The following is a 51,564-nucleotide window of genomic DNA, read 5'->3' as shown; positions in this document are numbered from 1 at the left end:
TGGGGCTCAGTCGTGCGGATGCGTATTTATCAAAGCATTGCAAAGCAAAGATTTTTCGGAAATCCTACTGATCTGCGTCAATTTTTTAGTCATAGTTCACGGATCAAGTGATTTCTCAGGCAAAATTGATATTTTATTTTCCGGACATAAGAAATATTATGGGCAAATTTCCATCCTTGGTATGGGAAGTCTTAGTATATAATATGAGAAAATTATATAAAATTGATAGGAAATAGGCAAATTTTATTGACATATAAACGAATAAAATATAAGCTTAACGGAAGAAAACATTGTGATAATGTCTAAGCGCTTAAGAGGACAGAAACGAAAGGTACGAGACAATATGGCGAAAAATCAGAATGCGTATTACAAAGAGATCATGGAAAGTATCGCAAAATACAGAAAGCAGGGCTTTGGCATTGACCAGCTGGAGGAGATCAGACAGGGACTGGAGCATGAGGTCAAGGCATCTGTCTATGCGGATAAAGATTACGTCGCTGTACAGATGCGTCAGATACGTTTTGGATTAGAGGAAGGACTGGATGTCACATTATATAACGATAAACGGTATGACTGGTTTCAAATGGAGGAGATACGTCTTGGCCTGAAGGACGGGGTGGATGCATCGATCTATGCGAAACCTCAATTTTCGTATGAGGTTATGCGTGAGCTTAGAAAGGCTCTGGAGGACCGGATACATCTTGAGAAATATGCCGGTGTCGGTGCTGAGATGTTACGCGAGCTTCATCTGGCAATTCTGGATCATCAGAATATCATTCCTTATATCAAGGCAGGGTATGTACCGGAGCAGTTAAGTGAGATCAGGCGAGCCATGAAAGAGGGCTGTAAGATCGATCCGTATCTGAATACGGCGTACCGTGGAGCGGCGATCCGTGAGATTGTGGAAGGCATGGAAGAGGGACTGGATGTTAAGACGTATGCTGATGTGGAGTATTCCTGGCAGCAGATGCGTGAGATCCGCCTCGGTCTTGAAAAACGTCTTGATGTAACCGTATATTCCAAGAAACTGTACTCCTGGCAGCAGATGCGCGAGATCCGGATCGGACTGGAGGAGAATCTGGATATTTCCGTCTATAAGAGCATGGTTCATTCTGCCACAGATATGCGCAAGATCCGTGTGAAGATGGAAGAGGAGCAGAAGCGGTATGCATCACTTAAAATGTCTGGGAACGGACCGGAGATATCCGATGATCTGGGAGAATTCTGCAAGACACTGCCGAAGAATGCCGTCCGTTTCTTTGTGGATCCGGACAAGCTCAAGGCATATGTCTATGTGGGGGAGACTGCGGAGAGGCTGACAAAGGAGCGGCTGATCGGAGGTCTTTCCGAACATAAGATCGTCAAGGGACTGGATAAGGGTGTCATCAATCAGTTACTTGGCGGAAAGCTGCGCGGTGAGATGGTCGTTGTGGCGAGAGGAAAGCTGCCGGTCCGTGGTGAGGACGGATACTACGAGAGCTTTATTTCTGACAGGGAGCATAACGGTGTGATCGTCAATAAGGATGGGACTGTAGATTATACAAAGGCAGCATTATTTGTAAAGGTTACGGCAGGACAGAAGCTGTTATTCTATCATGAAGCGAAACCGGGCAAGGATGGCTATACGGTCGAGGGGGCAAAGCTTCGGGCTGCTTCCGGCAGGGAGAAGGTGCGTATTAAGGGGAGAGGCTTTAAGCTTCTGGAGGATAATAAGACCTATTTGGCGGAGGAGAATGGCTGTGCAATACTGGAGGATTCCGTTTTGAAGGTGATGCCGCTTCTGGAGCTTGGAGATACCGCCAATCTGATGGGAGAGGTTTCCTATGACGGTGCGGTACATATTACGGGAGATGCCGGTGGCAATCTGCATGTGATCGCTTCCGGAGATATCATGGTAGATGGCTTCATTGAGAATGCGGTGCTTGAGAGTGCCGGAGATATCCTTGTCAGGAAGGGAGCCAATGGAAATGGTGTTGCGAAGCTTGTCGCCGGCAAGACGGTCATGGGACGTTTCTTTGAAAATACAGCCATTCAGGCGGAGACGATCATTGCGAATTACTTCTTCCGCTGTAATCTGTATGCCGAGAAGGTGGTACGGGTCAGCGGCATGGGTGGAAGCATTGCCGGAGGCTCTGTTTATGCAGGCTTTAGTATTGAGGCAGGCACGGTTGGCAACCGTAATGGTATCCGGACGGATATTCAGCTTGGCTACGACAAGGACAGACCCGGCATTGACTATTCCGGACAGCTTGGCGAGATTGAGAGCCAGCTTACCATCTTAAATAATGCTCTGGATGAATATAAGGAAAAGTATCCGCCGGAGGAGCGTAATATGATGCCGATCTTCTTGAAGATCGAGAATGCCGTTTACACCAAACAACAGGAAAAAAGCGATGTGGAGAAGCTGATCGCACAGCAGCTTGAGGAAAGGAAAAAGGCGAAGCAGGCATATATCAAAGTATACAATATGCTGTATGAAGGAACGAATGTTACGATCAACAACGTTGTATATAGCGCAGATACCAAGAAATGTGTTATGATCAAGAATGTAGCCGGCAGAATCGTTGTACAGAATCTGCAGGGCTGATGAAGTGGATTACGAAGGATGTGACCATAAGATCCATCTGCTGTAATAGAGAAAAGTAAGCAGAATAAAGAAATGAGGTACTAATGGGAGAAAAAATATTAATTGTCGATGACATTGAACTGAACCGCGAGATTCTTGCCGTAGCTCTGGGAGATACTTACCCTGTGCTTGAGGCAGGCAATGGCAATCAGGCAATTGAAATCTTGAGGGAGCATTCAGAAGATATCGCAGCGATCCTTCTGGATCTGATCATGCCGGAGAAGGACGGCTATGCTGTTTTACAATTCATGAAGGAATCTGAGCTGTTAGAGAGTATACCGGTGTTAGTTATCAGTGCAGAGTCAAAGACAGAGGTTGAGAGAGAATGTCTGGAGCTTGGCGTTTCCGAATTTATCCGGAAGCCGTTCGACAGTGTGACAGTGCGCAGCCGTGTCAAGAATATCGTGGATCTGTTTAAGTACAAAAACAGGCTGGAAGAAAAGGTGCGGATACAGACAGATAACCTGAAGCGGCAGAACAAGCTGTTGGAGCAGCAGACGATCAAGATCAAGGAGAATAACGAAAATATTATTGATGTACTTGGTACTGTTGTAGAGTACCGTAATCTGGAGAGTGGTGAGCACATCAAGCGTGTGAAGGGCTTTACGAGGATCCTCGCAGAGTGTGCTGCCCAGAAGTATCCGGAGTACAGTCTGACCCCGGAGAAGATCGATATTATCGTAGCGGCAAGTGCACTGCATGATATCGGTAAGATCACGATCAGGGACAGTGTACTTTTGAAGCCGGGCAGGCTTGATAAGGACGAGTTTGAATATATGAAATCCCACACGGTGAAGGGCTGTGACATTCTGGAGCAGATCGACGGCGCATGGGACGATGAATATGCGAAGGTGAGCCGTGCAATCTGTCGTTATCACCATGAGAGATACGATGGAAAGGGATACCCGGACGGACTGATCGGAGAGAAAATTCCTCTGGAGGCACAGCTTGTGTCGGTAGCGGATGTATACGATGCGCTGGTCAGTGAGAGAATTTATAAGGATGCCATTGAGAAGGAGAAGGCATATCATATGATCCTGATGGGAGAATGTGGTGTATTTTCCCCAAAACTGATGGAGTGTTTCAGGGAATCCAAAGAAGAGTTTGAAGCGTTAGCAAGAAAATATGAAATGATACATGAGGAGTAATGTGATGACAGTAAAGGAATGTTATGAGAAGATGGGAGCCAATTACGAAAATGTACTGAGCCGTCTGGGCGGAAGCGAGGCTCTTGTGAAGAGGCTTGTGTTAAAGTTTTTAGATGATGCCAGCTATCAGAAGCTGGAGGAGCAGCTTTTGAATAAGAATGTTGAGGAGGCCTTCCGTGCGGCGCATACCCTGAAGGGGGTCTGCTTAAACCTTGGCTTTGACAATCTGTTTACCGTAAGCTCCGATCTGACGGAGAAGCTTCGTGCCAAGGAGTTGGACGGAGCTGACGAGCTGTTTGCAAAGGTAAAGGAGCAGTACGAGATTACAGTAGCTGCAGTGAAGAATCTGGATTAGGCTTGCGGATCTGTCGCAGTATTTTGCGGAAGGGATTTCACGGCAAACTATTTTATTCCTTGATGCGGACATGCAGGAGGGAGTCTGTCCCATTTTGGGGATAGTGAGAATATATAGATTGAAGCAGAGGGATGATAGAGTGAAAACAAACAAGAAGCGATTGTGTGTGGGAATACTGGCACATGTTGATGCCGGGAAAACAACATTATCAGAGGCATTGTTATATACCTGTGGTGTGATCCGCAGTCTGGGAAGAGTGGACAATCAGGATGCTTTTCTGGATACCTATGCGATGGAGAAAGAACGCGGGATCACTATTTTTTCCAAACAGGCAGTGCTTCAGACCGATGAACTGGAGATATCACTTCTTGACACGCCGGGACATGTGGATTTTTCGGCGGAGATGGAGCGGACTCTTCAGGTGCTTGATTATGCAATTCTTGTGGTGAGTGGCATGGATGGCGTGCAGGGGCATACGAGAACACTGTGGCAGCTTCTGGATCGTTACCGGGTGCCGACTTTTTTATTTGTCAACAAAATGGATCAGCCGGGGACGGATGCACAGACGTTGTTAGCGGAGCTGAAGGAAACGTTGTCGGATGGCTGTACTGATTTTGGGACAGAGGATAAGAACGATCTCTATGAGAATGCGGCACTTTGTGCGGAAGATCTTCTGGATACCTTTCTGGAGACCGGAGAGGTTGCAGAGGAAGAGATTGCCGAGTTGATCAGGGAAAGAAAGCTGTTCCCGTGTTATTTTGGATCGGCACTGAAAATGGATGGGGTAGACCGGTTACTTTCCGGTATTACCACATATACGAAGAGTCCAAAATATGGGACAGACTTTGGAGCGAGAGTTTTTAAGATTCTTCGGGATATTCAGGGAAACCGTCTGACCTATCTGAAGGTGACCGGTGGAGATTTGTCCGTAAAGGATCTGGTGGATTATATGCCGCAGGAGAAGGAAAGCGTGCGTCTGTCAGAGAAGGTGAATCAGATCCGGATCTATTCCGGCGAGAAGTTTGAGGCAGTGGACTGTGCGCCGGCAGGCTGTGTCTGTGCGGTTACAGGTCTTACCGCCACATATCCGGGACAGGGACTTGGTGTGCAGGAGGATGCGGTGGAGCCGCTTTTAGAACCGGTGCTTACTTACCGGATGGAGCTTCCGGACGAGGTGCATCCGGCAGCCTTTCTGCCAAAGCTTCGTATGCTTTCGGAGGAGGATCCGATGCTGCATATCGTCTGGTCAGAGGAGCTTCAGGAGATACAGGTCCAGGTTATGGGAAAGGTACAGCTTGAGATCCTGCAGACGCTCATTAAGGATCGTTTTAATGTGCTTGTTACCTTTGGCGCCGGAAGGATTGTGTATAAGGAGACGATCGCAGACCGTGTGGAGGGTGTCGGACATTTCGAGCCGCTGCGCCATTATGCAGAGGTGCATCTGATCTTAGAGCCGGGAGAACCGGGAAGCGGGGTGCAGTGTCTGCTTGGCTGTAGCGAGGAGCAGCTTGACCGGAACTGGCAGAGACTGATCCTGACACATTTGGAGGAACGAACGCACAGAGGTGTGCTGACAGGGTCGGCACTGACGGATGTAAAGATTACGGTGGCAGGCGGCCGCGCCCATCAGAAGCATACAGAGGGCGGTGATTTCCGACAGGCAACGTACCGTGCCGTGCGTCAGGGACTGATGCAGGCACAGTCGGTGCTGTTAGAGCCATATTATGATTTTGTGCTGGAGGTTCCGGCAGAGAATGTCGGACGTGCGATGACGGATATGAGCCAGAAGGAGGCAGAGGTTTCGTCTCCGCAGCTGCATGGAGATACGGCAGTGTTAAAGGGGAGAGGACCGGTTTCTACACTTTGGGATTATGCCGGAGAGCTTGCAGCATATACAAAGGGAGAAGGTCATCTTTCCTGTGTGACCGGCGGCTATGGACCGTGTCACAATGCACAGGAGGTGATCGAGCAGAATGGTTATGACCCGGAGGAGGATATGGCAAATCCGACCGGCTCTGTTTTTTGCAGTCATGGCTCCGGTTTTTATGTGGAATGGGACAAAGTGCCGGAATATATGCATGTGGAAAGTGTGCTGGATCCGGGCTCGGCTGTGGAGTATGAGCAGTATGCATGGACAGAATATCAGATCAGGCGGGAGCGTAAGGAAAGTGAAGGGGAGCAGTGGATCGGCGTGGATGAGGTCGATGCGATTCTTGACAGAACCTTTAATGCCAATAAGAAAGAGGGGTTTACACCGCATAAGGGAATCTCACACAGGACAAGGCGTAATGTCGGACAGCCAAGTGTCCGTGAATATGGACAGAGTGCAAAGAAGCCTGCCGTGAAAAAAGAAAAATATCTTCTGGTAGACGGTTATAATGTGATATTTGCCTGGGAAGAATTAAATGAACTTGCAAAGGTAAATATTGACGGGGCAAGAGGACGTCTGATGGATATTCTCTGTGATTATCAGGGAATCAGGAAATGCAATCTGATCGTTGTGTTTGATGCGTACCGGGTGCAGGGGCATCCGACCGAGATCCTCGATTATCACAATATACATGTGGTTTATACGAAGGAGGCGGAGACTGCCGATCAGTTTATTGAGAAGTTTGCTCATGAAAATGGGGCGAAATATGATGTGACGGTGGCAACCTCCGATGGACTGGAGCAGATCATCATACGCGGACAGGGCTGTGGTCTGATCTCGGCAAGAGAGTTTGAAAAGGAAGTGGCGTCTGTGCAGGCGCATGTCCGGACAAGGCTTGAGGAACAAAGAAGTGGTGGTAATACATTGCTTGACAGTCTGTCACAGGAGGAGCGGGATGCGATTGAGGTATTTCGCGAGAAGGAAGAGAATAAGCAGAATTACGCGAAAGTGTTCTTAGAGAAGGAATAGAATGGGATGCCGTGGATGTGAAGGAAAACGGTTAGAAAGGGAAGGTGTATATGGAGCAGGAGAAGCTTGAGAGAGTACAACAGGAAGTCAATCAGGTGATTCAGGGAAAATCAGATGTTGTACGAAAGGTGTTTGCGGCGATGCTTGCCGGAGGTCATATTCTGATGGAGGATATTCCGGGAGTTGGAAAGACGACACTTGCAACGACCTTTGCAAAGACGCTTGATCTGCGTTATCACAGAGTGCAGTTTACGCCGGATGTTCTGCCAAGTGATATTCTTGGTTTTTCGATGTATCAGAATAAGACCGGTGAGTTCGAGTTTCATCCGGGTTCGATTTTCTGTAATCTGTTTCTGGCAGATGAGATCAACCGTACCTCTCCGAAAACGCAGTCGGCCCTGCTTGAAGTTATGGAGGAGAGACAGGCGAGCGTGGAGGGAAAGACATGGGCACTGCCGGATCCGTTTTTCGTGATCGCAACGCAGAATCCGAGCGGCTCCTCGGGAACACAGTTTCTGCCGGAGTCCCAGCTGGATCGTTTTATGATCTGTCTTTCTATGGGATATCCGTCTCATCAGGACGCCGTGTCGATCTTAAAAGGCGAGGTGTGGAAGCAGGCGCAGGAACGCAGACGGGTGCTTACGGCAGAGGAATTAAAGCAGCTCCAGAAAGAAACAGAGCAGATCTATGTTCATGATGCTGTGTATGATTATATTGTTTCTTTAGTGGAGGAAACGAGAAAACCGGGACTTTTTGCGGAGGGTGCCAGTCCGAGAGCGTCAATCGCACTGCTTCGCATGGCAAGAGCGATGGCACGTCTTGAGGAAAGGGATTTTGTGACGGCGCAGGATGTACAGAGCGTGTTAAAAGAGGTGCTGGGTCACCGTGTGAAGCTTGGGACAAGAGCAAGAGCGGAGGGGATGGATACGGCGGAATGCATCCGCGAGCTGATCCTGAATGTGAAAAGCCCGCGCAGTTAGGAGGCGGTTTGTATGGAAGAGAAAAGAAGGATTCGTCTGCGGTGGCGGAGACTGGTGTGCTATCTTTTGATCCTTCTTGCAGCCGCCAGCTGTTATATCGTGCTTCGAAGTTATCTTCTCCTGATGGTTGTGCTGCTTCTCGTTGGAGTGCTTGCCGTGTCTGTTTATGGCGCATGCAGGCTCGCCGAAAGCATACAGGTGGTACTTCGTTTTTCGGAAAGACAGGTTATACAGGGGGAGACACTGGAACTTAAGGCGGAGCTTACGGGAAGGCGATGGATATCATTAGAATGTCTGCTTTCGCTTACTGCTGAGAATATTTTTCTGGAAAGCAGCAGCCCGTTTGAAATCTCTCTGCCGGTCCGGGCAGATCGTATGGAAACCTGCAGTATTCCGTTAAGGGTCAAGCGTTTGGGATACTTCCGCGTAAAGGCAGAACGCATCCGGGTGCGCGATCTGCTGGGAATTTTGGAGATCGCAGTGCCGGCTCTGGCAGACTGTGAGACCTCCGTGATCCCCAGGATCACAGTTGCGAAGGCGCAGATGACGCCGGGACTTTTGGCGGGGATGTCAGAGAATGAGGAAAGTCACAGAAAGGGAAGTGATTTCTCGGAGGTGAATGATATCCGTGCTTATATTCCGGGGGATAAGCTGCGGGATATTCACTGGAAGCTTTCGGCAAAGCAGGCTGAGCTTATGGTCAAGGAGCGTGTCAGCATGACAGGCGCGCAGATGATGATCCTTTTGAAGCTTTCCGGGAACAAGCAGGAAGCGGAAGAGCTGATACAGAAGTTTGCCGATATGGCAGGGATGTTTCTGTTCTGCAAAACACCCATATGTCTGCTGATCTGGAATGCCGGCTCATACACCTTTGAGGAGTATGGCTGTGACAATATGGAGGAATTAAAGCGGGCATTTGCGGCAATTTTGCGTGTTCCCCTTTCTGCAAGGGCTGAGGAACAGCAGCTGCAGTATCTGAAAAACTGCTATCCGTTTTTAGGGACATATCTTTGTATGGAATACATGGATGGTCAGGTACAGGTGGTGATGCGGGATAATGTTTAGAAGAAAAAAGAACAGGGATGAAATAACGAACATAGAACTGACCGAGGGAATGATGATCTGTCCGGAATATCAGGGCAGTGAGAACCGGATGAAAACGCTTCTTTTGAAGGGCGTTCTGGTCTATCTGCTTGTGATGGGTGTGATGGGCTCGTATCTGTCAGCACTTGATATCCGTTTTTCGTGGGTGGCTCTGCATGTGGTGATCTTTCTTTGTACCATGTACTGTGCCGCTCTTTATTACAATAAACTATGGCAGGATATCGGTTATCTGTTGCTGCTGGGGGCGATGGCAGCAGGGGGTTGTCTTCTCGGAAAATATATCAACAGTGGATTTTATTCGGTGGCAAATGATCTTTCGGAGGCAGCTTCGGAGTTCTTTGACAGTAATGCGATGCGCTCTTACGGAGAACAGGTCGGAAACCGTTATTTTGCAGTGACGGTCTCCATGAGCTACATCGGTTGTGTCTGCTGCGTGATCGCCAATATTCTGGTGTCGCGGAAGATGCGCTGTGGAATTGTTCTTCTTGCGGCGGCGGGAACGCTTGCTATGCCGCTTTATCTGGAGAAGGAACCCTCTTTTTTATACACGGTCATGCTGCTTGCGGGCACAGTTTTGTGCTTTATGATCCGAAGCGGCGGTCATTACCGGCTGACGTTTGATAACCATGCTTATACATGGAAAGAAAGGAAGCGAAGGATCGACTATGTCTATTCGTCTGCCGGGCTGGCGCAGTTAATCTGTGCTGTTTTGACCGGAAGTGTGTTGCTGCTTGGTGTGGCAAATCTTTTGTATCCGCGCACGCTGCATCAGCAGATCCGTGGAACGAGCCAGATGAAAAAGGATTCCCTGGAAATCGTTGAAAACGTATCGATGCTTGGAATCGCCGGTCTGTTTAATTTCTACCCGAATACCGGCGGACTGACGAGTGGAACACTCGGCGGTGTCAGTGCGATCCGTTATGATTATGAGACGGATCTTAAAATACGTTTTGCACCGTATACCCAGAACCGTATTTATTTTAAGAGCTTTACCGGAAATGAGTATCTGCCGTTTCGAAACCGCTGGCAGAGGCAGACGGATGAAACGGGACAGGCTGTGGCGGAGCGCGTGGATATCACTACAGACCGCATGAAGAATAATTATCGGAAAGGTAAGAAGAATACAGGAAAAGGAAAGATCGCTGTGAAAAATGTGGCAGCAGCAACGGGAGTGTATCTGCCGTATTATTCGGAGGATATCAGTCAGGAGGTTTATCCGGGGGCGGAGCTTATCTACACATTTTATCCGTCTCTTTCCGGACAGAAGCTTAAAGGGTTATCTGATGAGAGAAAGCAGGCACTTGCAGACTGGCGGGATGTGCCGGAGGAGGATATGAAGGCAGTTTCTTCACTGTGTCAGGCAGCAAGACTGTCGGGATCGCTTAGTGTCCGGGAAAACGTACAGAGGCTTGCACAGTATTATCAGGAAAATATCCCGTACTCTTACCGCCCCGGGGCAACGCCGTATCAGGAGGATTTTGTGAATTATTTCCTTACGAAAAACAGGCGCGGCTATTGTGCACACTTTGCAAGTGCGGCAACACTGGCATTTCGTTATATCGGAATTCCGGCGCGTTATGTGGAGGGCTACGCGGTGGATCCGCAGGATGTATCGGAGGAAGGTACGATCGAGTACGATGAGAAATACGAGGCTTATTATGAAGGAACCTCCGAGGTTGGAAAGACTGCCGTTGTGTCCGTAAATGTGACTGATGCCAACGCACATGCGTGGGTGGAGGTCTATGATGAGTCGCTCGGCTGGCAGGTGCAGATGTAACACCGGTGTCCGGCGAAAAGGAAGAGGATAATGGTTTATGGAAGAGAATTTTAAATTTCCTGGGAGCCGGCGGAAATTCGCAGGATGATACCGGAGGCAAGGCATCCGGTAATGACATTTCACCGATCGTGCAGCAAATGAAGAGGACAAGCATATACATTTCCGTGGTTGTGGCGGCAGTGCTTGTCACAGCATTTCCGGTGATGATCTGTGGAAAGCATGTGGTGTGGTTGTGGCACTTCTGGCGCAGTGACCGGAATGACAGGCTGATCCTTGTTTATCAGAGGAGGTTGAAGCATATTGCCGTAAGGCATCCTTCCTTAACAGAAAATAAAAATTATAAAGATCAGTTAAATTGGCTTGTCAGGCATGGATATTGGCAGGCGGATGTGGTAAGATTGGAAAAGGCTGTTTCTATTTTGGAAAAAGCCGGCTTTTCAAAGCAGACCGTGAGCAGTCAGGAGTATAAGCTGATCCGGTCAGGTTTTTGCAGAAATAATAAAAGCGCCGGGGCAGATGCCGGCAGGAAGTGAGGTTGATAATGAATCAGGAAAATACAGAATTATTCTTTGGTGATGAGCAGGATGTTATCCTTACACTTGAGGTGGAGGATGGCACTGAGATCAAGGTGACTCCGCTTGCAAGCTTTGAGATTGAGGAGCTTGGAACAGAGTATGTCATTGCAGCTGAATTGGAGGACGATGAGGAGACGATGACCGGTGAGGTTCAGATCCTGAAGTATGAGGAGGATGAGAACGGAGAAGCAGCCATGTCATCCATCGAGGACGAGGAGGAGCTGGAGCTTGCTGCAGATGCATGCCGCCAGATCATAAAGAGCGGCGCAATTGAAGGCTTTGAGATCGAAGTCGATGAGGATGACGAGGATTCTGAGGAGTACAATGAGGATTATCTGAGTGACATTAAAAACATGATCCCGGGCATTTCCATTGAACAGGAAGAGTAGTAAGGATGCCGCCTGCGTCATATTTTGACAATCAAATCGAAATGTACTATAATTTCACATAGTTTTTTACAAAAGAAAGCAGGATGACAGGTTCTGTTGGGTGAGGAAGGGTATACGATGGAGAAAAAGAGACTGCTGTTGGTGGATGATGATCAGGTGGCGCGCGAATTGATCGAGGAGTTTATGCAGTACGACTGTGACTGCATTTCCACACAGAATGGAGTGGAGGGATTTTCCTATCTTGAGAGAAACCCGGGACAGATCGATTTGATCGTGATGGATCTGATCATGTCGGTGATGGATGGCTTTGAACTGATCCGGCGTGCACAGGAGCATCCTCTCAATAAGAATATCCCGATTTTAGTCATCGCCTCATCGGATCGTCAGGAGGATATCAGGAAGGCGTTTATGCTTGGTGCGGACGATGTTATCTTGAAACCGCTGGAGGCGGACATCGTGAAGAAACGTGTGAATAACATGTTTGATATCGCCGATTCCAGAGGCATTCACAATGTGATGGAGGATCTTGTAAGGATCGAGATTGAAGAGAACATCGAAAGCCTCGGAATCTGTCCGTGTCCCCTGTGCAGACGTGATCTGATGACGCTTGCGCTGAATAATGTGCCACCGAAGTATGTCAATACCGAGAAGGGGGCGATCATGTCGAAGGTGGGAAGCATGAGCAGCACAGAGCGTATCAAGCTTCTGGCGGAGATTGCCCGCTATGCGGAGATGGTTCGGGATTATCCGCGGCATGCTCCGGTGCAGAGTGACATTGCGCAGTAGAGTGGTTATGTGATGTAGATAAGGGGATGGATCCCTTACAATAAAATACGGCACTGACAAGTGTCTTTTAATGGAGGCAGAAATGAAAGTATCTAAGTTGGTAGGTTCACGGTTTAAAGAAAGACCGGCGGATTGTGTGATCGACAGCCATGCACTGATGGTGCGCGGCGGTTATATGAAGTATGTGGGAAATGGTATTTTTTCAGAGTTTCCGACACTGAGAAGGATTACCGCAAAGATTGAGAATATCATCCGGAGCGAGATGGATGCGATTGACGGACAGGAGGTTTTATTCCCGGTTGTTCTTCCTGCTGATCTGTGGGAGGAGTCCGGAAGATATGAGAGCGTAGGAAGTGAGCTTCTTCGTTTTACGGATCGCAACAATGCAAAGCATGTCCTTGGTATGACACATGAGGAGGCAGCTGTTCATCTGGTTCGCGAATATGCGCAGACTTATACAAAGTATCCGTTTATGATCTATCAGTTCCAGAGAAAGTTTCGTGATGAGGCAAGACCTCGTGCCGGAATGATTCGCGTACGTGAGTTTACTATGAAGGATGCTTATTCATTCCATACATCACAGGAGGATCTGGAGCGTTACTATGATATCGCTTATAAGGCATATAACCGCATCTTCCAGAAAGCCGGTATCCCTGAGGTTGTTACTGTGGCATCCGATTCCGGCATGATGGGAGGAAGTCTTTCTCATGAGTATATGCTTCTGACACCGGTTGGAGAGGATTCCATCGTACTTTGTACCGAGTGTGATTACCGTGCAAATATGGAGGCTGCCAAGACGATCGTTGAGAATAAGCCGGGTCAGGCAGAGGAGCTTGAATGCATCGAGACACCGGACTGCAAGACGATCGAGGATGTATGTGCATTCTTAAAGAGTGATGTGGAGACATCCTGCAAGGCAGTTGTATATCAGAAGAACTCTGACGATACCTATGTGGTTGCATTTGTCAGAGGAGATTATGAGATCAACGAGACAAAGCTTCGTAACCTTGTCGGTGAGGAGATTCATGCGGCAGATATCACAGACGACTGTGGACTGGTTGCCGGTTATATCGGACCATATCAGATCACAGACAAGGCAGAGGTATATATCGATGTGTCCTTAAAGGGCATTGAGTCTATGATTGCCGGTGCCAATAAGGAGGGCTATCATTATAAAGGTTTAAACCTTGCGCGTGAGCTTGGAGAGGTAACATACCATGATATTTCCAAGATACGTGAGGGTGGTATCTGTCCTTGCTGCGGAAAGTCTTCGATCACGATCAAGCGTGGTATTGAGGTTGGTAATATTTTCCAGCTTGGTACAAAGTATACTAAGTCTATGAATATGCAGTATACAGACGAGAATGGTGAACTTCAGTATCCGATCATGGGCTGCTATGGTATCGGTGTCGGTCGTCTGGCAGCATCCATTTGTGAGGCAAAGCATGACGATTACGGTCCGATCTGGCCGATCTCTATTGCTCCATGGGAAGTGGAGGTATGTTGTCTTCGTGTGGATGATGAGGAGACGAAGAAGGTTTCTGATGAAATGTATCAGAAGTTGACAGACGCAGGCGTGGATGTGATCTACGATGACCGTGATGTACGTCCGGGCGCAATGTTCTCCGATGCCGATCTGATCGGTGCACCGATCCGTGTTGTTGTCAGCCCGAGAAACTTAAAGGAGTCCTGCATTGAGCTTGCAACAAGAGATAAGTCTTACAAGGAGATGGTTCCGGTTGAGGAGGCATTCGATGCAGTGCTTCGTCTGAAACAGAAGCTGTTTGATGACATTAATGCAAAGGTAGAAGCATACGAATAAAAAAGCTGTCATCGGAAGGCGAATAGAACGATAAGGATAGTTGTTTTGCTGTGCGAAGGCGCGGTGGAACAACTATTCGCATTTTATTGGGGGTTAGATATGATTAACTTGATCGCAAAGCACTGGATCGTCAACTATAAAGAATATCAGGACAGGGTCGTACGGCAGAAGTATGGTATTTTGTGCGGCATTGTCGGGATCTGTCTGAACATCTGTCTGTTTGCGTGGAAGCTCTTAGCAGGATGGCTGAGTCAGTCGATCGCAATTACGGCTGATGCGTTTAACAACTTGTCGGATGCGGGCTCGTCCCTGATCCTTTTGTTTGGGTTCCGACTTGCGGGACAGAAGCCGGATTCGGAGCATCCCTTCGGACACGGCAGACTGGAATATGTGGCAGGACTGATCGTTTCTATGATCATTATACTGATGGCGGTGGAGCTGATGCGTACCTCGGCCGGCAAGATCCTGCATCCGGAGGAGGTCTCATGGCATGTATGGACACTTGTGGTGCTGATCGTTTCAATCCTTGTGAAAATGTATATGTTTCTTTATAACCGCACCATTGGCAATAAGATCGCAAGTGCCGCGATGAGAGCAACGGCATTGGACAGCATCAGCGATGCAGTGGCAACCTTCGTGGTACTGCTATCCACCATTATTTCTCATTTTACAGGTCTTCAGATCGATGGCTGCTGTGGTCTTTTGGTTGGGCTGTTTATTCTCTATGCGGGGATCAGTGCGGCAAAGGATACGATCAATCCGCTTTTGGGACAACCGGCAGAGGAGTGCTTTGTGGAGAAGGTGCATGAGATTGTTCTTTCGCACAAGGAGATCCTTGGAATGCATGATCTGGTGGTACATAATTACGGACCGGGGCGTATCATGCTTTCCCTGCATGCGGAGGTGCCGGTGGACGGAAGTCTTGCCGAGCTGCATGAGGTGGTCGATGAGGTGGAGCATCAGCTTTCGGATCAGCTGGGCTGTTCTGCTGTGATCCATATGGATCCGATCTGGGCGAGTGATGAGGAGTCTCTGACCATGAAAAAGGAGATGGAGGAAGATTTAAAGCTGATGGATCCGGGACTTTCGCTGCATGATTTCAGAATGGTGCGGTGTACCGGACATATAAGACTGTTTTTTGATATTCAGGAGCCGTACTCCTGCCGGATTGACGAGAAGGAGTTGATTGAGCGGCTTCAGAGGCATGTGAAGGAGAATCATCCGGGCGTGGAGCTTGTGATCTGTGTGGACCGTACTGCATAGAAAATTTCATTTCGGGAAAAAAACTTCAAAGATTTACAGAAATCAGCTTTTGTGATATGATTAAAAGAGTTTTGTCAGGTTTGACCTGGTTGTATTAAGAGAATGGAGGCAATTAAATTATGGGAATGACAATGACGCAGAAGATTTTAGCGGCACATGCAGGATTGGAGTCTGTTCAGGCGGGACAGCTTATCATGGCAGATCTTGATCTCGTTCTTGCTAACGATATTACCGGCCCGGTAGCGATTCACGAGGTTGAAAAGCTCAACAAGAAGACAGTATTTGATAAAGATAAAATTGCCCTTGTTCCGGATCACTTTACACCAAATAAAGATATCAAGTCTGCGGAGCACTGCAAGTGTGTCCGTGAATATGCCAAGGCGCATGATATTACGAATTATTTTGAGGTAGGACAGATGGGTATCGAGCATGCGCTTGTTCCGGAGAAAGGACTGATCGTAGCGGGAGATGTCTGCATCGGTGCAGATTCCCACACATGTACATACGGGGCACTGGGTGCATTCTCTACAGGCGTAGGAAGTACAGATATGGGCTGTGGTATGATCACCGGACAGGCATGGTTCAAGGTTCCTTCTGCAATCAGAATCGAGCTGACCGGTAAGCTTTCCAAGTGGGTCAGCGGTAAGGACGTGATCCTTCACATCATCGGTATGATCGGTGTGGATGGTGCACTGTATCGTTCTATGGAGTTTGCGGGAGACGGTGTTGCAAGCCTTTCCATGGATGACCGTTTCTCTATTGCCAATATGGCGATCGAGGCAGGTGCCAAGAATGGTATTTTCCCGGTAGATGAGCAGACTATCGCTTATATGAAGGAGCATTCTACAAAGGAATATAAAGTATTTGAGGCAGATGAGGATGCCGAGTACGATGAGGTGATCAAGATCGACTTAAGCACCTTAAAGCCAACGGTTGCATTTCCACATCTTCCGGAGAATACCAAGACGGTTGATGAGGCAGGAGACGTTACGATCGATCAGGTTGTCATCGGTTCCTGTACAAACGGACGTATTTCAGATCTGAGAGAGGCTGCAAGCGTATTAAAGGGCCGCAAGGTGGCAGACGGTATCCGTGCGATCGTGATCCCGGCAACACAGAGCATTTATATGCAGGCAATCGAGGAAGGTCTTGTACAGACATTTATCGAGGCTGGAGCAGTGGTAAGTACACCGACATGCGGACCTTGTCTCGGCGGTCACATGGGCTGTCTGGCAAAGGGCGAGCGCGCTGTTTCCACGACGAACCGTAACTTTGTGGGACGTATGGGACATGTAGAGTCTGAGGTATACCTTGCAAGCCCGGCAGTTGCTGCGGCAAGTGCAGTTACCGGTAAAATTTCCCAGCCATCTGATCTGGGTCTGTAGAATAGAGAATGGAGGATTAACTATGAAAGCATGTGGTACAGTTCATAAATATGGAGATAATGTAGATACAGACGTAATCATTCCTGCACGTTATCTGAATTCATCAGATCCGGCAGAGTTAGCCAAAAGCTGTATGGAGGATATCGATCCGGACTTCGTTAACAGAGTAAAGAAGGGGGATATCATGGTAGCCAACAAGAACTTTGGATGTGGTTCATCCAGAGAGCATGCACCGATCGCGATCAAGGCTTCCGGGATCAGCTGCGTTATTGCAGAGACATTTGCGCGTATCTTTTACAGAAATGCCATTAACATCGGACTTCCGATCATCGAGTGTCCGGAGGCGGCGAAGGAGATCGAGGCAGGAGATACGGTTGAGATCGATTTTGACAGCGGTGTGATCGTGGACAAGACAAAAGGAACACAGTATCAGGGTCAGGCATTCCCTCCGTTCATGCAGAAGATCATCAAGGCAGAGGGATTAGTGAATTATATCAACAGCAATTATACAGAGTAATCTGGGATAAGGAGAGTAAACATGGTATTTGGAGTGATTCTTGCCGGCGGTGTCGGCAGCCGCATGGGAAATGTTGAGAAGCCGAAGCAGTTTTTGAAGATTGGAGGAAAGCCGATCCTCATTCACACGGTAGAAAAATTTTTGATGCATGATTCGTTTCAGGAGCTGATTGTTCTGACTCCGATGGAGTGGATCGAGCATACCAAGAACCTTCTGAAAAAGTATCTTGGAGAAGCAGGAGCAGCGGTCAAGGTGTTACGGGGAGGTTCTACACGTAATGAGACGATCATGAATTCCATTGCTTATATTGAGGAAAACTATGGACTGGATGATGATACACTGATCGTAACACACGATTCGGTTCGTCCGTTCCTGACATATCGTATCATCGAGGAGAATATCAAGTATGGTCTTCAGTACGGTGCCTGTGATACGGTAATCCCGGCAACTGATACGATTGTACACAGCGAGGACGGAAAGGTGATCACCTCTGTTCCGGATCGTTCCAAGATGTATCAGGGACAGACTCCACAGACTTTTGGCGCCAAGAAGCTCAAGGAGTTATATCTGTCACTGACCGAGGAGGAGAAGGAGATCCTTACCGACGCGTCCAAGATCTTTGTGATCAAGGGAGAGCAGGTTTATCTTGTCGAGGGAGAGGTATATAATACCAAGATCACATATCCATATGATCTGAGAGTTGCAGAATCATTGCTGAATGATCCTAAGAACGGAAAGTAAATGAACAGGAAATAGTTTGTGCCGAAGGGCAGAAAGGATTTTTATGTTAAATACGATATATCGTTTAGTGGCACCCCGTAGATTTGAGATTGCATTTCAGGATATCAGTCTGCAGGGAGATGAAGTAATCGTCAGACCGACACATTTGTCGATCTGTCATGCAGATCAGCGCTATTATCAGGGCGCAAGACCGGCAGAGGTACTCGCTAAGAAGCTTCCGATGGCTTTGATCCATGAAGGAATCGGAGATGTTGTATACGACCCGCAGGGGATCTTTAAGCCAGGGGACAGCGTGATCATGATCCCCAACACACCGGTAGAGAAGGATGACGTGATCGCAGAAAATTATCTGCGTTCCAGCAAGTTCCGTGCCAGTGGCTTCGATGGCTTTATGCAGGAGCATGTCGTTCTGACACACGACAGGGTTGTGGCACTCGATCCGTCGATCGACAAGGTGATCGCCGCATTTACAGAGCTGGTATCCGTCAGCATGCATGCGGTACTCCGTTTTGATCGTTTCGCACATAAGCGCCGTAACATAGTCGGTATCTGGGGCGACGGTAACCTTGGTTATATCACATCTGTGTTATTTAAGGCAACCTTTCCGGATACAAAGCTTTATATTTTCGGCGTAAGTGAGGAGAAGATGTCCTCCTTTACATTTGCGGATGCAACCTTCAATGTCAATGACATTCCGAAGGACATGCTCGTAGACCATGCCTTTGAGTGCGTGGGTGGAGCAGCCTCCCAGAGTGCGATCAATCAGATGATCGATTATATCCAGCCGGAGGGAACCATGTCCATTCTCGGTGTATCCGAGTATCCGGTGCCGATCAACACACGTATGATCCTGGAAAAGGGACTGCGCATGTTTGGAAGCAGCCGAAGCGGCAGAGAGGACTTTGAGAGAACAGTTGCGCTTTATAAGAGCAATCCGGAGATCATCAATTATCTGAGCAATATTGTCGGAGCACAGATTCCGATCCGTGATATCAAGGATATGAACCGCGCCTTTGAGTTAGATAACCAGAAGAACATGGGTAAGACCATTATGATCTGGGATAAATAAAGTTGACACTAAAAGAGTTTATGGGTACTATATAAATTAGTGCATTTTGAAACAGACAGAAAGGAAGCGAATAAATATATGAAGTACAGGATTGCATCAATCCCCGGCGACGGTATTGGTCCGGAGATCGTGAGAGAGGCGAGAAAGGTACTGGCAAAGGTAGGAGAGGTCTATGGACACACTTTTGAGTACGAAGATTTATTGATGGGAGGATGCTCGATCGATGTGTACGGAGAGTCACTCACCGATGAGACACTTGAGAAGGCGAAAGCCTGTGATTCCGTTCTGCTCGGAGCAGTCGGCGGCAATGTCGGTCAGTCCAACTGGTATCAGATCGAGCCATCCAAGAGACCGGAGGCCGGTCTTTTGAAGATCCGCAAGGGCCTGGAGCTTTATGCAAATATCCGTCCGGCGATTCTTTTTGATGAATTGTCCGGAGCATGTCCACTGAAGGAGGAGCTGACAGAGGGAGGCTTTGATTTCGTGGTTATGCGTGAGCTGACGGGTGGTCTGTACTTCGGTGACCGCAAGACGGTCGAGGAGAACGGCGTTAAGAAAGCCATTGATACACTTACATATGACGAGAACGAGATCCGCCGTATTGCAAAGTGGGGCTTTGATGTTGCCATGAAGAGAAACAAAAAGGTCTGCAGCGTCGATAAGGCAAACGTTCTGGATTCTTCCAGACTCTGGAGAAGCGTGGTGGCTGAGGTTGCCAGGGACTATCCGGAGGTAGAGCTGACCAACATGCTCGTAGATAACTGCGCAATGCAGTTAGTCAGAGATCCGAAGCAGTTTGATGTCATCCTGACAGAGAATATGTTCGGAGATATTCTGTCTGACGAGGCAAGTATGGTGACCGGATCGATCGGTATGCTTTCCTCTGCAAGTCTTGGCGCAACAAAGCTTGGTCTGTATGAGCCGAGCCACGGATCAGCACCGGATATTGCAGGACAGGATATCGCCAATCCGATCGCAACGATTCTTTCCGCAGCAATGATGCTTCGTTATTCCTTTGATCTGGAGAAGGAAGCAGACGCTGTTGAGGATGCAGTGAAGAAGGTTCTGGCAGAGGGCTATCGTACCGTTGACATCATGGACGAGGGCAAAACCCGGGTTGGAACAACGAAGATGGGTGATCTGATCGCAGAACGTATCGGATAGATCATAGAATATAAGTAACAATTTGTACGGTTACGAATTGGGATATGTATATATGAAAGGCATGGTGACAAGAGATGAGAAGTGATGCAGTAAAAAAGGGAATGGCAACAGCGCCACAGCGTTCGTTGTTTAATGCACTCGGAATTACAAAGGAAGAGCTGGAGAAGCCGTTGGTTGGTATCGTAAGCTCTTACAATGAGATCGTTCCGGGTCATATGAATATTGATAAGATCGTAGATGCAGTAAAGATGGGTGTTGCAATGGCAGGCGGTACTCCGATCGTCTTTCCGGCGATCGCAGTCTGCGACGGAATTGCAATGGGACATACAGGTATGAAGTATTCCCTTGTGACAAGAGATCTGATCTGTGATTCGACAGAGTGTATGGCTCTGGCACATCAGTTTGACGCTCTTGTTATGGTGCCAAACTGTGATAAGAACGTGCCGGGTCTTTTGATGGCGGCAGCACGTCTGAATATTCCGACCGTATTTGTCAGCGGTGGTCCGATGTTAGCCGGTCATGTCAATGGGCAGAGAACAAGTCTTTCCTCTATGTTTGAGGCAGTTGGTTCTTATGCGGCTGGTACGATGACAGAGGAGCAGGTAGATGACTATGTATGCCATGCATGTCCGACTTGCGGATCCTGCTCCGGTATGTACACAGCCAACAGTATGAACTGTCTGACAGAGGCGATTGGTATGGGTCTTCAGGGCAACGGCACGATCCCTGCTGTATATTCTGACCGTATCAAGCTTGCAAAACACGCCGGTATGAAGGTTATGGAGCTTTACGAGAAAAACATCTGTCCGCGTGACATTCTGACGCCGGAGGCATTTGAAAATGCTCTGACCGTTGATATGGCACTCGGCTGCTCTACCAACACCATGCTTCATCTTCCTGCAATCGCACATGAGGCAGGCGTTGAGTTAAATCTGGATATGGCAAATGCGATCAGCGCAAAGACACCAAATCTGTGTCACCTTGCACCGGCTGGTCATACATATATGGAACAGCTTAACGAAGCCGGCGGCATCTATGCCGTTATGAACGAATTAAACAAAAAGGGACTTCTGCATACAGATCTGATCACAGCAACCGGTAAGACGGTAGGCGAGAACATTGCCGGCTGTGAGAACAGAGATCCGGAAGTTATCCGTCCAATCGATAATCCATACAGTGAGACCGGTGGAATCGCCGTTCTCCGCGGTAATATCGCACCGGACAGCGGTGTTGTAAAGCGTTCCGCAGTTGTACCGGAAATGCTGGTACATGAGGGACCTGCCCGCGTATTTGAATGTGAGGAGGATGCGATCGCAGCCATCCGCGGTGGCAAGATCGTTGAGGGTGATGTTGTTGTGATCCGTTATGAGGGACCAAAGGGTGGTCCTGGTATGAGAGAGATGTTAAATCCTACTTCTGCAATTGCAGGAATGGGCCTGGGCTCAAGCGTAGCCCTGATTACAGACGGACGTTTCTCGGGAGCTTCCAGAGGAGCATCCATCGGACATATTTCTCCGGAGGCTGCAGTAGGCGGTCCGATTGCATTGATCGAGGAGGGTGATATCATTGCGATCGATATCCCTGCCAACACGATCAACGTAAAAGTATCGGATGAAGAACTGGCAGCCCGCCGTGAGAAGTGGGCACCGAGAGAGCCGAAGGTTAAGACAGGTTACCTTGCAAGATATGCATCTATGGTTACATCCGCAGACAAGGGTGCAATTTTAAAGTCCGGTCTGTAAGAGGAAGAATGAGAGAGAACAAAGGAGGATTACAATGCAGTTGACAGGTTCTCAGATTGTAATTGAATGTCTGAAGGAACAGGGAGTTGATACCGTATTTGGTTATCCGGGAGGAGCCATTTTAAATATATATGACGAGCTTTATCGTCATCAGGATGAGATCCGCCACATACTGACGTCCCATGAGCAGGGAGCAAGTCATGCGGCAGACGGTTATGCACGTTCGACAGGACGTGTGGGTGTATGTATGGCAACCAGCGGACCGGGAGCGACCAACCTCGTTACCGGAATTGCCACGGCACATATGGATTCGGTTCCATTGGTTGCAATTACATGTAATGTTGGTGTTCCGCTTCTTGGAAAAGATTCCTTCCAGGAGGTAGATATTGCCGGTGTGACAATGCCGATCACCAAGTACAGCTTTCTTGTAAAGGATGTAAAGGATCTGGCAGGAGCACTCCGCCGTGCATTTAAGATTGCCCAGACAGGTCGTCCTGGTCCGGTTCTTATCGACATTGCAAAGGATGTCACCGCCAATAAGACAGAGTTTAAGCCTGAGGTGCCTAAGATTATTCCGCGCTCAACAGAGCAGGTAGAGGCAGCATCCGTTGAGAAGGCATTGAAGCTGATGCGCAAGGCAAAACGCCCGATGATCTTTGTGGGCGGCGGTGCCGTGATCTCAGGAGCTGAGAAGGAGCTTTTGGAGTTTGCAAAGAAGTTAGATGCACCGGTTGCCGACAGCCTGATGGGTAAGGGGGCTTATCCGGGAACCGATGATAATTATGTCGGAATGCTCGGAATGCACGGAACAAAGACAGCAGACTTAAGCATTGGTGAGGCCGATGTGCTCGTTGTGCTGGGGTCCAGATTTTCCGACCGTGTCACCGGTGTGACAAAGAATTTCGCCAAGAAGGCAAAGATCATTCAGGTGGATGTAGATCCGGCAGAGATCAACAAGAACGTGATCGTTGATGTCAGTGTGATCGGAGATGTGAAGTCCGTTCTGGATATCTTTAATTCCCGTCTGGAGCAGCTTTCTCATCCGGAGTGGATGGAGAAGGTGATGGAGCGTAAGAGAACGCTTCCGCTTACCTACAACAAGGATCGTCTGACGGGACCATATATCATTGAGAAGCTGTATGAGCTGACCAATGGAGATGCAATTATTTCTACAGAAGTAGGACAGCATCAGATGTGGGCAGCACAGTATTACAAATATACAAAACCGAGAACCCTGATCACATCCGGTGGTCTTGGAACCATGGGATACGGTCTTGGCGCTGCGATCGGAGCAAAGGTTGGTAATCCGGATAAGACGGTAGTCAATATTGCAGGAGACGGATGCTTCCGTATGAACATGAATGAGATCGCAACAGCGACAAGAAGTGATATTCCGATTATCGAGCTGATCTTTAACAACTCCGTGCTTGGAATGGTACGCCAGTGGCAGACCTTATTCTACGGAGAGCGTTATTCTCATACGATATTAAAGGATAAGGTTGACTATGTGAAGGTTGCCGAGGCAATGGGAGCAAAGGCATACCGCATCACGAAGAAGGAAGAGGTTGAGCCGGTGCTTAAGGAAGCTATTGCGGCCGGGGAGCCGGTAGTGATCGACTGCATCATCGAGAGCGATGACAAGGTATTCCCAATGGTTGCTCCGGGTAAGAATCTGGAGGACGTATTCGATGAAGAGGATCTAAATGCAGAGTCATAGTATTCTGTATTCTATAGATGGGCGGCTGCTTTTTGAGAGTCGTCAGTAAACATTAATTTTTATCTACATAAGGAGGCATAAAAAAATGGGCAGAGTTTATAATTTTTCAGCTGGTCCGGCCGTATTACCGGAGGAAGTACTCAAAGAAGCTGCTGATGAGATGTTGGATTATCAGGGATCCGGCATGTCGGTAATGGAGATGAGCCATCGCTCGAAAGTATATGACAACATTATCAAGACAGCAGAAAAGGATCTTCGGGAGTTAATGAACATTCCGGATAACTACAAGGTATTATTCCTTCAGGGCGGCGCATCACAGCAGTTTGCCATGATTCCTATGAATCTGATGAAGAACGGCGTAGCTGATTATATTGTAACCGGACAGTGGGCAAAGAAAGCTTACACAGAAGCACAGAAATATGGAAAGGCAAACAAGATTGCCTCATCCGAGGATAAGACATTCTCGTATATTCCTGATTGCTCGGATCTGCCAATTTCGGAGGATGCAGATTATGTTTATATCTGTGAGAACAATACGATTTACGGAACAAAGTACAAGAAGCTTCCAAATACAAAGGGAAAGACTCTTGTAGCAGACGTATCTTCCTGCTTCCTTTCTGAGCCGGTAGACGTAACAAAGTATGGTGTGATCTACGGTGGTGTTCAGAAGAACATCGGACCTGCCGGTGTTGTTATCGTGATCATTCGCGAGGATCTGATCACAGAGGATGTACTTCCCGGTACACCGACGATGCTTCAGTACAAGACACATGCAGATGCAGATTCTCTTTACAACACACCGCCTGCATACGGCATCTATATCTGTGGCAAGGTATTTAAGTGGCTCAAGAAGATGGGCGGCTTAGAGGTGATGAAGCAGCGTAATGAGGAGAAGGCAAAGATCCTTTACGATTTCCTTGATTCCAGCAAGATGTTCAAGGGAACTGTTGTGAAGGAAGACCGTTCTCTGATGAACGTTCCGTTTGTCACAGGAGACAAGGATCTGGATGCGAAGTTCGTAAAAGAGGCTGAGGAGGCTGGTTTTGTGAACCTCAAGGGTCATCGTACCGTAGGTGGTATGAGAGCAAGTATCTACAATGCTATGCCTAAGGAGGGCGTAGAGAAGCTTGTAGAGTTCATGAAGAAGTTTGAGGAGGAGAATGCATAATGTTTCAGTATACATGCTTAAATCCCATCGCAGCAGTGGGACTTGATAATCTGACAGAGGATTATACAAAGACAGAGGATTTTGCACAGGCTGATGCGGTATTAGTCCGCAGTGCTGCAATGCATGACATGGAGCTGTCTGATAAGCTCTGTGCGATCGCAAGAGCCGGTGCCGGTGTCAATAATATTCCGCTTGACAAGTGCGCTGAGAAGGGTATCGTTGTATTCAACACACCGGGTGCCAATGCAAACGGTGTAAAGGAGCTTTTAATCTCCGGTATGCTTTTAGCTGCCCGTGATATCGTTGGTGGCATCGACTGGGTTAAGGCAAACGCAGACGATGAGAATATCTCTAAATCTATGGAGAAAGCCAAAAAGAACTTTGCCGGTTCCGAGCTTAAGGGAAAGAAGCTTGGTGTTATCGGTCTCGGTGCAATCGGTGTACTGGTAGCCAATGCAGCAAACCGTCTTGGTATGGATGTGTACGGTGTTGACCCGTTCCTTTCCGTTAAGAATGCGCTGACACTTTCCAGAGATATTACTGTCTGCAAGAGCTATGATGAGCTTTACAAGACCTGTGATTATATTACAGTACATGTACCGTATATGCCGGAGACAAAGGGGCTTTTGAACAAGGCTGCCTCGATCAGATGAAGGACGGTGTTGTTGTATTAAACTTTGCCCGTGATCTTCTGGTAAATGATGACGATATGAAGGAAGCACTTGAGTCCGGAAAGGTTGCAAAGTATGTAACAGACTTCCCGAATCCTGCAGTTGTTAAGATGCCAAACGTTATCGCAACTCCACATCTTGGTGCTTCTACCGAGGAGTCCGAGGATAACTGTGCGATCATGGCAGTGGAGGAGATCCGTGACTTCATGGAGAACGGTAATATCCGCAATTCCGTAAACTATCCGGCATGTGACGCAGGTGTCTGCGAGACAAAGGGCAGAATTACGGTAGCACATAAGAATATTCCGAACATGCTGACTCAGTTTACAAACGTATTCTCTTCTGAGGGCATCAACATCGCTCATATGACGAATAAGAGCCGTGGCGATTATTCTTACTGTATCTTTGATATTGACTCTGATTCTACAGAGGCATTTGCAGAGAAGCTCAGTGCGATTGACGGTGTATTAAAGGTTCGTATTATCAAATAATTACGGTGTTATGATATTTGACATCTGGATCGATTGATAAAATGTATATTTATGGGGCTTCGGTAAAGGAGGGATAAAGCACCCTCTTTTACCAGAGCCCTTTTTTGGTGAGAGGAACGGTGATTCATATGAATTATCAGGAAGCAACTGCATATATTGAGGAAATCCGGGGGAGACTTGCCAGTGACTATTCTCTGGATCGTGTGATGAAGCTTGCCGGGTTGATGGGACATCCGGAGAGAAAGCTTCGCATCGTACATATTGCGGGAACCAATGGAAAAGGCTCTGTGGGGGCGTATATTGCAAATGCCCTTGCAATGTCCGGCTACAGTGTGGGACGATTTGCGTCTCCGGCATTGTTTGATCCGAGAGAACAGATTCAACGGGTCTTGGGAAATCATTTTGGGACCGATACGGCGTGGATCTCAGAGGAAGAGGTGGCGGAACGGATCACGCAGATCGCGCAGTGTGTCCGAAAAATGGAACAGGTGGGAGGAGAAAGCCCAACGGCATTTGAGATTGAGACGGTTATGGCATTTGAGCAGATGGTACGCTGGCATACGGATGTTGCCGTGATCGAGGTCGGTATGGGAGGCAGTACTGATGCCACGAATATTATCGAGAAGCCGGTGCTTACCGTATTTACAAAGATCAGTAGGGATCATACCGGATTTCTGGGAAATACATTGGAGGAGATTGCCTCCAACAAATTTGGCATTATCAAGGCGGGTTGTCCGGTTGTTTCCGTGCGTCAGGAGCAGCCGGTGATGGAGATGCTCAAGGAGATCTGCCAGCACCGGGGATTAAAGCTTCGTGTGGCAGAGCCGGAACAGATCAGACAGAAGGATTATACCCTTGATAAGACGAGCTTCCGGTATCAGGGATATCCTCTCGAGATTCGGCAGTTAGGGGCGTATCAGCCGGAAAATGCAGTGATTGCCTTCGAGGCATTAAAGTTGTTGGCACAGACCGGATTTCATAAGGTGAATATCAGTTCGGTGCAGACAGCATTTCGCGAGACGCGCTGGATGGGACGCTTTGAGCTGATCTCAAAGGACCCGTTCCTGATTCTGGACGGTGCACATAATCCGGATGGTGCGGCGGCACTGAAAAAGTCATTGGAGATCTATTTCCCGGCACAGAGATTTTGTTATATATTCGGGGTGTTCCGGGACAAAGAATATCAGAAGATCCTGGATGAAATGCTTCCACTTGCCTCAAATGTTTATACGGTGAAAGCGGCAGGAGAGCGCGGAATGGATCCGGAGGAGCTGGCTGCAGTCGTGACAGAAAAGTGCGGCCGGTACGAAAGAAATATCCCGGTGCAAAGTTGTCAGACGGTGGCACAGGCATTGCGGGAGATCGCCAGAAACGGACACAGGCATAAAACCGTTATCTTTGGAAGTCTGTCCTTCCTGCATGAGGTCTATCGCTTTTTTGACACCAGCCGGTATATTTGATAGAATGGTGTTCGTATTTGAGAAAAAGAAACTGCTGTATGTCTGCAGCGGATTGGAGTAAAAATGGACAAAGAGAAAATTGAACAGGCGGTAAGACTGTTTTTGGAAGGAATCGGCGAAGATGTAGACAGGGAGGGGCTTTTGGAAACTCCGGCGCGGATCAGTGAAATGTGCAAGGAAATCTTTGGAGGAGTCGGCAATAACGCCAAGGATGTGTTAGAACGTACATTTTCCGCCGAGAATAATGAAATGGTTATTGTGAGGGATATCTCATTTTATTCCGTCTGCGAGCATCATTTACTGCCGTTCTACGGAACGGTGAACATCGGATATATCCCGGATGGAAAGGTAGTCGGACTGAGCAAGCTTCCGCGTGCGGTGGAGGTATTTGCACGCCGGCCACAGATACAGGAGCAGATGACGGCACAGATTGCTGATGAGATCATGAAGTATCTGGAGCCGAAAGGTGTTATCGTTATGATCGAGGCAGAGCATATGTGCATGACCATGCGTGGAATCAAAAAGCCCGGTGCAAAGACGATGACCTATGCAGTCCGCGGAGAGATGCAGAGTGCCGAGATGCAGGATCGTTTCTTCAGGATCATGTCCAGATAATGGGACAGATGCAGATCGTGTCCGTAAAATGGGATAGATAAGTATAATGACAGACGAGAGGAAGAAGATATGAAAATAGGAAACAGAGAATTTGATTTTGGACAGGGACATGTTTATATTATGGGAATCCTGAATGTAACCCCGGATTCTTTTTCAGATGGAGGCAGGTTTAACGATAAGGACGCTGCACTGCGTCATGTGGAAGAGATGGTGAAACAGGGGGCGGATATCATTGATGTGGGAGGAGAGTCTACAAGACCCGGTTATCAGAAGATCACTGTACCGGAGGAGATCGCGCGTGTGACCGGGATCATTGAGGCGGTGAAAGCACGCTTTGATGTTCCGATCTCGATTGATACCTACAAGGCACCGGTCATGGATGCGGCACTTGCGGCGGGAGCAGATCTTGCCAATGATATCTGGGGACTGCGTTATGATAAGCTTTTTGCACCGGATGGGCAGACATCTGTCTGGGAATGTGGCACGATGGCTGAGATCATTGCAAAGCATGATGTGCCGGTCTGCGTGATGCACAATCGCAAGGAAGCAGTATATACGGATTTTCTGAAGGAAGTGAAGGAGGATCTTTCCGACAGTATTGCGATCGGTGAGAACGCGGGGATTGACCGCGCACAGATGATCCTTGATCCGGGTGTTGGATTTGCAAAGGATTATGAGCAGAATCTGGAGATCCTTGCCAATCTGGAAGATTTTTCGGACTTCGACATGCCGCTTTTGCTGGCTGCTTCCCGCAAGTCAGTGATCGGTCTTACCTTAGATCTGCCGGTGACCGAGAGAGAAGAGGGAACCATGGTGACCTCTGTGCTTGCAGGAATGGCAGGCTGGGACTTTGTGCGTGTGCATGATGTTGAGAAAAATAAGCGTGCGCTCGACATGTTAGAAAAGATTTTAACAAAAAGACTTGCAAACAAAAAATAAGTGTGCTAATATAATAACCGTGGTTTTACGACTGCAGTATTTTACTGTATATCGTGAATTTCACATACAGGGATTACAACCAAATTCGAGGTGTGGCTAAGTTTGGTATAGCGCTGCGTTCGGGACGCAGAGGTCGCAGGTTCAAATCCTGTCACCTCGATTGCGCAGGGATTGAGTGTGTGATGCGGATGAATCCTTGGCAGGGGCACCTCGGAAGCTATTGCTTTCGGGGTTTTTTCTTTTGTAAATTTAAAGGAGGAAGATATGTCTACAGTATACATTCATGTGGGTACACCAAAGACGGGTACCTCTGCAATTCAGGTCTTTTTTACAAAGAATCGTAAGTTATTAAAGGAAAAGGGAGTCTGTTATCCGAATCTTGGGTTTGACTTTCCGGGGATCAACTCCAATCGTAATGCACACTGTTTGAATGCATATATTTACGATGAGAATCACAAGCGTCTTCGCGACCGGGAACGTGAGACTGCAGATCAGGCACTCGAGAAACTGATCGGAATGCTGGACAGATTTCCGAATTTTGTGCTTTCTGACGAGCAGATCTGGAACAACAAGGATATCAATACGGAGCGTTTAAATCATTATAAAGAGAAACTTGCGGAGGCAGGAGCAGATTTAAAGATCATCGTATATCTGCGCAGACAGGATCTTCTGATCCAGTCATACTGGGCACAGCAGGTCAAGGAGAATATGACAACCTCCTTCAGTGATTATCTGGTATCCAAGAAGGCGAAGTATTTTAAATTGGATTATCAGAAGCGTCTGCAGGAAATGGCAGATGCGGTCGGCAGGGAGAATATGATCGTCCGTGTATATGAGAAGCAGCAGTATTACGGCGGCAATATTATTTCTGATTTCCTGCATTTATTTGATCTGGAAATGACAGATGAATATAAGCAGTCCGACCATGTTGTAAATGCAAGTCTTGAGGGCGCGTGCCTTGAGGTAAAGCGTCTGTTAAATAATAATCCGCGTTTCACTACAAAGCTTAATTTTGTGGTACCGATGCTTACGACGATCCAGCAGGAGATGGTTGGAGAGGGCGGCTATTCCACCGGCAAGTATTTTTCAGAGAAGGAGCATGCAGAATTCTTAGAAAAGTACAGAGAGGGGAATGAGGAGATTGCCAGAGATTATCTTGGCAGAGAGGACGGTATCCTTTTTAAGGATGAGGTTGTTAACGAGGGTGACGGAGAAGCTGAGACATACTCCGCAGAGGAGATGGTTGAGATCCTTGGCAAGGTTATTGTTATGCAGAGAGACCGTATCCTGCAGAAGAATGAAGAGCTTGCAGAATTGAAAGCACCAATTAACGGAATTAAGCAAAAGGTTAAGAATCTCGCACATAAGGTGTTAGACCGTTAACGATACGCTTAATACTGTACCAATTATGGGACAGAGAATTATAGAAAGGGGCAATACCATGTTTAAGATTAATGACAATTATTTAAAATTACCGGGAAGTTATCTTTTTTCTACAATTGCTAAGAAGGTTGCTGCGTACAGCGAGGCAAATCCAAGCAAGGAAATTATCCGTCTTGGTATCGGTGATGTCACATTACCGCTGGCACCGGCAGTGATCGATCGTCTGCACAGTGCCGTTGATGAGATGTCCAGAAAGGAGACTTTCAAGGGATATGCACCGGATCTTGGATATGCATTTCTTCGTGATGTGATCGCGCAGAAGGATTATCAGGCAAGAGGCTGTGATATCAAGGCTGATGAGATCTTTGTCAGTGATGGTGCAAAGAGTGATTCCGGTAATATCGGAGATATTTTCAGCCAGGATAATAAGATCGCTGTATGTGATCCTGTATATCCGGTTTATGTAGATACCAATGCAATGGCAGGTCGTACCGGTACATATGATCCGGATACCGAGAAATGGTCTGACGTGATCTACATGCCATGTACCAAGGAGAATAATTTTGTGCCGGAGCTTCCAAAAGAGACGCCGGACATCATTTATCTTTGTTTCCCGAACAATCCAACCGGAACAACGATCACGAAGGATCAGCTTCAGGTATGGGTTGATTATGCATTAAAGGTTGGTGCTGTCATTATTTATGATGCTGCGTATGAGGCATATATTTCCTCTGAGAATGTTCCTCACAGCATTTATGAGTGCAAGGGTGCAACTGCCTGCGCGATCGAGCTTCGCAGCTTCTCTAAGAATGCAGGCTTTACAGGAACACGTCTTGGCTTTACCGTAGTACCTAAGGAGCTTAAGTCCGGTGATGTGACCCTTCACAGCCTCTGGGCACGCCGTCATGGTACGAAGTTTAACGGTGCACCTTACATTATCCAGGCAGCCGGTGCTGCAGTTTATACCGATGAGGGAAGAAAGCAGACAAACGAGCAGATCGCTTATTATATGAATAATGCCAAGCTGATCCGTGAGGGTCTGACAGCAGCAGGCTATGAGGTATATGGTGGTACGGATGCTCCGTATATCTGGTTAAAGACACCGGATCAGATGACGTCCTGGGAGTTCTTTGATTATCTTCTGGAGAACCTTAACATTGTCGGTACTCCCGGTTCCGGATTTGGACCGAGCGGAGAGGGCTACTTCAGACTGACTGCCTTCGGAAGTCTTGAGAACACAAAGCGTGCAATGGAGAGAATCCAGTCCGGCAAGGCAATCTAAGATTTCTGATCTGGACAGCCGTATCATTCCGGCTTGTAATCATTATGTTTTTATGAAATTGAGAAGCTCCCCACTTTCCTGTGGGGGGCTTTTGTGCTATACTTACACCGATACAACGTAGAATATACATTGGAAAGGATCGAATTTACCATGAAACAGGGAATGAAAATAATATTTGGTGCTCTTCTGGGAGTATTGCTTCTGGGCGTTCCGGTAAGATCTGCGTCAGCGGATGCGGTGGTGAGCGGAGAAGACACCAGCTACGATCGTTATATTGCATTTGGTCAGGATCTCAAGGCATCCGAGAAGCAGAAAGTATTGCAGCAGTTCGGAATCAATGAGTCTGATCTGTCTGATTATAAGACAATTGAGATCACGAATCAGGAGGAACATGATTATCTTGGCGATTACATTGATGCAAAGGTGATCGGAAGCCGTGCTTTATCCTCTGTTATGATCGTAAAGACGGAGAAGGGCAGCGGTATTCAGGTTGAGACGAAGAATATCACATACTGTACCTCCGGTATGTACTGCAATGCACTTGTCACGGCAGGACTGGAGGATGCACAGGTGACGGTAGTCGGACCATTTGGAATTTCCGGTACTTCGGCGCTGGTCGGAGCAATGAAGGCGTATTCCGTCATGACCGGCAAGGATATCTCAGAGTCCACGATGGATGCGGCAACGGATGAGCTTGTGACAACAGCGGAGCTTGCGGATTCGATCGGAGATTCCGAGAAGGTGGAGCAGCTTGTGGCTGCCGTGAAGCAGAAGGTATTCTCGGATAATCTGACAACAAGAGATGACATTAAGGATGCCATTAATGCGTCTGCCAATGCACTGGATATCAAGCTGTCTGATGACGATGTCAACAAGATCACGGACATGATGGAAAAGGTTTCCAAGGTGGATGTTGATGTGGATGCAATCAAGGATCAGGCGAAGGATATTTACAATAAGCTGAAGGACTCCGGAATCGATTTCAGTAAGGTGGATACAGAAGGACTTTCCGAGAAGGTTGGAGGCTTCTTTTCCAATATTTTTGATGCGATCAAGGATTTTTTCACAGGGCTATTTGGATAGGAATAGTAGAATAAGATAAAGGAATGATAAAATATGCAGAAAAAGACAGTAATGGCCGGGATATTGTGCCTGTGCTGTGCGACCTTGCTTGTAAGCTGTAAGCCGGCAGACGGGCAGGACGAGGCTTCCAGTGACGCATTTACCGCATCGATGGCGGCAGAGGTCCGTCCGATCGATTCGCTGAAGGTTTCGGCAAAGCTTGCAGATGGTGCGGCAGTGGCTCTGACCTGGTCGAAGGTCAGCAGAGCCGCTTCGTACACGGTACTTCGCAGTGAAAATGGAGGAACAGACTGGGAGACCCTAAAGAAGCTGTCATCTTCGAAAACATCTTTTCAGGATGATACGGCACAGCTTGGAACAGACTATTATTATAAAATACAGGCTGCCTGTGAGTACAGCAGAACTGATCTGTTTGCCTACAGTGCCAATGAGATGCCGGATACTGTGGAAGCGGAATGTGAGATCTATACCGGTGTCGGTGGTGCGTTCTGGAATGATGCAGTTACGAAGAATAAGCAGGAAACTCTTGGGACGACAATGCTTCAGTATTCGTTTGGGGCAGACGGTAAGGAATCTGCAGAACCGGAGGGAGTGGAGATTTACCGCGGCACGTCCGAAAATGATCTGAAGGTTTTGAAGCGTGGAATCGTAAAGGACGTGTCCTGTGCGGATTATGACTTTGGAAAAGCTTATGCGGATACGGACGTCAAACAGGGAAAAAGCTATTATTATAAGGTGCGCGCATATGCCATGATGAATGGGAAAGAGGTCTATGGTGACTGGTCACCGGTGATCCGGATCCGGGCGGCAGAGCCGGATGGTGTATATACGATGCGGCTTGTCAGAGAGCCGGACAGCTATCGCAACAATGTTATCGTTGCGCTGACAAGTGCCGACAATAAAAACGGTGTGCTGACGCTTTCGGCGGGAGTTCTCTCAGGAAAGCTTACCATGAAATATCTCGTAACGCAGGATTATTTTACGCAGCAGAGTTTGGCAAAAAGCTCCGGCCAGCCAAAGAAAAAGCCGTCTGTTCAGCAGATGAAGCTCAGGGTGGACCGCTACAGCACAGACGGAAGGTATTACAGTGCGGTCACCGGGGATATTGTGTTAAAAGCACAGCAGACGGTTTATCTGGAGTTAGTACCGACGGTGAGCACAGATAAGTTGCTTCCGTTTACAGATCTTGACCGGGCGAAGGTGACTTTCAACGTGAAATATAACGAGGGAAGCCATCCGCTTATGCTGGATCTGAAGAAGAGCAAGGCGTTGTTGGAAAATCCGGCACAGTAAGAAAGGAGAAAGATTATGCCATTTATTGATTCAAAGGTAACCGTAAAAATGAGCGACAGCCAGAAGGAGCAGATCAAGACGAAGCTTGGACAGGCGATCGGGCTTCTTGGTAAGACAGAGAATTTCCTGATGGTTGGGTTTGACGATGAATATGACCTGTACATGGGCGGAGAGAAGTTAGACAAGGCAGCCTTCGTGTCCGTAAAGGTATACGGAAAGTTGCAGTCGGGAGCCTGTGATACAATGACTGCGAAGATCTGTGACATTCTGCAGGAGGAGCTTGGCATACCGGGAAGTGCCGTTTATGTGACCTATCAGGGAATTGATGACTGGGGCTGGAACGGACGCAATTTTTAAGCAGGTTTTACAGGAGAAATCACTTGCAATCACAAAATGCTTGTGGTATGCTAATATATAGTTTTGAATTTCATTCAGAGAAAGACTGAGAAGGAGACGAAGTTCTGAAACCATGCTTTTTGACAGGAACGGGATGCCACCGACTGAGAGCATCCGGACGGCAGAGGACAGGATGGAGAACACTCTGGAGTTTGTGAACTGAACAGGGTAGATCGAGTAGGTTCATGCGCGGACACGGCGTTATGTGAAGAGATGCAGATCGTATGATTGCAGAGGGGCCGGGTTGCTGGTGTTCTCTGTAGGTGACAGTCTGTGAATTGCGGGTGGTACCGCGGAAGAAAATCCGTCCCGGAAAGTGGTTATTGACCATTTTCCGGGACTTTTTGGTTCCTGTGGGATATTCCCAGGGGGATCAGCATCAAGAAAACAACAGTATCTGGGGCGAGGTTTCCAGGATACGGAAAGGCATGGTTTTATTATGGAATTTATAAGTGGAGTTGCAAAAAAGGATACACTGGAGATCAGTGAGATCCTTGCCGGAGATTATGAGGGCAAGACCATCAAGGTCAACGGTGCCGTGCATACGATCCGTGACATGGGTGATGTGGCATTTGTCGTTCTTCGTAAGAGAGAGGGACTTTTGCAGTGTGTCTATGAGGAGGGTGTGACAAAGTTCGATCTCAAGACCTTAAAGGAGGCAGCTACCGTTGAGGTAGAGGGCGTTCTTGCAAAGGAGGACCGCGCACCAAACGGTGTGGAGCTTCGTCTGAACACGATCCGTATCCTGTCTGAGCCGACAGAGCAGATGCCTCTGCAGATCTCCAAATGGAAATTAAAGACATCTCTCGAAGCGAAATTAAACTATCGTCCTGTTTCTCTTCGTAATGTGCGTGAGCGTGCGAAGTTCCGTATTCAGGAGGGACTGGTAAGAGGTTTCCGTGATTTCCTGTATGAGCAGGGCTTTACCGAGATCCATACACCAAAGCTTGGCGCAAAGAGTGCCGAGGGTGGTGCAAACCTGTTTAAACTGGAGTATTTTCACAGGCCTGCGATCTTACAGCAGAGTCCGCAGTTTTACAAGCAGATGATGGTTGGCGTATTTGACCGTGTCTTTGAGACCGCACCGGTATTTCGTGCCGAGAAGCACAACACAAAGCGTCACCTGAACGAGTATACTTCTCTCGATTTTGAGATGGGTTATATCGATGGCTTTGAGGATATCATGGCGATGGAGACAGGCTTTTTGCAGTACACAATGGCACTTCTCGAGAAAGAGTACAGCAGAGAGTTAAAGATCCTTGGTGTGACACTGCCAAAGACGGACAAGATCCCTTGCGTTCGTTTTGATGAGGCGAAGAAGCAGGTTGCGGAGAAGTACAACCGTGAGATCAGAAACCCATACGATCTGGAGCCGGAGGAAGAGGTGCTGATCGGTCAGTATTATAAAGAGGAATGTGATGCAGATTTCGTATTTATCACACATTATCCATCCAAGAAGCGTCCGTTCTATGCAATGGATGATCCGGAGGATGAGACATATACCTTAAGCTTCGACCTTCTGTATCACGGACTCGAGATCACCACAGGTGGTCAGCGTATCCACAGCTATCCGGAGCTTCTTGCCAAGATGGAGAAGCGTGGCATGACCGAGGAAGGCATGGAACAGTATCTGAGCGCATTCAAGCATGGTATGCCGCCACACGGTGGACTTGGAATCGGTATGGAACGACTGACAATGCAGCTTCTGGGAGAGGAGAATGTCCGCGAGACAACACTCTTCCCAAGAGACTTAAGCCGTCTGGAGCCGTAGTATGAGCACAAATAGAAAGGCAGGATATAGATATGGCAAATGTAATATCTGATGAAACAATTGAGTACGTTGGTATTCTGGCAAAGCTGGAACTGAACAAGGAAGAGCAGGAGCGTGCCAAAAAGGATATGGGCGAAATGTTAGATTATATCGACAAGCTGAATGAGCTTGATACCACCGGTGTAGAGCCGATGTCGCATGTATTTCCGGTGAATAATGTATTCCGTGAGGATGTCGTAACAAACGGAGACGGACATGAGGCAACACTTGCAAATGCACCGGAAGTAAAAGAAAATGCATTTTTAGTTCCTAAAACCGTATAGTTTCACACAGCAGCTTTGTGCCGGTGGCGCAAAGCATGCGGTATTGCGATTGGACAGATGTTTTAAATGAAAGATCAACAGGAAAGGATTGGTGATTTAATGTCATTGATGCAGCTTACGGCTGTAGAGCTGGGCAAGAAGATAAAAGCAGGAGAGGTTTCTGTGGTTGAGGCGACAGAGGCTGCTCTTAATGCCATTGAGGCAAAGGAAGATAAAGTTAACAGCTTTGTGACAGTGGATCGTGAGGGTGCGCTGAAGCAGGCAAAGGAAGTACAGAAAAAGATCGATGCAGGAGAGCTTACCTCTCCGCTGGCAGGTGTACCGGTAGCGATCAAGGATAATATGTGTACCGAGGGTCTTCTGACTACCTGCAGCTCTAAGATTTTAGGAAACTTTGTACCGACATTTACATCCGAGGCAGTGCTTAATCTGCAGAAGGCAGGAGCCGTGATCCTTGGAAAGACAAATATGGACGAGTTTGCCATGGGAAGCACCACCGAGACATCTGCCTTCGGCGAGACAAAGAACCCATGGAACACCGAGCATGTACCGGGAGGATCTTCCGGCGGATCCTGTGCGGCTGTTGCAGCAGGAGAGTGCTTCTATGCACTTGGTTCCGATACGGGCGGATCCATCCGTCAGCCAAGCTCCTTCTGTGGTGTGACAGGTATTAAGCCGACCTACGGAACCGTTTCCCGTTACGGACTGATCGCTTACGGTTCTTCTCTGGATCAGATCGGACCGGTTGCAAAGGATGTGACCGACTGTGCAACGATCCTCGAGACGATCGCTTCCCATGATCTGAAGGATTCTACCTCTGTTGAGCGCAAGGATACGGATTTTACCTCCGCTCTGGTGGATGATGTGAAGGGCATGAAGATCGGTATTCCGAAGGATTATTTCGGAGAGGGTCTTGATCCTGAGGTCAAGGAAGCCGTTCTTAACGCAGCAAAGAAGCTGGAGGAGAAGGGTGCCATCGTTGAGGAGTTTGAACTGAGTCTTGTAGAGTATGCGATCCCGGCATATTATGTTATCGCCTGTGCAGAGGCAAGCTCCAATCTGGAGCGTTTCGATGGTGTGAAGTACGGTTATCGTACCAAAGAGTATGAGGGACTTCACAACATGTACAAAAAGACACGTTCCGAGGGCTTTGGCGCAGAGGTGAAGCGTCGTATCATGCTTGGTTCCTTCGTATTAAGCTCCGGTTATTATGATGCTTATTATCTGAAGGCTCTTCGTACAAAGGCACTGATCAAGAAAGCTTTTGACAAGGCGTTTGAGAAGTACGATATGATCCTTGGACCGGCAGCACCGACAACGGCACCAAAGCTTGGTGAGAGTCTCAGTGATCCGATCAAGATGTATCTGGGCGATATTTATACCATTTCTGTCAATCTTGCAGGCCTTCCCGGTATTTCTGTTCCTTGCGGCGTTGACTCAAAGGGACTTCCAATCGGTTTACAGCTGATCGGTGACTGCTTCCAGGAGAAGAAGATCATACAGGCTGCATATGCATACGAGCAGACAAGAGAGCCGGCATTTAGCCCGCTTCTGGCAGAATAGAAAGGAGACCGGAAAGATGAAACAATATGAGACTGTGATAGGACTTGAGGTCCATGTCGAGCTTGCGACAAAAACAAAGATTTTCTGCGGCTGTTCTACCGAGTTTGGAGGAGCACCGAATACTCATACATGCCCGGTTTGTACCGGTATGCCCGGTTCTCTGCCGGTTTTAAATAAGCAGGTGGTAGAGTATGCGATTGCGGTTGGTCTTGCCACAAACTGCAGTATTACCCAGTATTGTAAATTTGACCGGAAGAATTATTTCTATCCGGATAATCCACAGAACTATCAGATTTCCCAGCTGTATCTGCCAATCTGCCGCAACGGCGGCATTGAGATCGAGACGGCTGCCGGCAAGAAGACTGTCGGAATCCATGAGATCCATATGGAGGAGGATGCCGGTAAGCTGGTGCACGATGACTGGACAGGCAGCTCTATGGTTGATTACAACCGTTCCGGTGTGCCTTTGATCGAGATCGTATCCGAGCCGGATATGCGTTCTGCTGACGAGGTAATTGCTTATCTGGAGAAGCTTCGTATGATCATTCAGTATCTTGGCGCTTCTGACTGTAAGCTTCAGGAGGGTTCCATGCGTGCCGATGTCAACCTTTCCGTCAGAGAGGTTGGAGCGACAGAATTCGGAACACGTACCGAGATGAAGAACTTGAACTCTTTCAAAGCAATCTCTCATGCTATCGAGGGCGAGAGAGCACGTCAGATCGAGCTTCTGGAGGAAGGCCGTCAGGTTATTCAGGAGACAAGAAGATGGGATGACAATAAGGAGTCTTCTTATGCGATGCGTTCCAAGGAGGATGCACAGGATTACCGTTATTTCCCGGAGCCGGATCTTGTTCCGATCGTGATCAGCGACGAGTGGTTAAAGGAAGTAAAGGACAGACAGCCGGAGCTTCGCTCTGAAAAGCTGGAGCGTTACAAAAAGGAATATGACATTCCTGAGTATGATGCAGAGATCATCACAGGAACCAAGAAGATGGCAGACATCTTTGAGGCTACGACAGCAATCTGCAATAAGCCAAAGAAGGTTTCCAACTGGTTGATGGTAGAGACGATGCGCCTTCTGAAGGAGAACGAGATGGAGGCAGAGGATATTTCCTTCGCACCGGAGAATCTCGCAAAGCTGATCGAGCTGGCAGATGCCGGAGAGATCAACAGCTCTGTGGCAAAGGAAGTGTTCGAGGAGGTCTTTAAGAATAATGTTGATCCGGAGAAGTATGTTGAGGAGAAGGGCTTGAAGACCGTATCCGATGATGGTGCTCTTCGTGAGGTGATCGAGAAGATTGTTGCGGACAATCCGAAGTCCGTTGAGGATTACAACAGCGGTAAGAAGAAAGCGATCGGCTTCCTGGTTGGTCAGACTATGAAGGCTATGCAGGGAAAGGCTGATCCTGGAATGGTCAATAAGATTCTGAAGGAAGTTTTGGGCTAAATAGGAAATGGGGTGCAGCATGACGGAACAGAGAAGAAATATCCGGATCCCGGTGAAGATGAATCTGGAGGTTTCCGATATCTTCAAACAGGATAATGTAAAGGTCAGTAATATCAATGCACCGATCGAGGTCATTGATATCTGCCGTGACGGCATTGGCTTTGTCACCAAAAGTGTTTTGCCAATCGGGTTTTATTTCAATTCCCGGCTGGAATTTCATAGCAGCCAGAATGCGATCAACTGTGTGATCCAGATCATCCGCCAGAGTAAGAGTGAGGACGGCCTGTATCATTATGGATGTACATTTACCGGGATGCCTGCTGTATTTGACTACATCTTTGAGGAGATGGAGGAGGAATATAAACGGGCAGAGGCGCAGGAAAACGCTGCGGCAGAATAATAAAGAACAGATCAATGAGGAATATTCGCGTTGTGGGATATTTTTGTGATAGTTTGAAAAAAGACGGTACTCAGGGAACGGGTACCGTCTTTTTGATAACGGATAGAAAAGGCACAAGAGTAGTGTATAAGGGCAAAGAACTGCTTTTAATCTTTTATGCCCGGATATCAAAGGAGAACCGTTTCATTTCATGGGATGCAGACGGTGTTACCTTTGCGTTGAGAAAATCCTGAACCGGCGTTTCCGACTGTGTAAGAGGCTGTACCTGAACCTGACAGGTATAGCCTTTTTCGGTGAGAGAATCGGTCAGAAGATGTGTATTGCGTTCGATCAGGCGAAGGGAATCCTCCTTTTCCAGATGAAAATCAGCCTTGATATTCTGATGATCCTTTTCCAGACGGACATTGACGGTACCGAGGTGATCCATTTCCAGATGAAGCATCAGACTCAGCTTCTGCGGATTCTGCTTCATTTTATCCTTTTTGGTATAGACGTAGAGATCTCCGTGCGCGTTCTGGTTCTGCAGCTTCAGAGGAAGCTGCATATAGGCAAATGCCTGGTTTAAGGACTTCATAAAGTCAATGTTGCCCTGCATATCATGAGCCTGACCGGAAAGCTGCCCGGAATCGCTGCCGGAAAGCGTGGTATTGATCAGCGTCTCAAAGGAGTTCATTTTCTGCTCCATAGACTGATAGAACGAGTCCGGCTCGTTTGTTTTGGCAAGCCGGTGCGGGGAGATCGTAAAGCTGTCAAGCAGCACATTTTGAAACAGTGTCCGGAATGCTTCGGTCTGAAACAGATTCTGTGTCAGGGCGCTGTCGGAATGTGCGATACTGTTTTTGATCGTAGCAAGTGTATCTGTGGCAGAGATGTCACCGGATAAAACGCGGTCAGTGATCCCGGAATCAACACCCATACCATGCAGATAACGGGCAAGCTCAGAGCGCATTTCGGGAGTAAGCTGCAGGAAAAGCTGGCTGTTTTGTCTGCCAAAGGATTTGACACCGGAAAGGAGCGTGTCGATAACGGCAGGGGTATGAGTGATATTGGCAGAACCCTCGTGCGGGGCGGCTAACATCTCATTGATATTCTGGAAAGACGACCTGGCGGCATCGGACAGGTTATGAAACAGGCGTCCGGCAAAGGAACGTGCGGATACGGAATCGGCGGAGGCTTCTGCAGCGTTGCTGTTTGCTGCATCGGAGGAAGCGTCCGGTAAAATGGCATCTGTTTCTGTGCTTTCCGCGATTTTTCCGGAAAGAACGCTTTCTAATGTGGTTAATTCCCCGGACAGGGAAGAAGCCGGCTGCGGATTTAATAATTGAAGGATCTCGTCAGATTTCGCCTGCAGTTCGGCGGCAGGACAATGTTCCGAAAGAACAATCGTCTGTCCTGTAATCGCCTTCTGGATCAGCAGAGCCGCCTCCTTGCCGGTCATGGTGCCTGATTGAAAAGCAGCCAGTTGTTCGTCGGTCATCGGTGTTTCTGAAAGCATTGTCTTTAAGGAAGAAAGATCAGCCTCCGACAGATCCGCGATCGTCGGGAGCGCGGAAGCGGTGTCTGCGTTCGTGCGAACGGCTGCAGCGGAATTATCGTCTGCAAGTGCAATACTTAAAAGCTTCTCGCCAAACATCGCAACAATGTTGGACGGACCGTTTCCGGCAAGAGTCTCTAAAAGCTCCGGAATCTGGTTGGAGAAGGTTTCTACACGGGCAAGAAGCGAGTGCGTGCCGTTACGATACGCACTGAACTGTGCCACGCTGTCTGCGGTAACCTGGTATTGCTTGCGGTTCATCAGACAGAGCGTTTCCATGTCATCCGTACCAAGATCATATGCCTGTTGCATCAGCTGCTGGATCGATTGTTTGTTGATCGGCATCAGATTGTCCATCAGTGCCTTGACGGCAGACTGGTTGCGCTCTGTGGCCGGAAGAGATGCCTCCTCCAGAGCCTTGTTGATCAGCGTCAGCTCTGTCTCTGTGTAGCTGTTTGGAATCGCATCCAGCATAACGCCGGAGGGAGAAACGGAAGATAGGCGGAAGGCGGCAGTCTGCCCGATGGAAAGGGAAGAACTGTCCGCAATCTGCCCCTTGATCAGCGTATTATTTTCCAATGTAATGGTGATCTCATTGTTGCGCAGGTCGGAAATCTCCCCACGGATCACATCGCCCTGGCGGATCTGGTTCATGCCGCTTCTTGCAACACCGTAGCTGCTCATCTGTCCGACGGAGCGGCCTGCCTGTCCCGGATTATTGCGGGCGGCAGCCTGGTTTCCGGTCATAGTCAAATTATTTCCTCTGTTGCCTGTATTAGTCGATGTGATGATAGGATTTGCCATAATGTATTCCAAACCTTTCTATAAATAGATCGTGATTCTTTCTATAATAAATGCACCGGATTGTTGTATGATCTCGGTGATCCGGCAAACATCTTTGTGTCATTATTATATATGGTATTTCGGCTGTTTTGCAAGAAACATGAAAAAAACTGAAAAAATTAGCAAAAATATCTTGACAATAAAAAATGATAGTGCTATCTTACTAATTAGATGTTAGCACTCCACCTCAAAGAGTGCTAACAAATAAAGACAAGGGAGTGATAGTTTGGAGCTGGATGAAAGAAAGCTTAAAATACTTCAGGCGATTATCCGGACATATTTAGAGACGGGTGAGCCGGTAGGATCCAGAACGATTTCCAAGTACTCTGATCTGAATCTCAGTTCCGCTACCATCCGAAATGAGATGTCTGATCTGGAGGAGATGGGATACATTTTACAGCCGCATACCTCGGCAGGACGTATTCCTTCCGACAAGGGTTACCGTCTCTACGTTGACACGATGTTGGACGACAAGGCACAGGAAGTGCATGACATGAAAGCGGAGCTTACAGAGAAGGCCGGTAAGATCGATGATCTTCTCAAGCGGGTTGCGAAGCTTCTGGCGGTCAATACGAATTACGCCACGATGGTTTCGGGACCGCGGTACGCCTCCAAGAAGGTCAAGTTCATTCAGCTTACGCTGGTGGATGAGAGAAGCCTTCTTGTCGTGATCGTTTTGGACAACAACGTAGTCAAGAACAAAATGATCCATATGGAGGATTCCATGGATCAGGAGACATTGCTTCGGTTAAACTTCATTATGAATACAACCTTAAATGGTCTGGATGTCATGGATATGAATCTTGCCGTGATACAGAAGATCAAGGAACAGATGGGAGCACACAACAGTGTGATCGATTCGGTTCTTGAGATTATCGGCAGTGCTTTGACGGAGGATGAGGATCTGGAGATCTACACAAGTGGAGCAACAAATATTCTGAAGTATCCGGAACTTGCAGACAAGTCCAATGCAGCACAGATCTTAAGTGCATTTGAGGAGAAGAAGGACTTAAACGAATGGATCGAACAGGAGCCGGTCGGACAGAACGATGATAACCACGCCATACAGGTTTACATCGGCGGTGAGACGCAGGTTGAGTCCATGAAGGATTGTTCGCTGGTAACAGCGACCTACCGGATTGACGATGGTGTTTACGGCAAGGTCGGGATCGTAGGTCCGAAGCGAATGGATTATGACAAGGTAGTTGCTACACTGCAGTCCATGATGGAGCAGTTAGATGACATATTTAAAGACAAAAAGTAAGTCACAGAGGATGGCTTAAGAGAGGTGGTAGAAGGTGAGTCAGGAGAAAGAAACAAATCAGGACATGACAGAAGAGACAACGACAGAGAACACAGAGAAAACAACAAAGGACAGTGAGGTGACAGCAGAGACTGCCGGTGAGGCAGAAGAGAAGGAAGCTGTGGCTGAAGATAAAGAAGCCGTTGGCGAAGAGAAGAAATCACTCTTTGGCAAGAAGAAAAGTTCCAAGCTGGAGGAAAAGATCGCTGAGTTAGAGGATGCAAGAATGCGTCAGCTTGCCGAGTTCGAGAACTTCCGGAAGCGCTCCGAAAAAGAAAAGAGCCAGATGTTTGAGATCGGTGCAAAGTCAGTGGTTGAAAAGATCCTTCCGGTCATTGATAACTTTGAAAGAGGTCTTGCTTCCATGCCGGAGGAGGAAAAGGGAAAGCCATTTGCAGACGGTATCGAGCTTGTTTACAAGCAGATGCTCGGAGCACTGGATGAGATCGGAGTCAAGCCGATCGAGGCAGTGGGACAGGAATTTGATCCGAATTTCCATAATGCGGTTATGACCGTCGAGTCAGAGGATATGGAAAGCGGAACGGTGGCAGAGGAATTGCAGAAGGGATATATGTATCAGGATTCTGTCGTACGCCACAGTATGGTAAAGGTAGTCAGTTAATTTAAGATAGAGCAATGAAAGAAGAATTATAGAGAAAGAGAGGACAAAACAATGGGAAAGATTATTGGTATTGACTTAGGAACAACAAACTCATGCGTCGCTGTTATGGAAGGTGGAAAACCGGTTGTCGTAACAAATACAGAGGGCGCACGTACAACACCATCTGTTGTAGCATTTTCAAAATCCGGTGAGAGACTTGTCGGTGAGCCGGCAAAGCGTCAGGCAGTAACAAACGCTGACAAGACAATCTCTTCTATCAAGAGACATATGGGTACCGATTACCGCGTTGCAATCGATGATAAGAAGTATTCTCCACAGGAGATTTCCGCAATGATCCTTCAGAAGCTGAAGGCAGATGCAGAGAATTATCTCGGTGAGAAGGTTACAGAGGCTGTTATTACAGTTCCTGCATACTTCAACGATGCACAGCGTCAGGCAACAAAGGATGCCGGTAAGATCGCAGGTCTTGATGTAAAGCGTATCATCAACGAGCCAACTGCAGCAGCGCTTGCATATGGTCTTGATAACGAGAAAGAGCAGAAGATCATGGTTTATGACCTTGGTGGTGGTACTTTCGATGTATCTATTATCGAGATCGGTGACGGTGTCATCGAGGTTCTTGCAACATCCGGTGATAACCACCTCGGTGGTGATGATTTCGATCAGAAGATCACAGATATATGATCGCAGAATTCAAGAAGGACAACGGTGTTGATCTGTCTCAGGATAAGATGGCACTTCAGAGATTAAAGGAAGCAGCAGAGAAGGCAAAGAAGGAGCTTTCTTCTGCAACAACAACCAACATTAATCTGCCATTCATCAGCATGAATGACAATGGACCGCTTCATTTCGACATGAACCTGTCCAGAGCGAAGTTTGATGAGCTGACACATGATCTGGTAGAGAGAACAGCAACTCCTGTAACAAATGCACTCCGTGATGCAGGAATCACAGCTTCAGAGCTTGGAAAGGTTCTTCTGGTCGGTGGTTCTACACGTATCCCGGCTGTACAGGATAAGGTACAGCAGATGACCGGTCATGAGCCAAGCAAGTCCTTAAATCCGGATGAGTGCGTTGCACTCGGTGCTTCCGTACAGGGTGGTAAGCTTGCCGGTGATGCAGGTGCCGGTGATATCCTTCTTCTGGATGTTACTCCACTTTCCCTGTCTATCGAGACAATGGGTGGTATCGCTACAAAGCTGATCGAGAGAAATACAACGATCCCGACCAAGAAGAGCCAGATCTTCTCTACCGCAGCAGATAATCAGAGTGCAGTAGATATCAACGTTCTTCAGGGTGAGCGTCAGTTTGCGAAGGATAACAAGTCACTTGGACAGTTCCGTCTGGATGGTATCCCTCCGGCACGTCGTGGTGTTCCACAGATCGAGGTTACCTTTGATATCGATGCAAACGGTATCGTAAATGTATCCGCTAAGGATCTTGGAACCGGCAAGGAGCAGCATATCACGATCACAGCCGGATCAAACATGTCCGATGATGATATCGATAAGGCAGTGAAGGAAGCTGCTGAGTTTGAGGCACAGGATAAGAAGCGTAAGGAAGGCATTGATGCCCGTAACGAGGCTGATTCCATGGTATTCCAGACACAGAAGGCTCTGGATGAGGTTGGCGACAAGGTAGATGCTTCTGAGAAGGCAAAGGTTCAGGCGGAGCTTGACAGCTTGAAGGAATTAGTTGAGAAGACGAATCCGGAAGAGCTTTCTGATGCCGATGTAGATGCATTAAAGGCTGGTAAGGAGAAACTGATGGAAGCAGCTCAGGCTGTATTTACCAAGATGTATGAGCAGCAGGCTCAGGCAAACGGTGGAGCAGCAGGTGCAGGTCCGGACATGGGTAACATGGGTGGAGCCGCAGGCGCCGGCAATGCTTCCGATGATGTTGTCGATGGAGATTACCGCGAGATTTAAGCTAAATATAAATAAACATGAGATAGACCATTGATTGCACGAATGCAGCAGGCAGACGTTACGGTTAATGGTCTGTCTATCTATAAATGAACAGTATGAGAGATGGAGAGAGCTATGGCAGAGAAGAGAGATTATTATGAAGTGCTCGGGGTCAGCAAGAGTGCATCCGATTCCGAATTAAAGTCCGCATATCGTAATTTAGCCAAGAAATATCATCCCGATATGAATCCGGGAGATAAGGAGGCAGAAGCAAAGTTTAAAGAGGCTTCTGAGGCATACAGCGTATTGAGTGATCCGGATAAGCGCCGTCAGTACGATCAGTTTGGTCATGCGGCATTTGAAGGGGGTGCAGGCGGTGGAGCAGGCGGCTTCGATTTCAGTGGAATGGATATGAGTGACATTTTCGGAGATATCTTTGGCGATTTCTTCGGTGGCGGTCGTTCCAGAGCACAGAGTAATGGTCCGATGAAGGGACAGAATCTGCACCACACGATCCGCATTACCTTTGAGGAGGCATGCTTTGGTACCGAGAAGGAGCTGGACCTTCCGCTGCAGGATGAGTGTGAGAGCTGCCACGGCACAGGTGCCAAGGCAGGAACCACCCCGGAGACATGTTCCAAGTGTGGTGGTAAAGGTCAGGTGGTATTTACCCAGCAGTCTCTGTTTGGCATGGTCAGAAATGTTCAGACCTGTCCGGACTGTCGTGGAACCGGTAAGATCATTCGTGAGAAATGTCCGGATTGTCATGGCTCCGGTTATATTACAAGAAAGCGCAAGATTTCCGTTACTGTTCCGGCAGGTATTGACAATGGCCAGAGCATCCGTATCCGTGAGAAGGGTGATCCCGGTGTAAACGGAGGTCCAAGAGGCGATCTTCTGGTAGAGGTGGCAGTAAGCCGTCATCCGATCTTCCAGAGACAGGGCATTGATATTTATTCCTCTGCTCCGATCACATTTGCACAGGCTGCTCTTGGCGGGGATGTCCGCATTAAGACGGTCGATGGCGAGGTTGAGTATACCGTGAAGCCGGGAACGCAGACAGATACACGTATCAGACTGCGTGGCAAGGGTGTTCCGTCTCTTCGTAATAAGTCGATCCGTGGTGATCAGTATGTGACTCTGGTGGTACAGGTTCCGACCAGGATGAACGGAGAGCAGAAGGAGCTTTTAAAGAAGTTCGATGAAGCAATGTATGGAAAGCCGGAGGAAAAGGAAGAAGCCGACGAGACCACAGAAAAGAAAAAAGGACGTTTCGGTAAGAAGAAAAAATAAAGACTGATAATGATAACTCCCTCGGGGGAATCTGATATTTTTGCAGGTACGCTTTCGCTGCAATGCCACACGTAACGGCACATAATGCCCTGAATGACAGGGCATAAGTGCCGACGGTGGCAAGCACCTTGCAAAATATCAGATTCCTCCGAGGGAGATTTACATTTTGGGGGATTGCTCATATGTATTTAAACCTCGGATTAATGTTTAACTAAGGCTTCCCATACCAAGGATGGAAATTTGCCCATAATATTTCTTATGTCCGGTTATTTAGAAATCATATTTTGCCTGCCAATATATTAAAAATCCGTGAGCTATGACTAAAAAATTGTCTTGTCACTTACGGATTTCGAAAAATCTAATTGCTTTGCTGCTTTGATCTTCGATAAACGCATCCTGCCGTACTCGCCCCGAGGTGGGCTCAGTCGTACGGATGCGTATTTATCAAAGCATTGCAAAGCAAAGATTTTTCGGAAATCCTACTGATCTGCGTCAATTTTTTAGTCATAGTTCACGGATCAACTGATTTCTCAGGCAAAATTGATATTTTATTTTCCGGACATAAGAAATATTATGGGGACACATCAATTTGAGGTATGGGAAGTTTTAGTGTTTAATTTACAAATCCGGAGGTGTTTTTTTCTTCATAAACCGTATAAAACATTTTCAATAATTTTCGTATTATTTGATCGGATTATTTTCCGGAGGATTGCAGATACTAGTGATAAAAATAATGTCTGAAAGGGGAAATAACATGTCTGAAATAAAAGTAAGCGGCGATAAAGGAATGAAGATTCAGGATATTCTGGCGAGGGAGATTTTAGATTCCCGCGGAAATCCTACCGTGGAGGCGGAGGTTATTTTAAAATGTGGTGTGCATGGCGTGGCGAGTGTGCCCTCCGGCGCATCGACAGGAGCGTTTGAGGCGGTGGAGCTTCGGGATGGAGAGAGCCGTTATATGGGAATGGGCGTGCGGGGAGCCGTCAAAGCAATCCGGCAGATTATCGTACCCGGCTTAAAGGGAAAAGATGCATCCGGACAGCGTGAGATCGATCAGTGGATGATCGCCGAGGATGCGACCGCGAACAAATCTCATCTTGGTGCCAATGCGATCCTTGCGGTATCTCTGGCGGTGGCAAAGGCAGCCTCGGCGGGCATGAAGCTGCCGCTTTACCGTTATCTGGGAGGCTGTGGTGCCAGAGAGCTGCCGATTCCGATGATGAATGTGATCAATGGAGGACGTCATGCAGACTCTTCGATGAATATTCAGGAATTTATGATCATGCCGATCGGTTTCTTAAGCTTTCATGAGCGGCTGGAGGCAGGAACAAGAGTGTTTCACACGTTAAAGCGGCTTCTGATGGCGGAGCATTACACCACGTCGGTAGGAGATGAGGGTGGATTTGCACCGGCGTTTGAACGAGATGAACAGGCACTTGATTTTCTGATCCGTGCGATCGAGGAAGCCGGTTATCAGCCGGGAAGACATTTCCGGATCGCTCTGGATGTGGCGGCGACCGAAATGTATGATGCGGCACTCCGCGAGGGTCATGAGGGAATGTATTATTTCTGGAAATCGGGGATTTATAAGACGCCCGAGGAGATGATTGCGTATCTGAAGGAGCTTTGTGACCGCTATCCGATCTGCTCGATCGAGGACGGTCTGGCAGAGGAAGACTGGATACACTGGGAGCAGCTGACCAGAACGTTGGGAAGCCGTGTTCAGCTTGTCGGAGATGATCTGTTTGTGACGAACACAGAGCGCATCCGCAAGGGAATCCGCCGAAATGCCGCCAACGCTGTGCTGATCAAGGTCAACCAGATCGGTACGCTGACGGAGACAATGGATGCGATCCGGATGACGAAGGAAAATGGATGGCATGCGATCATTTCACACCGCTCCGGTGAGACGGAGGATACGACGATCGCAGATCTGGCGGTGGCAGTTAATGCCGGACAGATCAAGACAGGTGCACCGAGCCGTACGGACCGCGTGGCGAAATATAACCGGCTGCTGCGCATCGAGGAGGATCTCTATTAGAGGATATTTCCCGTAGAAATATGGAAGAAATGTTTGAGGCTGATGTATCGGAATATGCATCAGCCTTAATTTGTGGTATACTATATGTGAATGCGCCCGCGAGTGACAAAAAGCGGAGCTTTTTTGAACCTTTTGCCGAAGCGCTGCAAATTTGTGATACATTACGCGCGAAAGCAAAAATCAAGGATTTATAAGTGAGGCACCAAAATGAAAACACAACAAAAGACAAATAAATACGAGATCGACATGTGCAACGGATCGATATTGGACAAATTGATATCCTTTTCAATTCCGTTAATGCTGTCCGGTATCCTGCAGCTTTTATTTAATGCGGTGGATATCATCGTAGTGGGGCGGTTTACCGGAAGCGAAGCACTGGCGGCGGTCGGTTCTACCACAGCGCTGATCAATGTGTTTGTTAATTTCTTTATCGGTATTTCCCTTGGCTCCAATGTGCTGGCTGCGAGATTTTTTGCGGCTGGCAAGGACAAGGAAATGTCAGAGACCGTGCATACGGCGATCACACTGGCGCTGATCAGTGGTGTTGGAATGGGGATCATAGGAGTTCTCGCCGCAAAGGGAGCGCTGATGCTGATGGATACTCCGGATAATGTATTAAATCTTTCTACGTTATATATGCGGATTTATTTCGTGGGAATGCCGTTTTTTATGCTGTATAATTACGGAGCAGCGATTCTGAGAGCAGTCGGAGATACCAAAAGACCACTTCTTTTTCTGATCATCTCCGGCAGTGTCAATGTCGTGTTGAATCTTATTTTCGTGATCCGTTTTCATATGGGCGTTGCGGGAGTAGCGATCGCAACCGTGATCTCTCAGGCAATATCATGTGTTCTGGTACTGCGCTGTCTGTACCGCACCGAGAGCAGCTATCAGCTGCGGTTTTCCAGGCTTGGCATGAAGGCGAAATATGTAAAGCAGATTTTTCAGGTCGGCGTGCCGGCGGGCATTCAGAGTACGATCATCAATTTCTCGAATGTACTGCTGCAGTCTTCGGTCAATTCGTTTGGCTCTGTGGCGATGGCAGGCTATACCGCAGCCAATAATATTCTGGGATTTTTATATGTGTCCATCAATTCCGTGACGCAGGCATGCATGAGTTTTACCAGCCAGAATTATGCCGTCCGCAGGTTTAAGAGAATGGATAAGATATTACTGGAATGCCTGGGGCTTACCGTAGCGGTATCTCTTGTGTTCGGCGGCGGCTCTTATCTGTTTGGATCGGAACTTATGCATATTTATACAAAGAGTGCGGATGTAGTCGCATGCGGCGTTGATATTATGCTGTATACGACAGTGACTTATTTCCTGTGCGGAATGATGGATCTGTTTCCGGGGGCACTGCGCGGTATGGGGCATTCTGCCGTGCCGATGATCCTTTCGGTGATCGGAACGGTTGGTACGAGAATTGTGTGGATCTATCTGGTGTTTCCGTATCACAGAGCGTTAGACTTTTTGTTTATATCCTATCCGGTGTCGTGGCTGTTAACAATTATCATGCAGGTGATCTGTTTTTATTTTGTTCGCAAAAAGGAGATATCAAAATAATAACTCAAACTGATATGTAATGACTTTTGTCAAGAGTAAATTCGAAAAAAATCAAAAAAAATTAATTATTCTGTTTTCTGAAGGCACCCAGAAAGAGCTTCGGAGTATCAG

At 47.8% G+C, this 51,564-nt stretch carries 41 protein-coding genes, 1 tRNA gene and 2 pseudogenes; 43 read left to right on the top strand and 1 reads right to left on the bottom strand.

Annotated features, from left to right (window positions below; translation table 11 throughout):
- The 36 genes and pseudogenes from DXA20_RS16515 to DXA20_RS12555 form a co-directional block, all read left to right on the top strand.
- Positions 1 to 202, top strand: a 202-nt coding sequence (locus DXA20_RS16515; RefSeq protein WP_207664226.1) for a hypothetical protein, incomplete at its 5' end; no start/stop codon positions are given.
- Between the two features lie 141 nt (positions 203 to 343).
- Positions 344 to 2,587 carry a DUF342 domain-containing protein gene (locus DXA20_RS12725; RefSeq protein ID WP_158577233.1) on the top strand — a complete coding sequence of 748 codons (2,244 nt, stop codon included), beginning with the start codon at positions 344 to 346 and terminating at the stop codon, positions 2,585 to 2,587.
- Between the two features lie 83 nt (positions 2,588 to 2,670).
- The gene (locus DXA20_RS12720) at positions 2,671 to 3,774 is read left to right on the top strand and encodes an HD domain-containing phosphohydrolase (RefSeq protein WP_118561253.1); all 1,104 of its coding nucleotides are present in this window, start codon (positions 2,671 to 2,673) and stop codon (positions 3,772 to 3,774) included.
- Positions 3,775 to 3,778: 4 nt separating this feature from the next.
- A complete protein-coding gene (locus DXA20_RS12715) occupies positions 3,779 to 4,129 on the top strand; it encodes an Hpt domain-containing protein (protein ID WP_118561251.1) in 351 nt (116 codons plus the stop codon).
- 70 nt (positions 4,130 to 4,199) lie between these two features.
- On the top strand, positions 4,200 to 7,028 hold the full coding sequence (locus DXA20_RS12710; RefSeq protein ID WP_118561249.1) for a translation factor GTPase family protein: 2,829 nt from the start codon (positions 4,200 to 4,202) through the stop codon (positions 7,026 to 7,028).
- 50 nt (positions 7,029 to 7,078) lie between these two features.
- Positions 7,079 to 8,008 (top strand): AAA family ATPase, encoded by a 930-nt coding sequence (locus DXA20_RS12705; protein ID WP_118561247.1) that lies wholly within the window; start codon positions 7,079 to 7,081, stop codon positions 8,006 to 8,008.
- Positions 8,009 to 8,020: 12 nt separating this feature from the next.
- A complete protein-coding gene (locus DXA20_RS12700) occupies positions 8,021 to 9,073 on the top strand; it encodes a DUF58 domain-containing protein (protein ID WP_118561245.1) in 1,053 nt (350 codons plus the stop codon).
- Entirely contained in the window at positions 9,066 to 10,889 is a 1,824-nt protein-coding gene (locus DXA20_RS12695; RefSeq protein WP_118561243.1) for a transglutaminase domain-containing protein, read from the top strand. The genes DXA20_RS12700 and DXA20_RS12695 overlap by 8 nt, the downstream gene beginning before the upstream one ends.
- 5 nt (positions 10,890 to 10,894) lie before the next feature.
- Positions 10,895 to 11,422 (top strand): hypothetical protein, encoded by a 528-nt coding sequence (locus DXA20_RS12690; RefSeq protein WP_118561241.1) that lies wholly within the window; start codon positions 10,895 to 10,897, stop codon positions 11,420 to 11,422.
- A gap of 8 nt (positions 11,423 to 11,430) precedes the next feature.
- Positions 11,431 to 11,853 carry a DUF1292 domain-containing protein gene (locus DXA20_RS12685; protein ID WP_118561239.1) on the top strand — a complete coding sequence of 141 codons (423 nt, stop codon included), beginning with the start codon at positions 11,431 to 11,433 and terminating at the stop codon, positions 11,851 to 11,853.
- Between the two features lie 117 nt (positions 11,854 to 11,970).
- A complete protein-coding gene (locus tag DXA20_RS12680; RefSeq protein WP_118561237.1) occupies positions 11,971 to 12,639 on the top strand; it encodes a response regulator in 669 nt (222 codons plus the stop codon).
- Positions 12,640 to 12,721: 82 nt separating this feature from the next.
- Entirely contained in the window at positions 12,722 to 14,461 is a 1,740-nt protein-coding gene (locus DXA20_RS12675) for a proline--tRNA ligase (RefSeq protein ID WP_118561235.1), read from the top strand.
- Between the two features lie 99 nt (positions 14,462 to 14,560).
- On the top strand, positions 14,561 to 15,724 hold the full coding sequence (locus tag DXA20_RS12670; RefSeq protein WP_118561233.1) for a cation diffusion facilitator family transporter: 1,164 nt from the start codon (positions 14,561 to 14,563) through the stop codon (positions 15,722 to 15,724).
- Positions 15,725 to 15,843: 119 nt separating this feature from the next.
- Positions 15,844 to 17,109 (top strand): 3-isopropylmalate dehydratase large subunit, encoded by a 1,266-nt coding sequence (gene leuC / locus DXA20_RS12665; protein WP_022304996.1) that lies wholly within the window; start codon positions 15,844 to 15,846, stop codon positions 17,107 to 17,109.
- 22 nt (positions 17,110 to 17,131) lie between these two features.
- Entirely contained in the window at positions 17,132 to 17,626 is a 495-nt protein-coding gene (leuD, locus tag DXA20_RS12660; RefSeq protein ID WP_022304995.1) for a 3-isopropylmalate dehydratase small subunit, read from the top strand.
- 21 nt (positions 17,627 to 17,647) lie between these two features.
- Positions 17,648 to 18,367, top strand: a complete 720-nt coding sequence (locus tag DXA20_RS12655) for an IspD/TarI family cytidylyltransferase (RefSeq protein WP_022304994.1) — start codon at positions 17,648 to 17,650, stop codon at positions 18,365 to 18,367.
- A 43-nt stretch (positions 18,368 to 18,410) separates the two neighbouring features.
- Complete coding sequence (locus tag DXA20_RS12650; protein ID WP_022304993.1) at positions 18,411 to 19,436, top strand: ribitol-5-phosphate dehydrogenase; 1,026 nt, start codon at positions 18,411 to 18,413, stop codon at positions 19,434 to 19,436.
- A gap of 78 nt (positions 19,437 to 19,514) precedes the next feature.
- On the top strand, positions 19,515 to 20,600 hold the full coding sequence (leuB, locus tag DXA20_RS12645) for a 3-isopropylmalate dehydrogenase (protein ID WP_118561231.1): 1,086 nt from the start codon (positions 19,515 to 19,517) through the stop codon (positions 20,598 to 20,600).
- A 74-nt stretch (positions 20,601 to 20,674) separates the two neighbouring features.
- Complete coding sequence (gene ilvD / locus DXA20_RS12640; RefSeq protein ID WP_118561229.1) at positions 20,675 to 22,342, top strand: dihydroxy-acid dehydratase; 1,668 nt, start codon at positions 20,675 to 20,677, stop codon at positions 22,340 to 22,342.
- Positions 22,343 to 22,376: 34 nt separating this feature from the next.
- Positions 22,377 to 24,059: a biosynthetic-type acetolactate synthase large subunit gene (gene ilvB / locus DXA20_RS12635; protein ID WP_118561227.1), complete on the top strand. Its 1,683-nt coding sequence runs from the start codon at positions 22,377 to 22,379 to the stop codon at positions 24,057 to 24,059.
- An 85-nt stretch (positions 24,060 to 24,144) separates the two neighbouring features.
- Positions 24,145 to 25,227: a 3-phosphoserine/phosphohydroxythreonine transaminase gene (serC, locus tag DXA20_RS12630; RefSeq protein WP_022304989.1), complete on the top strand. Its 1,083-nt coding sequence runs from the start codon at positions 24,145 to 24,147 to the stop codon at positions 25,225 to 25,227.
- A pseudogene (locus tag DXA20_RS18480) lies at positions 25,227 to 26,389 on the top strand (phosphoglycerate dehydrogenase). The gene serC and the pseudogene DXA20_RS18480 overlap by 1 nt, the downstream one beginning before the upstream one ends.
- A gap of 128 nt (positions 26,390 to 26,517) precedes the next feature.
- Positions 26,518 to 27,849, top strand: coding sequence for a bifunctional folylpolyglutamate synthase/dihydrofolate synthase (locus tag DXA20_RS12620; protein WP_118561225.1), 1,332 nt, complete (start codon positions 26,518 to 26,520; stop codon positions 27,847 to 27,849).
- 63 nt (positions 27,850 to 27,912) lie between these two features.
- Positions 27,913 to 28,464, top strand: coding sequence for a GTP cyclohydrolase I FolE (folE, locus tag DXA20_RS12615; RefSeq protein ID WP_118561223.1), 552 nt, complete (start codon positions 27,913 to 27,915; stop codon positions 28,462 to 28,464).
- A gap of 69 nt (positions 28,465 to 28,533) precedes the next feature.
- Positions 28,534 to 29,403 (top strand): dihydropteroate synthase, encoded by an 870-nt coding sequence (folP, locus tag DXA20_RS12610; protein WP_118561221.1) that lies wholly within the window; start codon positions 28,534 to 28,536, stop codon positions 29,401 to 29,403.
- 86 nt (positions 29,404 to 29,489) lie between these two features.
- A tRNA-Pro gene (locus DXA20_RS12605) sits at positions 29,490 to 29,563 on the top strand.
- Between the two features lie 104 nt (positions 29,564 to 29,667).
- Positions 29,668 to 30,786: a hypothetical protein gene (locus tag DXA20_RS12600; RefSeq protein ID WP_118561219.1), complete on the top strand. Its 1,119-nt coding sequence runs from the start codon at positions 29,668 to 29,670 to the stop codon at positions 30,784 to 30,786.
- A gap of 58 nt (positions 30,787 to 30,844) precedes the next feature.
- Positions 30,845 to 32,068, top strand: a complete 1,224-nt coding sequence (locus DXA20_RS12595; RefSeq protein WP_118561217.1) for an LL-diaminopimelate aminotransferase — start codon at positions 30,845 to 30,847, stop codon at positions 32,066 to 32,068.
- A gap of 93 nt (positions 32,069 to 32,161) precedes the next feature.
- Positions 32,162 to 33,151, top strand: a complete 990-nt coding sequence (locus tag DXA20_RS12590; protein ID WP_243100649.1) for a DUF1002 domain-containing protein — start codon at positions 32,162 to 32,164, stop codon at positions 33,149 to 33,151.
- A gap of 33 nt (positions 33,152 to 33,184) precedes the next feature.
- Complete coding sequence (locus tag DXA20_RS12585; protein WP_118561215.1) at positions 33,185 to 34,444, top strand: hypothetical protein; 1,260 nt, start codon at positions 33,185 to 33,187, stop codon at positions 34,442 to 34,444.
- Between the two features lie 15 nt (positions 34,445 to 34,459).
- Entirely contained in the window at positions 34,460 to 34,801 is a 342-nt protein-coding gene (locus DXA20_RS12580) for a phenylpyruvate tautomerase MIF-related protein (RefSeq protein ID WP_022304980.1), read from the top strand.
- A 478-nt stretch (positions 34,802 to 35,279) separates the two neighbouring features.
- Positions 35,280 to 36,611, top strand: a complete 1,332-nt coding sequence (gene aspS, locus DXA20_RS12575; RefSeq protein WP_118561213.1) for an aspartate--tRNA(Asn) ligase — start codon at positions 35,280 to 35,282, stop codon at positions 36,609 to 36,611.
- A 32-nt stretch (positions 36,612 to 36,643) separates the two neighbouring features.
- On the top strand, positions 36,644 to 36,934 hold the full coding sequence (gene gatC, locus DXA20_RS12570) for an Asp-tRNA(Asn)/Glu-tRNA(Gln) amidotransferase subunit GatC (RefSeq protein ID WP_022304978.1): 291 nt from the start codon (positions 36,644 to 36,646) through the stop codon (positions 36,932 to 36,934).
- 99 nt (positions 36,935 to 37,033) lie between these two features.
- Positions 37,034 to 38,497, top strand: coding sequence for an Asp-tRNA(Asn)/Glu-tRNA(Gln) amidotransferase subunit GatA (gatA, locus tag DXA20_RS12565; protein WP_118561211.1), 1,464 nt, complete (start codon positions 37,034 to 37,036; stop codon positions 38,495 to 38,497).
- A 16-nt stretch (positions 38,498 to 38,513) separates the two neighbouring features.
- Complete coding sequence (gene gatB / locus DXA20_RS12560; RefSeq protein ID WP_118561209.1) at positions 38,514 to 39,944, top strand: Asp-tRNA(Asn)/Glu-tRNA(Gln) amidotransferase subunit GatB; 1,431 nt, start codon at positions 38,514 to 38,516, stop codon at positions 39,942 to 39,944.
- A 19-nt stretch (positions 39,945 to 39,963) separates the two neighbouring features.
- Positions 39,964 to 40,344, top strand: a complete 381-nt coding sequence (locus tag DXA20_RS12555) for a PilZ domain-containing protein (RefSeq protein WP_118561207.1) — start codon at positions 39,964 to 39,966, stop codon at positions 40,342 to 40,344.
- A gap of 154 nt (positions 40,345 to 40,498) precedes the next feature.
- Here the strand turns inward: DXA20_RS12555 and DXA20_RS12550 are convergent, their stop codons facing one another.
- Positions 40,499 to 42,682, bottom strand: coding sequence for a flagellar hook-length control protein FliK (locus DXA20_RS12550; protein ID WP_118561205.1), 2,184 nt, complete (start codon positions 42,680 to 42,682; stop codon positions 40,499 to 40,501).
- Positions 42,683 to 42,947: 265 nt separating this feature from the next.
- Between DXA20_RS12550 and hrcA the strand changes: the two genes are divergently transcribed.
- The 7 genes and pseudogenes from hrcA (at position 42,948) to DXA20_RS12520 (ending at position 51,453) form a co-directional block, all read left to right on the top strand.
- Complete coding sequence (gene hrcA, locus DXA20_RS12545) at positions 42,948 to 43,985, top strand: heat-inducible transcriptional repressor HrcA (protein WP_022304972.1); 1,038 nt, start codon at positions 42,948 to 42,950, stop codon at positions 43,983 to 43,985.
- 64 nt (positions 43,986 to 44,049) lie between these two features.
- The gene (gene grpE, locus DXA20_RS12540; protein ID WP_118561259.1) at positions 44,050 to 44,646 is read left to right on the top strand and encodes a nucleotide exchange factor GrpE; all 597 of its coding nucleotides are present in this window, start codon (positions 44,050 to 44,052) and stop codon (positions 44,644 to 44,646) included.
- Positions 44,647 to 44,697: 51 nt separating this feature from the next.
- A pseudogene (dnaK, locus tag DXA20_RS12535) lies at positions 44,698 to 46,574 on the top strand (molecular chaperone DnaK).
- 114 nt (positions 46,575 to 46,688) lie between these two features.
- On the top strand, positions 46,689 to 47,846 hold the full coding sequence (gene dnaJ / locus DXA20_RS12530; RefSeq protein ID WP_118561203.1) for a molecular chaperone DnaJ: 1,158 nt from the start codon (positions 46,689 to 46,691) through the stop codon (positions 47,844 to 47,846).
- A 754-nt stretch (positions 47,847 to 48,600) separates the two neighbouring features.
- Positions 48,601 to 49,887, top strand: coding sequence for a phosphopyruvate hydratase (eno, locus tag DXA20_RS12525; RefSeq protein ID WP_334294595.1), 1,287 nt, complete (start codon positions 48,601 to 48,603; stop codon positions 49,885 to 49,887).
- A gap of 20 nt (positions 49,888 to 49,907) precedes the next feature.
- Positions 49,908 to 50,081: a hypothetical protein gene (locus DXA20_RS16240; protein ID WP_158577232.1), complete on the top strand. Its 174-nt coding sequence runs from the start codon at positions 49,908 to 49,910 to the stop codon at positions 50,079 to 50,081.
- A gap of 13 nt (positions 50,082 to 50,094) precedes the next feature.
- Positions 50,095 to 51,453 (top strand): MATE family efflux transporter, encoded by a 1,359-nt coding sequence (locus DXA20_RS12520; RefSeq protein ID WP_022304967.1) that lies wholly within the window; start codon positions 50,095 to 50,097, stop codon positions 51,451 to 51,453.
- The last annotated feature ends 111 nt before the right edge of the window (positions 51,454 to 51,564 follow it).

Origin of the sequence: Roseburia sp. AM59-24XD (assembly GCF_003478445.1) — a bacterium.
Classification (GTDB): domain Bacteria; phylum Bacillota; class Clostridia; order Lachnospirales; family Lachnospiraceae; genus Jutongia.
Note: the sequence above shows the minus strand (reverse complement) of the source record. Positions and strands in the feature narration are given on the sequence as shown.

What these genes read in the sequence shown, in the direction of transcription:
- DXA20_RS12725 (WP_158577233.1), top strand. Translation starts at nt 344, where the DNA reads ATGGCGAAAAATCAGAATGCGTATTACAAAGAGATCATGGAAAGTATC.
- DXA20_RS12720 (WP_118561253.1), top strand. Translation starts at nt 2,671, where the DNA reads ATGGGAGAAAAAATATTAATTGTCGATGACATTGAACTGAACCGCGAG.
- DXA20_RS12715 (WP_118561251.1), top strand. Translation starts at nt 3,779, where the DNA reads ATGACAGTAAAGGAATGTTATGAGAAGATGGGAGCCAATTACGAAAAT.
- DXA20_RS12710 (WP_118561249.1), top strand. Translation starts at nt 4,200, where the DNA reads ATGCAGGAGGGAGTCTGTCCCATTTTGGGGATAGTGAGAATATATAGA.
- DXA20_RS12705 (WP_118561247.1), top strand. Translation starts at nt 7,079, where the DNA reads ATGGAGCAGGAGAAGCTTGAGAGAGTACAACAGGAAGTCAATCAGGTG.
- DXA20_RS12700 (WP_118561245.1), top strand. Translation starts at nt 8,021, where the DNA reads ATGGAAGAGAAAAGAAGGATTCGTCTGCGGTGGCGGAGACTGGTGTGC.
- DXA20_RS12695 (WP_118561243.1), top strand. Translation starts at nt 9,066, where the DNA reads ATGTTTAGAAGAAAAAAGAACAGGGATGAAATAACGAACATAGAACTG.
- DXA20_RS12685 (WP_118561239.1), top strand. Translation starts at nt 11,431, where the DNA reads ATGAATCAGGAAAATACAGAATTATTCTTTGGTGATGAGCAGGATGTT.
- DXA20_RS12680 (WP_118561237.1), top strand. Translation starts at nt 11,971, where the DNA reads ATGGAGAAAAAGAGACTGCTGTTGGTGGATGATGATCAGGTGGCGCGC.
- DXA20_RS12675 (WP_118561235.1), top strand. Translation starts at nt 12,722, where the DNA reads ATGAAAGTATCTAAGTTGGTAGGTTCACGGTTTAAAGAAAGACCGGCG.
- DXA20_RS12670 (WP_118561233.1), top strand. Translation starts at nt 14,561, where the DNA reads ATGATTAACTTGATCGCAAAGCACTGGATCGTCAACTATAAAGAATAT.
- leuC (WP_022304996.1), top strand. Translation starts at nt 15,844, where the DNA reads ATGGGAATGACAATGACGCAGAAGATTTTAGCGGCACATGCAGGATTG.
- leuD (WP_022304995.1), top strand. Translation starts at nt 17,132, where the DNA reads ATGAAAGCATGTGGTACAGTTCATAAATATGGAGATAATGTAGATACA.
- DXA20_RS12655 (WP_022304994.1), top strand. Translation starts at nt 17,648, where the DNA reads ATGGTATTTGGAGTGATTCTTGCCGGCGGTGTCGGCAGCCGCATGGGA.
- DXA20_RS12650 (WP_022304993.1), top strand. Translation starts at nt 18,411, where the DNA reads ATGTTAAATACGATATATCGTTTAGTGGCACCCCGTAGATTTGAGATT.
- leuB (WP_118561231.1), top strand. Translation starts at nt 19,515, where the DNA reads ATGAAGTACAGGATTGCATCAATCCCCGGCGACGGTATTGGTCCGGAG.
- ilvD (WP_118561229.1), top strand. Translation starts at nt 20,675, where the DNA reads ATGAGAAGTGATGCAGTAAAAAAGGGAATGGCAACAGCGCCACAGCGT.
- ilvB (WP_118561227.1), top strand. Translation starts at nt 22,377, where the DNA reads ATGCAGTTGACAGGTTCTCAGATTGTAATTGAATGTCTGAAGGAACAG.
- serC (WP_022304989.1), top strand. Translation starts at nt 24,145, where the DNA reads ATGGGCAGAGTTTATAATTTTTCAGCTGGTCCGGCCGTATTACCGGAG.
- DXA20_RS12620 (WP_118561225.1), top strand. Translation starts at nt 26,518, where the DNA reads ATGAATTATCAGGAAGCAACTGCATATATTGAGGAAATCCGGGGGAGA.
- folE (WP_118561223.1), top strand. Translation starts at nt 27,913, where the DNA reads ATGGACAAAGAGAAAATTGAACAGGCGGTAAGACTGTTTTTGGAAGGA.
- folP (WP_118561221.1), top strand. Translation starts at nt 28,534, where the DNA reads ATGAAAATAGGAAACAGAGAATTTGATTTTGGACAGGGACATGTTTAT.
- DXA20_RS12600 (WP_118561219.1), top strand. Translation starts at nt 29,668, where the DNA reads ATGTCTACAGTATACATTCATGTGGGTACACCAAAGACGGGTACCTCT.
- DXA20_RS12595 (WP_118561217.1), top strand. Translation starts at nt 30,845, where the DNA reads ATGTTTAAGATTAATGACAATTATTTAAAATTACCGGGAAGTTATCTT.
- DXA20_RS12585 (WP_118561215.1), top strand. Translation starts at nt 33,185, where the DNA reads ATGCAGAAAAAGACAGTAATGGCCGGGATATTGTGCCTGTGCTGTGCG.
- DXA20_RS12580 (WP_022304980.1), top strand. Translation starts at nt 34,460, where the DNA reads ATGCCATTTATTGATTCAAAGGTAACCGTAAAAATGAGCGACAGCCAG.
- aspS (WP_118561213.1), top strand. Translation starts at nt 35,280, where the DNA reads ATGGAATTTATAAGTGGAGTTGCAAAAAAGGATACACTGGAGATCAGT.
- gatC (WP_022304978.1), top strand. Translation starts at nt 36,644, where the DNA reads ATGGCAAATGTAATATCTGATGAAACAATTGAGTACGTTGGTATTCTG.
- gatA (WP_118561211.1), top strand. Translation starts at nt 37,034, where the DNA reads ATGTCATTGATGCAGCTTACGGCTGTAGAGCTGGGCAAGAAGATAAAA.
- gatB (WP_118561209.1), top strand. Translation starts at nt 38,514, where the DNA reads ATGAAACAATATGAGACTGTGATAGGACTTGAGGTCCATGTCGAGCTT.
- DXA20_RS12555 (WP_118561207.1), top strand. Translation starts at nt 39,964, where the DNA reads ATGACGGAACAGAGAAGAAATATCCGGATCCCGGTGAAGATGAATCTG.
- DXA20_RS12550 (WP_118561205.1), bottom strand. Translation starts at nt 42,682, where the DNA reads ATGGCAAATCCTATCATCACATCGACTAATACAGGCAACAGAGGAAAT.
- grpE (WP_118561259.1), top strand. Translation starts at nt 44,050, where the DNA reads ATGACAGAAGAGACAACGACAGAGAACACAGAGAAAACAACAAAGGAC.
- dnaJ (WP_118561203.1), top strand. Translation starts at nt 46,689, where the DNA reads ATGGCAGAGAAGAGAGATTATTATGAAGTGCTCGGGGTCAGCAAGAGT.
- eno (WP_334294595.1), top strand. Translation starts at nt 48,601, where the DNA reads ATGTCTGAAATAAAAGTAAGCGGCGATAAAGGAATGAAGATTCAGGAT.
- DXA20_RS16240 (WP_158577232.1), top strand. Translation starts at nt 49,908, where the DNA reads ATGGAAGAAATGTTTGAGGCTGATGTATCGGAATATGCATCAGCCTTA.
- DXA20_RS12520 (WP_022304967.1), top strand. Translation starts at nt 50,095, where the DNA reads ATGAAAACACAACAAAAGACAAATAAATACGAGATCGACATGTGCAAC.